This is a genomic window from Thermoplasmata archaeon, assembly GCA_035622275.1.
GTDB lineage: Archaea > Thermoplasmatota > Thermoplasmata > Lutacidiplasmatales > UBA184 > Lutacidiplasma.
The window spans coordinates 1-54,865 of the sequence record DASPVQ010000001.1 but is presented as its reverse complement, the minus strand read 5'-3'; the positions used below and the strand labels follow the sequence as shown (position 1 = coordinate 54,865).

Sequence of the window (54,865 nt, the reverse complement as noted above, 5' to 3'; positions counted from 1 at the left end):
GGTCCCGCGCCGCCCTTAAGACTTTGGGACACGCCGGCCGGGGACGCGGCGGCTCCGGCCCGCCGGCGCGCTAGCTTGATGAAGGGCGCCCCATTCGCCGCCCGGCGAGGATGGGCCGGTGGAGACACTGTACCTCCTGGTCGAGATCGAGATCGGGCGGCTCGAGGACGTGCTGCGGCGCATGCGGGCGGTTCCCGGCGTCACGGAGGTCCAGGCGGTCACGGGCCCGTTCGATCTCATCGTCAAGGTCCAGGCGCCCCGCATCAACGAGGCGCTCGACACCGTCGTCCACAAGATCCGCTCGATCCCTGGCATCAAGTCGACCGAGACTCTCGTCACGGTCTCCAGCGCCTAGGGACGTCAGGCCCGCCGGCACCGCTCAAATACGCTCGCTCCGATGGGCGCGCGATGGTCGCCATCGGAGAGACCGCCCCGGACTTCACCGCGCCGAACTTCGACGGCCGCCCGTTCCACCTGGCCGGACTGCGGGGTGCGCCGGTCGTCCTGTACTTCTATCCGCGGGCCGACACGCCCGGCTGCACGATCGAGGCCAAGGGATTCCGGGACGTCTACGGCGAGTTCCAGGCGAAGAAGGTGAACGTGGTCGGGGTGAGCATCGACGACTGCCCGGCCCAGAAGGCGTTCCGCGACAAGTACGGGCTCCCGTTCCCGCTGATCGCGGACACGTCCAAGGACGTGGCCGGTCGCTACGGGGTGCTCGGCCCCCGGGGCTCGGCCCGTCGCGTCACCTTCCTGATCGACGCGGGCGGCCGGGTGATCGACGTCGTCGACTCGTCGTCGCCCGAGGAGCACATCGCCCGGGCGCGCGCGGCGTTCCTCAGGAGCTAGGCGGCGCCGGGCGGCCGGCCGCCTCGGCCGGCGCCGGGTCCGCGGCCGCCGGGGTCGGCGCCGGAGCGCCCGGCCGGCGGCCGGTGAGGCTCCACACCCGCTCCCCGAGCAACTGGAGGGAGGCGGGGACCAGGTAGGTCCGCACGACCATCGCGTCCAGGATGACCGCCACGGCGACGGAGAACCCGATCGCCCGGATCAGCGTGAACTCCCCGACGAGCAGAGCGCCGAAGGCGCAGGCGAGGATCAGGGCGGCCGCGGTGATGATGCCGCCGGTCCTTCCGACCGCCTCGACCGCCGCGTCGCCGGCCGTCCGTCCCCGCACCCGTTCCTCCCGCACCCGGGTCAACAGGAAGATGTTGTAGTCGATGCCCAGGCCGAGGATCAGGATGAACAGGATCGTCCGAACGTAGAAGAACAGGGGGAAGCCGAGGAGTCCCTGAAAGACGAGGTAGGTGATCGCCCACGCCCAGCTGATGGAGATCCCGATCGTCGCGATCGCCATCAGCGCGATGATCCAGGAGCGCAGCACGACCAGGAGCACGAGCAACAGTCCGATCGACACGGCGATGACGAGGTAGTCGGTCGCGGTCGCGGTCTCCGTCGCGAGGTCGCTGATCGTCGGCGCTCCCCCCCCGTAGGCGACCGACGCGACCTCCGGGTGGCCGGCCGCGTAGCCCGCGAAGCCGGATCGCACGGCATCGATCGCGCTCACGGCCCCGACGGAGAGGCCGGTCGCCGACGGCTGGAGCGAGAGCAGCACGGTGCGTCCGTCGGTGCCGACGTAGCCCGCGAGCAGGCCGATCAGGTTCTGCTGGGTGGCGCTCGGGAGCGTGGGCAGCGCGAGCCACTCGGACAGCGACGCTCCCCCGGGGCCGACCGGCGAGGCGACGTGGGCGATGCCCGGGGTCGAATTGGCGATGGCCGTCAGTGCCGCGAGGTCGGTGAACTCCGTCGCGTTCGTGGCCGTGCCCACGCGCAGCGGCGCCGAGAACGTCACGAGCGCGAACGAGGGGACCGCGAAGCCGGGACCGAAGTGCTCGCCGAGTTCGTCCAGGCCCTCGGTGGCGGGGTGGCCGCCCGGGAGCTGCTGATAGAAGTCGTAGGAGAGGGGCACCTGGAGCGCGATCAGGATCAACGGGACCGACAGCGCGAGGATGCCGCCCACCGTCAGGGCCGGGTGGCGCTGCGTCGCGCGACCGGCCCGGTAGAAGTACGTCTGCTCCGTGCGGTTGCGCTCGGCGACGAGCGCGGCGCGACGTCGGAAACGCTCGCCGGTCGTCGGCCAGAAGATGCGCGGCCCGACCAGCTTGAGGCAGGCCGGCACCATCGTCAGCGAGACGAGCACGGTGATCAGGATCGCGAGCGACAGGACCGCGCCCCACTGCGCGAGCAGGGCGACGCCGCTGAACGTGAGCGCGAGGGTGGCGATGATCGCGGTCGATCCGCTCGTGGCCACCGACTGGCCGGCCCAGGACAACGACGCGACGATCGCTTCGTCGGAGCTGCGGCCGCGGACCAGCTCCTCGCGGTACCGGGCGACCATGAAGACCGAGTAGTCGGTCCCCACGCCGAGGACGAACACCTCCTCGAGGGTGAGCGAGGTGGTGTCGACGTGGGTCACGAGCTCGCCGATGAGGACGGTGCCGCCCAGCCCGAGGACCAGGGCGACGCCGAGGATCCCGAACGTGACGATCGGGGTCATCGGGGAGCGGAAGTAGAGCATCGCGATGACGAGCAGCAGTCCGACCGTCAGCGGCAGGACGAGGGAGATCGAGGAGCTCACGGCGGTCTGCGTCAGCAGGTCGAGGGGCGCCGAGCCCGTCTGGTAGTAGGTGATTGAGTGCGTCGGGTCCGACGCGGCCAGCACGGCCGGCACCAGGTCGTCGATCCGACCGAGGTCCGCGTAGACCGGCATTCCGCCCGAGGCATTCGTGGTCGAGTCGCTGACCGTGAAGGTGACCTGGATGATCTGGGCGGTCCCGCTGGGATCGACGAACGGCGAGCGGATCGCATACGGCACCGGTAGCGGCTCGGCGGCGAGGGTCGCGTTCGCGACGAGACCCGCGGTCCAGCTCGCCAGGGCGCCGGGTGGGGGGGCGAGCGCCGGGAACGCCTCCCAGACCGTCGCGATCCACGTGCCCGCGAGCCCCGCGCCGGCGCCGAGCGCGATCGACGTCGTCGTGCGAACGGCCGACCAGCTCGTGAAGTTCTCGATCCCGAGCGTACCGAGCACCGTCGCCCCGAGACTCGGATCGGGCAACAGGGTCGGCACGAGTCCGGCCACGGTCGCCCGCGCGACGGCGTCCGAGCACGCCACGACTTCCGCGAGCGTCCAGCAGGCCGAGGAGTTGTTGAACCCGGCGGCGCCGCTCGCACCGTAGTAGAACGCCCCGAGCACGGCGAGCGCCGGCGTGTCGCTCCCCAGCTGGGCACGGGCCGCGACGTACGCCGGGTAGTTCGCGGCGGGGGCCCCCGCGCCCCCGCCCACCTCCGTGGTCCACGCCGCCACGTACGTGGCGGGCGGGCCCCAGAGCAACGCGGCGGACTCATTCACGGCGACCGGCACGGGCGGGCTCTCGTCCAGGCCGCCCTCGATAACGCCGAGCGCCAGCTGTGCCTGACCGGTGAGATAGCTGGTGTAGCCGGAGTAGACGTTGGCGACCGAGTCGATATCGGTGAGCGAGCGATCCCCGTTCAGCGCCGCGGTGATGTTGAGGACGACGCGCTGGGCGTTCGCGTCGGTCATGTTCGGACCCACGAGCAGGATCGTGCTCGCGGCTCCGCTCGTCGAGTTCGGGAAGAGCCGAGCGAGCTCGGCGCTGGCGACGGCGCTCGGGGAGTTCGTCGGCGTCGACTCGGTCGAGTTCGTGGTGATCGAGCCGATCAGCGAGAGGAACGGGATCGCGACGATGAGGAGGACGATCCAGAAGAGGATCGGGTACCACGGGTGGCGCAGGATGCCCCGCGCGAGACCGCCGAAGATCCGGGTCCCGCCGGTCTCGGGTTCGGCGCTCGGCACTGGCGGTTCGACGGGAGGGGAGAGATAACCCTAGCGGCGAGCGGGGCGGGTTCCGGCGTCCGTGGAACCGGCGCGCCGGGGCCCGTCGCGCCAGCGCTCCCAGTCGGCCGGCGTGTCGATGTCGATGAACGTGTACGGGTCGAACTCCTCGGCAGCCGGGAACAGCGCCCCCGGCTCGCTCCGCGCGAGGTCCCGCAGCGACGCGCCCCGCTCCCAGGCGCGGGCCGCCCGCGGCGGGGTGATATCATAGACGGCGTGGAGCACTTCGAGAGCACCATCGGCCCATCGGGGAACGACCGACGTGCCCGGCCGGTACCGCTCCCGCAGGCCCCGCAGATCCGCGACCGACAGGAAGGGCATGTCACCGCCGACGAGCAGGAACGGTCCCGCCCGCGCCTCGGTGATGGTTCGCACGGCCCCGAGCGGCCCCCGGTCGTAGCGGTCGAGGAGGACCGGCACGTCACTGTCGGGGCGGGGGCGGACCGAGACCAACGCCGGCTCGAAGTCGGCGTCCGAGAGGCGGGCGCACACCCGGTCCACGATGCGAACTCCTTCGATGCGTCGGTCGAACTTTTCGGGGAATCGCGAGGCATGCCCGAGAAGCACGAATGCGCGGCAAGGCTCGCTCACGCTCGCCTCCGGCGTGCCGGGCGCCGCGGGGACGGACCCCGGAGCTTCCGCTCCAGGTACGCGCGAATCTCGCGCACGATCCGATCGACGTCGTGCGGTCCATCGATCCGGAACCGACGACCCAGCCGGCGCGCGTGGTAGCCCTCGATCAGGAGGACGTCGGAGGGCAGGGACCGTGCGAATCGGAGGGGGTCCCCGTCGAGAAACGCGACGCTGTCGCGTCCGGCGAACACCACGGCATTGGCCCCGCTACGACGGTATCGATCCGTGTCCGTCCCCCTCAGGTCGATGGCGTGGTGCGAATGCTTGAGGACCGTCACGCGCCATCCCGAGCGACGCAGGCGGCGGACCACCCGCGTCAGGGCAAGGGTTTTTCCCGAGCCGTGGCTGCCAACGAGCTGGACGACGAGGGGCATGGTCGTCGCCCCCGACGCCGGCCGAGGGCGTGAGCGACCGTACATCGACCGGCCCATATCCGCTGCTCCCCTTGCGGGAGGCGCGGGCGCGGCTCGCGTCCCTGCGGTTGCGGCCGACGGCGACGGAGTCGGTTCGCGTGCTCGACGCGCTCGGACGCATCCCCGCGCGGGACATCGTGTCGTCGCTCGACCTTCCGTCCCGCCCCACGGCCGCGATGGACGGCTTCGCGGTCCGATTCGGCCTACGGGGGGACCGCCTCCGCTTCGCGCTCGTGGATCCGCCGCGCGCTGCCTCGCTTCGACCGGGGCAGGCATGCCCGGTCGCGACCGGGGCCCGTGTGCCGCGCGGCACCTCCGCCGTCGCCCGACTGGAGGCGACGAGGTCCGACGGCGGGGTGCTCGTCCTGCGGACCTTGCTCGCAGCCGGTCGCGACATCCATCGGGTCGGCTCGGCGCTTTCGCGCGGCGATCGCATCGCGAGCCAGGGGCTTCCGATCGACGCCTACGCTCTCGCGGCGCTGATCGCGGCCCGGCAGGCGTCCGTCGAGGTCGAACGTCGGCGGGTGATCGTGCTTCCGACGGGCAGCGAGCTCGCCCGCCCGAGCCCGGGGCGCGCGCCGATCGACTCGATCGGCCCCTGGCTCGGCGCGGTCGCGGGGACCTGGGCGCAGTGCCGGCAGGAAGCGCCGGTGCCGGACGAGCCGGCCGAGCTGCGGCGCCGGCTCTGCCGGGCGGCCCGCGACGCGGATCTCGTCATCACGATCGGTGGGACGTCGCTCGGCCCCCGGGATCTCACGAAGCGCGCGGTCGCCGCGGAGGGAACACTGAGGGTGGGCGGGACCCGGGTCAACGTCCTGAAGCGGGCCGGGATCGGGGAGGTCGGCGGCACGCCGGTCCTGCTGCTGCCCGGCCAGGTCGAGAGCGCGGTGGTGGCGTTCCACGAGTTCGGCCTGGCGCTGCTCGGGCGACTCGTGGGCCGGGAGCTGCGGCGCTTCGGCCGGCTGCGGCTCGACCGCACGCTCGCGATCGACCACCGCATGGACTCCACGGTCCTGATGCGGGCGCGCGACGGGTGGGCCGAGCCCCTCGGCTGGGGCGTGAACCGCTACCGCGCGCTGCTGGCGGCGGACGCGTTCGGCTATCTGCGGCGCGCGCGGACGTACCACCGGGGAGAACGCGTCCGGGTCCAGTGGCTCATCCGGGATCCGCCGCGGTCGCGGACGGCGCCGGAGTCCCCGCCGGGCGACCGGCGGCGAGCCGGTCCTCGCCCGCGTAGACGGTGAACCCGTCCGCCCGCAGGAAGCCGACCAGCAGGATCCCGAACTCGCGGGCGAGCGCGACGGCGAGATGGCTCGGCGCCCCGACCGCCGCCAGCGCCGGGATGCCGGCGATGACCGCCTTCTGGACGAGCTCGAAGCTCGCGCGACCGCTGACGACCGCGATCGTCGCCGAAGCCGGTAGCGCCCCGTCGAGCGCGAGCCGCCCGACGGCCTTGTCGAAGGCGTTGTGCCGCCCGACGTCCTCGCGGACGACCGAGAATCGACCGTCGGCCCGGGCGATGCCGGTCGCGTGGAGCCCTCCGGTCCGGGCAAAGAGCGACTGGGCCGAGCGCAGCGCCCCCGGCAGGCCCCGCAGGAGGTTCGGGTCGATCGAGGGCCCGCGGCGCGGCGGCGCCAGGCCGGTCGCCCGCAGTCGGTCGAGCGTGGCGCGACCGCAGATCCCGCAGCTCGAGCTCGTGTAGACGTTGCGCCGGAACGCCTCGGGATCGAACGGCCGCGCGAGCTCGAGGTCGACGACGTTGAACCACTGCTCCTCGCCGGGCGCGGTGCAGTAGCGCAGGCCCCGGATCTCCGCGGGAGCGCCGACGATCTGTTCGCTGAGCGCGAATCCGGCCGCGAGCTCGAAGTCGTGGCCGGGGGTTCGCATCGTGATCGCGATGGGGACCGCCGGACCGTCGCCCGGCGGCACGACGCGGATCTCCAGGGGTTCCTCGGCGACGACCTCGTCGACCGGTCCGCCCCGCGCGGCCGCCGCGCCCACCCGGTGCACCGCCACGCGCACGACGGCCCCGGGCCGCTCGGATCGGGGCGCTCGGGTTCCGTCCACGGCCCGGCCCCCGGCTCACCCGCGGCGGGCTCGCCCGATGGCCGCGAGCGCGCCGAGGACGACCTCGAGGCCTGCGCTCACGTCCGGATCGCGCAGGCGGCGCCGCAGCTCGAGGAGTCCCATCGGCCGCGCGGGGGCGCCGGGGGACCGCCCGGCGCCCCGGCCGCCCCCGCCGAGGTCGATCGCGGCGAGCAGCTCGAAGGCGGCCCGGAGGTTCCGGGCGATCCGCAGGTCCTGGCTGCGCATCAGGAACTCGCGGATCGCCCGGCCGGACGCCTCGTTGCCCTCGAGGATCGCGCGGGCGCCGTCCAGGAGCCCTCGCTCGTTGAGGGCCCGCAACAGATCGAGCGTCCGCTCGACCGCCTCGCGCTGGCCCGGGGTCGCCCAGAGCGCCTGGATCTCGCGCCGGAGCGCGTCGTCGTCCGGCCGGTCGACGACCTCGGCGATCGGCTCGGCCACGGCTCACCCCGGCGGGCGCCAGCCCGGGCGCTGCCACTTCTCGGCGATCCGGATCCCCACCTGGGGCGGCGCGGGCGTGCCCCGCCGGAAGTTGCGGCGGGGGACCGGCGGCTCGGGCTCGGCCGCGCTCGCGATCTTCTCGATCCGAGCGGGCACCTCCTTGTAGGCGGGCGTCCGCGCGACCGAGTCGCGGACATCGCTCGTCAGGTAGTTGATCGCGTCGTCCCGGTCGCCGTGCTCGGGGATGAAGACCGTGCGTCCTTTCACCCGGTCCGTGACCCAGACCCGGGTCGCGATCGCGCCGACGCGCGAGACGATCCGGACCCGGTCCCCGTCGGCGAGACCCTTCTCGCGCGCGAGTTCCGGCGATACCTCGACGAACGTGCCCGGGACCTTCGCCGCCAGGCCCGCGGTCTCGCCGGTGAGGTGGCGCCAGTGGAAGTGCTCGAGGAGGCGCCCGTTGTCGACGAGGACGTCGTACTCCGCGTCCGGCGCGAGCGGCGGGACGAACGTGGTCGGGAACAGCCGGGCCTTGCCGGACGGGAAGGCGAAGCGCTCGGCGTACAGGAACGGACTGTCCGTCCCGTCGGGGGCGACCGGCCAGCGCAGGCTGCCGTAGCCGGCGAGGCGCTCGTAGGTGACGCCCGAGAAGATCGGGGCCACGGTCCGGATCTCCTCCATCACTTCGGCCGGCGACCGCCGCGGCCACGGGGCGCCGAGCGCGCGCGCCAGATCGACGACGATGTCGAGGTCGGAGCGCGCGCCGCCCAGCGGATCGAGCGCCCGGTACAGGCGCTGGATCCGCCGCTCGGTGTTCGTGAACGTCCCCTCCTTCTCGAGCGACAGCGCGCTCGGCAGGACGAGGTCGGCGCACTCGGCCGTTCGGGTGAGGAACGCATCCGCGACGATGAGCAGGTCGAGCTTCCGCAGCGCTTCCTCCGTGCGGGCGAGGTGGGCGTCCGCGAGGAGCTTGTCCTCCCCGAAGATCACCATCGCGTGGATCCGGCCGTCGAGCACCGCGTCGACCGCCTCGACGCTGTTCAGGCCCGGCTTGGGCGGGAGCGAGGTGCCCCACGCGGCCTCGAACGCCTCCCGCACGCCCGGCGCGTCGAGCTTCTGGTAACCGGCATAGTAGTTCGGTAGCGCGCCGAAGTCGCTCGCCCCCTGGACGTTCGCGTGACCGCGCAACGGGTATCCGCCGGTGCCCGGCCGCCCGTAGTTGCCCGTCAGCAACAGGAGGTTCGAGATCGCGGTCGACGTCTCGCTGCCATCCTGGTGCTGGGTGATCCCCATCGCCCAGCAGATGACGACCCGCGCGGCCTCGTGCACCATCGTCGCGAAGCGCACGATCTCCTCGGCGGCGAGGCCCGTGGTGGCCCTCGCGTAGTCGAGCGTGTACGCTTCCAGGCTCGCCCGGAACGCGTCGAGGCCCTCGACGCGCTCGTCGAGGAACGCCGTCGCCTGCCAGCCCCGGTCGAGGATGTAGCGGCACGCCGCGTTGAGGAGCACGAGGTCGGTCCCGCTCGCAGGGGCGAGCCAGAGGTCGGCGCGGCGGGCCATCTCGTGCCGCCGCGGATCGACGACGATGAGCCGGTGCCCGTCGAGCTTGTGGGCCCGCTTGATGCGCGAGGCGATGACGGGATGGGACTCGGCCGTGTTCGATCCCATCGTGATCACGAGGTCCGCGAGCGCCATGTCGTCGATCGAGCCGGCGTCGCCGCCATAGCCCACCGTCCGCCAGAGCCCGACCGTCGCGGGCGACTGGCAGTAGCGCGAGCAGTTGTCGACGTTGTTCGTGCCGATCACCGCGCGGGCGAGCTTCTGGGTGAGGTAGACCTCCTCGTTGGTGTCCGTGCAGGAGGCGATCACGAAGATCGCGTCGGGCCCGTAGCGCTCCCGGACCTCGCGCAGGCGGCGCGCGGCCGTCCCGATCGCTTCGTCCCAGCTCGTCGGACGGAACTGCCGCCCCTCGCGCGCGAGGGGGCGCACGAGCCGGCGGGGGCTCGACAGGTGTTCCCAGCCGAACTTGCCCTTCACGCACGTCGCGAGGCCGTTCGCGGGGGAGATCGGCTGCGGCTGGACCTTGAGGACGGACCGGCCGCGCGTCCAGACGTCGAACGAGCAGCCGACGCCGCAGAACGTGCAGACCGTCTTCGTCTTGCGGATGACGGACGGACGCAGGGCGGCCTCCGCATCGCTGAGGGCGAGGAGCGGCGCGAAGCTGCCGTCGATCCCGGAGGTGGCCGCCACGAGGGCGTCCTTCGTCTCGTCGGGCAGGCCGGTAAGGACACCGGCCCGGCCGATGAAGCGGCGCTCGAGGAGCGCGTCGACGGGGCAGACGGTGACGCAGGCGCCGCAGCTGACGCACGTCGACTCGTCGACGGGCACGTCCGCGTCCCAGACGACGCGCGGGCGCTCGCGCTTCCAGTCGATGTGGATCACCTCGTTCACGACGAGGTCCTGGCAGGCCTCGACGCAGCGCCCGCACAGGATGCACTGGCTCGGGTCGTAGCGGTAGAACGGGCTGGAGTCGTCCACGGGGTACGGCTTCGGGTGGTACGACTGTCGGTCGAGCCCGACATCGCGCGCGGCGTTGTGGAGGGCGCAGTCGCCGTTGTTGTTGTCGCACAGCGAGCAGCGGAAGTGGTGGTTCTCGGCGAGACGGACGATCGCGTCGCGCCGCGCGGCGAGCGCGCGGGGCGACGCGACGCTCGCGCGCAGACCCTCGCGGACCGCCAGCGAGCAGGAGCGCACGAGCGCCCCGTCGACCTCGACCAGGCAGGAGTCGCAGCTCTCGAGCGGACCGAGGGCGGCGAGGTAGCAGACGCGGGGGACGGCGAGGCCGGCCCGCGCGATCACGTCGACGAGATGCTCCCCCGGTCGCGCCTCGTGGGCGGCGCCGTCGAGGTAGACCTCCATGTCGTCGCTCGCGCGCCCGATCGCGGCCCGCCGGCCGCGGGGCTCGCCCGGCCAACGGCCGTCGCGATATGACCCCATCGGATGCGCGAGCGTCGTCCCCGGGGCGCGGGCGCTCACGGCGCCGGCGGCGGAGCGTCGGTGGCGGTCGGGGGCTCGCGGGCGGCGCCCGAGCGGTTCCAGCGGGCGGGGAAGCGCTCCGGGGGGACGAAGACGCGGGTCTGCGTGACGACCCATCCGTGGGGGACCTCGGCGATCCGATCCGAGCCCGCCCGCGCGACGCCCGTCGCGATCAGGGCGCCCTCCCGGTCCACGAGCGCGACGCGCGCGTCGCTGCCGAACGGCCGCTCGATCCGCAGGATCCCGCCGCTCGCCAGGCCCGCGCCGTGGGCCACCGCGCTCGCGGCGGAGTCCCGCACGACGATCCGCGGGAACTCGCGCCAGACCTCCTCGATCGGATGGAGGAGCGTGAGCAGCTCGGCCGGGTCCCCGTCGGCGCGCCGGGCGACCGCGTCCGCGATCCCCAGCAGCGTCACGCTCGCCGCCTCGTCGAACGGCCCGGTCCCGACGCGGCGCAGCTCCTCGAGATGGGCGCCGACGCCGAGCGCGTCGCCGAGGTCGACCGCGAGCGTGCGCACGTACGTCCCCGAGTCCGCGACCACGTCGAGCACGAGCCGCTCGTCGTCCCGCTCGGTCAGACGGAGCCGGTGGATCGTGCGCACCCGCCGCTCGCGGCGGACGGCGGAGCGCACGGGCGGGGTCTGGTAGATCGGTCCCGTGAACTCGGCGAACACGCTCGCGAGCTCACGGGCGCCGACCCGGCCGTGGAGGACCACGACCCCGACGTAGCGCTTCGGGAACTCGAGGACGAGCGGGATCAGCTTGAGGGCCGGCCCGAGCCCGACCCACAGCACGCCCGACACGTTGGGGTCGAGCGTGCCCGCGTGCCCGGCCCGCGGGACGCCGAGGAGGTCCCGCGCCCAGGCCGCGACCTGGTGCGAGCTCGGGCCGCGCGGCTTGTCGACGAGCAGGAAGGCACCGGCCGCGATCCGCGCGCCGACCGGGTCGGGCGGCGCGTCGCTCATCGGTCGGCGTCGCCCGTGGCCGGCGCGAGGAACGCGACGATCATCTCCACGACGCGCTCGGCCGGACGCAAGGTCGAGTCGATGGTGAGATCCGGCACCTCCCGCTCGAGGTCGATCCCGTAGATCGCGGCATAGCGGGCGCGCTCGCTCGCCTCGCGCTGCCGGATCTCCTCCCGCGCGGCCAGCACGGTCCGTCCGTCGCGTCCGGCGATGCGCCGAGCGCGCTCTTCGGCCTCCGCGGTCACCACGACGTAGGCGACCGGCACGTCCCGCCGCCGGCACAGCGGTCCCTGCACGCGTCCCTCCAGGAGGTGGCCGGGCCGCGCGAGCGACTGCATCCGCTCGTCGAGCGAGCGGTCGACCTCGGGGTGCGCTTCCGCGTAGCGACCGAACGCGGCGAGATCGAGGCCCCGCGCCTGGGCTTCCGACCGGAAGAGCTCGCCCGCGCTCACGTAGACGAGCCCGAGGCGCTCGGCGACGCCGCGGCCGGCGGTCGACTTGCCGCTGCCCGCCGGCCCGCCGATCGCGACGACCCGGTCGATCACGCCGGTCCCCCGGTCGCGTCCGCGGCCGGAGGGGTCGCTTCGCTCAGCCGCCGCGCCTCGTACCGGCGTAGCCAGTAGTTCTTCAGGATGCGCCGGAAGACGAGCGAGAGCGGCACGGTGTACAGGCTGAAGATGAAGAACCAGAGCGGGAAGTAGCCGAAGACCCGGTAGGTGTTCAGGTTGATCACGGTACCGCCGAGGCTGACGGTCTGCTGCGCGATCGTCGCCGAGCCGATGACGAGGCCGACCCAGGTGTAGATCAGGATCAGGAGGAACCAGGTGATCGCCATGCCCTTGAACTGGGCGATCGACACCTCGCTCGACAGGCGCGTGAGTCGCTCCTGGTGCGGCTTGAGCGCGGCGATCCGGTCCTTCTTGCCCGAGCGGATCGCCTCCATCTGGACCTTGCGGAACGCCGCGCTCCACTTCTGGACCTTCGCGGCTTTGATCCAGTCGGTCGTGTAGTTGTAGGCGAACGCCGTGATCAGCATCTCGATCGCGCCGGCGAGGGCCATCGTGAGCAGCAGGTAGCCCGAGCCGAAGCCGATCAGGAAGTACAGCGGCCCGCTCGTCGGGAAGCCGAGGGTATTCGGGCCGATGCCGAGGGCGCCGGCGATCGCGTTGCGGGCACCGGTATCGAAGACCATCAACAGGCCGAGGAGGCCCAGGAAGACGTAGACGAACGTCGAGAACTTGAAGACCGGGCCCGCCGGGCGGCTCGCGGGCGCCGCCGGCGCGCTCGCGGGCTCCGCCGAGGCCTCCTCCGGCCCGCCGTCGTCGGAGGACGCCAGCGCATGGCTGCTGGGCAGCGGCTCCTCGTCGGTCGGCACCTACGCCTCGCCTCCGAGGAAGCGCCGGAGCAGCGGGTTCATCTCCATCAGCTGCTCGCGACCCATCGCCTCGTAGAGGTTGATGATGATCCCCACCATCAGCAGCACGCCGGTGCCGCTCGCATTGCCGAGCGTCCCGATGAGGTCGGCCCCCGCGGCGAGCGCGCCGACCGCGGCCCCGGAGATCACGGTGATCACGGGGATGTAGCGCTCCAGCACGCGGCGTAACACGCGGGGTTCTCGACGAAAGCCCGGGATCTGCATGCCGGACGCCTCGATCTGTTTCGCGACCGCCTCCGGCCCCATGTTCGTCGTCTGGATCCAGAACTTCGCGAAGAGGATCGAGCCGCCGACCATCGCGCCGAAGTAGACGACGACGTGCACGAGACCCTGCCACCAGGTGTGGCCGACGAGGAACTGGCCGTACTGCTGGTAGTTGATGATCGGCAGCAACCAGGACTCGAGGCCGTTGACCGTCGAGAAGTAGTACGCCCCGCCCGTTAACGGCTGGGTCTGGCTGATCCCTAACGCGGTCGCTTGCGTGCTCGTCGGATACGAGCCGATCCACCACTGGTGCCCGATCACGGGGAAGTGGATGAGCGTCGGGTTGGTCCACAACAGGATCGTGAAGACGCTCACGTTCGCGAGCAGCGCGCTCATCAGGATGACCGGGATGTTCGAGGCGTAGATCAGGCGCAACGGGTAGCGACCGCGCGCCCCGCGCGCCTCGGCGTGCGAGAGCGGCAGCTCGATGCGCGTCGACTCCGTCCACGCCACGAGGAAGAAGATCGCGGCGGTGCCGATGAGGGCGATCAACGGGTTCGGCTGACGTAACAGGACGAGCTCCCAGCCGCCGCTCGCCATCTGGGAGGCGGACAGGTGCGTGAAGACGTAGATCATCTTCGGGATCGTGCCGCTGGGCAGGTTGCCGGTCGACACCGGGGCGCTCGGCGTCTGCGGGATCCAGTTGATCGTCCCCTGGACGATCTGCTGGCTCACGCCGGCGGCGATGAACAGCGAGATCCCGCTGCCGATCCCCCATTTCGAGACGACCTCGTCCATCAGGAAGACGAGGTAGCTGCCGAAGACGAGCTGCGCGATGATGATCACGTTCGCGAGGAGGACGCCGTTGCCGGGGGAGGCCGAGCCGAGGCTCGCGACCAGGCTCGAGCTCGGGGTGAGGTAGCCGAAGACCTGGGGGACCGCCTCGATGAAGATCATCGCGACGACGAGGACCTTCTGGGTCCCCTGGTACATCCCCTTGTCCTCGTCGTCGGTGAGGTCGAGGTTGATGATCTTCGCCCCGGTGAACAGCTGCATGATGATCGACCCGGTGACGATCGGGCCGATGCCGAGGTGCATCAGCGTCCCCTGCGCGCCGGCGAGGATCGCGCGGTAGCTCGCGAACAGGTCGATGACGGTGGACTGGTCGACGCCGAACAGGTAGATGTTCGTGAGCAGGAAGTACAGCAGCAGGATCCCGATCGTCCACAGCAGCTTGGTGCGGAAGTGGACGTGGCCCTTCGGCTGCGAGACCGCGGGCATCCGCGTCGTGATCGGCTTGAGGCCGTAGAGTCGGGAGCGCGGCCCCGCGTAGGAGAGGCCGAGGTAGAGGACCCCGAGCAGGACGAAGATCAGGACGCCCGCCACGACCAGCGCGATCGGGGTCGGCTGGCCCCAGATCCAGATGATCGCGAACAGCCCGACGCCGATCACCGAGAGCGGGATCGCCCAGCGGTGGTCCCGGGGGATCTCCTCGTCCGCCATCGAACCGCTGTCGACCTCGACCGCGGATTATATAGTCTACGGGGGCGCCGGTGCCGCGCTGGCGGCCTCGACGACGGCGACCTTCTCGCGGGCGTGGCGGCTCGCGTGCCCGACGATCACCTTCCAGGTGCGCTCGCTCGCGCCCTTGCCCAGCAGCCGATCGATGCCGGCCTTGGTGAGGTCCGCGACGTACGCTTCCCCCTCGCGGCCGATCGCGCCGCGGGACTCGAGCTCGGGCAGCAGGCGGTCGAGGTCGCCGACGTTGACCGTGCGGGGGACCGACGCCGTCTCGGGCGGCCGCGTGAAGCCGTGGCGCCCGAAGTGGTCGGGCGCGTAGATCAGCATCGACTTGAACTTGTACTTGTGGAGCCCCGCGTTGCCGCGTCCCCCCTGCTTGCCCGCGCCCCGGCCGGCCTTGATGCCGCGGCCGTGGGTGCGCAGTCCTCGGAACTTGCGGGTGCGGCTCGGCATCCTCACACCATCCGGCGGACGAGATCGTTGATCGCGCGTCCGCGGTAGCCGAGGGCCCCGCCGAGCGTGTACGGCCGCTTGGTCGACCGCCACCCGCCCTTCGGTGCCTTCAGCCGGAAGAGCGGGCGCACGCCCTTCACGCCCGAGAGGCCGCCGTCCGCGACCGCGCGCGAGAGCGCGGCGAGGTCCACGGTCTCCGCGCCGACCCCCTCACCGCCACCGGAGAGGGGGTGGCCGTCCGGGCCGCGGCCCCGCTCCTTCAGGAGCAGCCCGAGCGTCTCGGGCTCGGCCTCGCCCCAGGTGACGTAGCCCTGGACCTTGAACAGCATCCCGCGGACCGGCGGTGCCTCGGGCACGACGGTCGCGTGGTTCGCGCGGGTCAGGTGGAGGAAGCGCAGCGTCTCCACGATGTCGCGTCGCGCGTGGATCGTCCCGCGCACGCGCACGACCACGAACGCCATCTCAGGCCCTCCGCGTGCCGGGTCCCGGCCGCCGGCCCGGCGCTCCGGGTCCGCCCCCGGGCCCACCACGGGGCGGTCCCCCGCGGCCCGGCGGGCCCCGGGGCGGCGGGCGTCGCCCGCCCCGACCGCCGCGCATCGGCCGGACCCCCTCTTCCTTCGGAGGGAGGATCGACGTGCCGATCGGACCCCGCACGATCTTGAGTCGCGCCGCGTCCTCGGCGGGCACCTTGACCTGGGAGAGCGCGACGAGCGTGCGGTAGGCGGCCTGCGCGTAGTTCACGGTCGTCTTCGAGTGACCGTCGGTGTAGCCCCAGGCGTCGGTGATCCCCGCGAAGCGCAGGATCGGCTTCGCGACGTCCCCGACGGCGAGCCCGACGCCCCGGGGAGCTGGCTTGAACGTCACGACCACCGAGCCCGCGCGCCCGTGGACCTGGAACGGGAGGGTGTGCGAGCGGCCGCAGCCGCATTCCCAGCTGCCGCAGCCGCGCAGGACCTCGACGATCTCGAGCTTCGCTCGGTCGATCGCGCGCCGGATCGTCGGCCCCACCTCGCGGCCCTTGGCCCGGCCGAGGCCGACGAAGCCGTCGCCGTTGCCGACCACGACGGTCACAGCGAACTTGAACCGGCGGCCGGAGTCGGTCATGCGCTGGACCATGTTGACGTCGAGCACCTCGTCGTGGAGCCCGGGCAACAGCTTGTCGACGATCTGCGGCTCGCGCAGCGGCAGGCCGGTCGCGAGCGCCTGGCTCATCGTCGTGATCTGGTCGCTGGCGACGCGCTTGCCGAGCTCGGTCTTGGCGACCCACGGCGGCGCCGGCGCGGCGCCCGGTCCTCCGCTCCCTGGGGGCCCCCGGTCGGGGCCCATCGGCGCCGGGCCGCTCATCGGCTCGCCTCCGCGGGCGCGGCGACCAGGTGCGGGATCTTGAGCTTGTAGGCCTCGAGGGGGCTCGGCAGCCGGTGGTGGAGGTGCGTGCCGTCGAGGCGGTCGGAGCTGGGGAAGCCGCCCTCGCCGTGCGGGATCTCGATCCCGGCGTCGAGCAGCCCCTTGAGCGCGGCCGCGAGGCGGCCGCCCTCGGTCGGTCGACGCAGCCCCGCGTCGAGCACCGCGCTCGCCGCCCCGCCGGCCTTCGCCCGCAGGCCGGCGAGGTAGGCGGTGAGATAGGCGGCGGGCGTGGAGGCGAAGCTCACGGTCGGGAACTCGATGCCCCCGAGCTCGCGGCTGTCCGCCGCGGCCACGACCCGGTCGCCGACCGGGTCGTAGGCGACGACCGCGACCCGGATGCGGCGCTCGGAGAGCCGGACGACCGCCCGGGGCTGGCCCGAGCGCAAGAGCCGCAGGCGCACGCGGTAGTCCGTGCGGCCTTCGCGGCGCCGTCGGAACGGCACGCGGTAGCGGGGTCCCGTGCTCATGCCTTCGCCTCCTTGAGCGCGCCGGCGAGCCGCAGGTTCTGCACGAGGTGCGCTCGGCTGCGGAACATGCCCCCCTTCGCCCGCCGGTAGAACTCCCGGTAGACGGCGGGCGTGATGCGGCGGGTGCCGCGGAGCTCCGCGAGGATCGCGCGCTGGGCCCGGATCCGGCGCATCCAGCGGTCCTTCTTGGGAAGGCGGGAGCGCGGCGAGCCGCGGCGGGACCCGGGCCCCGCGTGCCGCCCCTTCGCGAGCTCCGCCGCCCGGCGGCGGGCCCGCACGCGGGAGGTCCCGAGGACCGCCTTGCGGCGGATGACGCCGGCCTTGATCGCGCTGCGGATGTCGCTGCGCGTCACCGCGTCGGCCAGCTCCTCCTGGCTCGCCGGGTCGATCCAGATCCGACCCTCGCCGCACTTGAGGAGGGCGGCCGCCATCCGCCGCTGGTTCGCGAGGTCCGGCATCGCTAGGCCTCCCGCTCGCTCGTCACGATCGGGTTCACCACGTGGATCCCCTTGCGACGGGCGACGTCCTCCAGCGTGAGACGCCGACGGGTTCCCACGGTGCGGGCGATGACCGCCGCCTCCGTCGCCGGGTCGAGCGCCTCGATCTCCGCGCCGGTGCGGACGAGGATCGGGCGGAAGCCGGCGGGGGTGAGCCCCCGCACCGCCGCGGGGCCGCGGTAGCCGATGCGGACGACGCGCGGTCGGTAGCCGTAGTGGCGGCGCTGCTTCGACTGGAGGCCCCGGGGCCGCCGCCAGGCGCCGTCGCGACCGATGCGCCCGTAGCGGTTCGCGGCCTGACGTCCGAAGTCCGGTCGCACGCGCGAGCCCTGGTCGCGCAGGCGGATGAGGCGGCGTCGCTCGGAAGAGAGCGTGGCGCGCCGGGGCGCCCGTGGCGCGGGCGGCTCGGCCGCGGCCGGCGCGGCCGCGGGCGTCGGCGCCTCGTCGTCGGAGGTGCGTCGGCGCCGCGCGCGAGAGGAGCGCGGTGGGGCCTCGGAGCTGTCCGTTTCGGCCACTAGCTCGCCTCCTTCAGGTGGGCCCGCTCGATGAGGTAGATGCCGTCCTGGAAGACCCGCGGGTCGTAGTCGCGGATCCGGGTCGCGCGCTCGATGTTCGCGGCGCTCTGGCCCACCTCTTCGACGTCGTGGCCCGAGATCGTGACGATGTCGCCCTCCACGCTCGCCTGGGTCCCCGCCACCAGCCGGGTCGAGCGCGGGAACTTTTCGCCGAGGAAGTTCTCGATGACCAGTTCCTCGCCGCGCACGCTGACCTTCATCGGGAAGTGCGCCGCGACGACCTTCATGCGCGCCTCGACCCCCCGCGTCAGGCTGCCCGAGAGGTTGCGCAGGTGGGCCGCCCACGTCTTGAGCAGCGCCTGCGAGCGCTTGCGGTCCGCGGGCAGGCGCAGGGCGAGCGTGACCGCGCCCGGCCGGCTCGTGAGCTCCAGCACGTCGGAGGGGAAGGGCCGATCGACGCGACCGAGCGGGCCGCTCGCCCGCAGCCGGCCCGGCGCCACCGAGAAGCTCACGCCGTCGGCGACCTCGATCCGCGCCCGCGAGCGGTCCGGCTCAGTAGACATACGCGAGCAGCCTCCCCCCGATCTTGAGCTCCCGGGCCTGGCGGTGCGAGACGACGCCGCGGTTCGTCGAGAGCACGAGCAGTCCGAAGTCCTGCGCCGGCAGGAACCGCGCCTCGTAGCGCTCCAGGTTCTGGTACGGGACGCTCAGTCGCGGCTTGATGACCCCGCAGGCGTTGATCCGCCGCGAGAGCTTCACGTCGTACTTGCCGCCGCGGCCCGTCGGGACGAAGGTGAACTCCTCGATGTACTGGTGCTCGCGGAAGATCCTCAGCACCTCGGCGATGAGCGTCGAGGTCGGTGCGAGCTCGACGCGCGGCTTGCCGTCCTGGTCGGCATGCCCGAGCGCCACGAGCGCGTCGTTGAGAAGATCCTGCTGCACGGAGTCCTCCTACTGGTACTTGCGGAAGCCGAGGTCGACGGCGACCTCGCGGAAACACTGGCGGCAGAGGTGGAGCCCGTAGCGCCGGACGATCCCGCGCTTGCGGTCGCAGCGCAGGCAACCGTCCTTCCGCCCGAACTTGCGCTTTGGCTTCACGGGCTCACTCCAGGACCTTGACCTGGAAGGTCGTCTCGAGGAACGCGCGGGTCTCGGCCGGCGTCGAGCGGATCGTGCGCGGGATCGGACGCGCCCGCTGTCGACGGCCGCGCACCCGGTACCCGGCGCGGCCGAGCTCGACCGCGACGTCCATGCCGTGGATGCCGATCGCGGGGTCGTACTTCATTCCGGTGAAGTCGGTGTAGTCGGCGATCCCGAAGGAGAAGTTGCCGTTCCGATCGATCGACTCGACGTCGAGCTGGCGGTCCCGGGCCTCGAAGGCGCGTCCGAGGAAGTCGACGGCCACGGCACCGCGCAGGGTCACCTTCGCGCCGATCTCCTGACCCTGGCGGATCCCGAAGTCGCGGTTCGTGGAGTGGGACCGCGTCGCGACCGGCTTCTGGTGGGTCACCATCGAGAGCACGCGCTCGGCCCGGGTCCGATTCTCGCCGGACTCTCCGACCCCGGCGTTGACGACGACCTTGATGACGCGGATCGCCCGGTGGGGGTTCTCGCGGGCGGGCGGCGGCACGGCGGGGGCGCTCGCGCTCACCGGTCGACCCCCTCGGCGAGCGTGACGCCGGGCACGGCCTCTCCGACAACGAACACGTACTCCTTGATCGTCGAGAAGCCCTCTTTGAAGTGGACGAGGTTCGGCGCCGAGGAGTTGCGGACCTCGATCCGCTCGACGCGCGCGAGCTGACCCACGTGCGAGCCGCCGGCCACGTAGGCGAGCGCCCCGGGCGCGAGCGGCAGGTGCTCCACGACCTTCTGCGCGGGGACCTCGAGCTTGAGGGAATCCCCGACCCGGTACGGGCTCGTCGGGGGCACGAGCAGGTTGCGGCCGTCGTGGAGCGTCACCTCGACGCGGCCGCGGGGGGCCGCGTGCTTGAACCGGACGCGACCGATCTTGGTCCCGGCCTCGGTCGACGGGATCGCGATCAGGACGAGGCGGCCGTGCCGGTCGTTCACCATCCGGTAGTGGGCGTCGAGGGGGGCGGCGAGCGAGAGGGTGTCCATCAGCCCGACGCCCCGGTCCAGGTCCTTCGCGATCTGCCCGTCGACGCGCACCGCGCCGGAGCGGACGACGATCCGCGCCTCGCGGGCGCTTCGCACGAGGTGGAGCAGGTCCCGGAGCACGAGGAGCAGCGGGACCGAGCGGTCCTGGGCGTGCGGGCCCGGGCCCGGGCGCTTGATCCACTTCGTTCCCTTGCGCGGGATCGTCCAGCTGGGGGGCGCGGCCCGGCGCTTGAGACGGAACGTCATGGCGCCGCCTCCGGCTCGTCGGAGGGGGTCGCGCTGGCGCGGCGCCGCCGCGGGCGGGGCGATGCGGTGGGCGCGGGCGAATCCTCCGCCGGGGTCGCCGGCGCGGGGGCCCCGGCCGGCGCCTCGGCCTCCGGCGGCTCGCCCCGCTCCTCGGGGCTGACGTCCTCGTCCGCGACGCGCAGCGAACGGCGCCGCCAGGCGTCGGAGAGATTGAGCCGGGTGATCACGAGGTGGCTCAGCCGGATCGGCAGCGGCTTGAGCTTGTCCTCGCCGGTCTTGACCGTGACGTTGTCGAGGACGACGCTGTAGGCGCGTCGATCGATCCGCGCGACCCGCTCCTCGCGCCCGACGAAGCTGCCGCCCAGCACGCGGACGGTGTCGCCCTTGCGGATCGGCACGCTGCGGGCGCGGATGCGGCGGCGCAGGTCCCGGGAGAGCGGGACCGTCATGCGGCGGCGTCGCTCGAACGCGTCCGCGGTGTAGAGCGCCTTGCGCTGCCGGCGCGGGGAGTGGGGGGAGAGCGTCATCGATCGAACTCCTCCTACACGATGATCGACGAGGCCGCGGCGATCCGCGGCCAGCGCTCGGCCGCCTCCTTCGCGACCGGTCCCTTGATCTGAGAGCCTTTGATCTCGCCGGTCTCCGTCGTGATGACCGCCGCGTTGTCCTCGAACTGGAGGCGCGTACCGTCGGGCCGGCGGAACGGCGAGCGGGCCCGGACGATGACCGCGTGCAGGACCTGCCGCCGCATCTCCGGGGTCCCTTTCTTGACGGAGACGATGACGAGGTCGGCGATACCGGCGCGCGGATAGCGCCGGTGCGTCCCGTGCCAGTTCCGCACGGCGATGATCTCGACGACCTTCGCGCCGGTGTTGTCGACGCAATCGAGGCGCGCCCCCTTGGGGAGCCCCCGGCCCCGGCGTCCCGCCAGGCCCTTCATGCTTCCTCCGGAGGCGCCGGCGCCGGGCGCAGCGTCGACGCTTCCTCGCCGCGCACGGGCATCGCGACCTCGCCGAGATCCTCGACGATGCAGAAGGCCACGAGCTTGGACAGCGGCCGGCTCTCGGCGATGCGGACCCGGTGGCCGACCGCGACCTTGAGGCAGGCGGGGGCGTGCGCGAGGTAGCGCCGTCGACGCTTCTCGTAGCGCTCGTACTTCGCCAGGTAGTGCAGCAGCGTCCGCTCGACGACCGCGGTCCGCTGCATCGAGGTCGACACGACCGTCCCCTCGAGGACCTGGCCGCGCAGGGACAGGCGGCCGTGGAACGGGCAGTGGCGGTCGTCGCACCGCGTCTTCGGTGCGCGAACGTCGAGCCCGATATCACGGGCGCGGGGCGTGCGGGCCGGGGTCATCGGAACCTCCGAGGACCACCGGTCAAGAGCCGCTTCGTGCGGTCCTCGGGACGCACGCGAAGGGCGTCGCCTCTTAACGGTAACTCTCGCCGGCCGAGGACGATCGTGCCCTCGAGGCCGGCCTTGGCGACGCGCACCGGCCGCGCCCGGCCCGGTCGGCGCACGACGAACGTGGACATCGTCTCGTCAACGAGCGTGCCCGCGATCGGCGTCCGGAGCCCGGGGGCCGCGCGCACGATGACCGACGCGCCGAGGATCTCCCCGGCGAGCGCCTCCCGCTCGACGCGGTCGAGGGCGAGTGCGGGGACGTGTGCCGGCGCCATCGGTCCACCGTACCGCCTCCTACGGACGCGGGGCCTCCCGGGATTGGCTCGCGCGCTCGTTGAGGACGGTGAGGGCGCGGGCGACGTTCGTGCGCAGGGCGCGCATGCGGCCGGGGCTCGGCGGAGCGCCGCCCATCGCCGCGACGCCGCGCTCCCGCAAGAGATCGTTCTCGACCTCGGAGACCTTGCGCCGGAGGTCGTCGTCGGAGAGCTCGCGCAGCTCCTTCATGCGCAGGAGCGTCACGTGGCCCCCGGGGTCTCGGGGGGGGCGCTCGGGGGCGGCACGGCCGCGACGGACTCCTCGAGGGTCGGCAGCACGACGGGCGCCGCCTTCGAACGCTCCTCGACGCCCTTCACCACGATCTCGTCGGGCAGCTTGGCCGTTGGTCGCATGATCCAGACGTTGACGCCGATGACCCCCGGCTTCAGGCGGGCCTGGCTGAACCCCTTGTCGATCCAGAGATGGACGGCCTCACCGCAGTACTTGATCGTGCCGGCCTTGAAGCGCTCGGTGCGGTGCCGCTCGCCGGTGAGCTTGCCGGACAGGATCACCTGGCACCCGCGGGCGCCCGCCTCCATGATCCGGCGCACGGTCGAATGGCCGGCGCGGCGGAAGTGCCAGCCCCGCTCGAGCGTCGAGGCCAGCTTCTCGCTCATCAGCTGCGCGTTCAGGCTCGGCTGTCGCTCCTCCTGCACCTCGATCTGGGGGTTGTCGAGCTGGAAGCGGTGCTGGATGTCCTCGGTCAGGTTCTTGATCAGCTCGCCCCGGTGGCCGATCAGGATACCGGGTCGCTCGCAGATCAGGGTGACCCGCGTGCCCATCGGGGTCCGGGTGATCTCGAGGCCGCCGAAGCCGGCGCGGGCGCTCTCCTGCACCAGGTAGTCCTTGAGGAGGACCCGGCGCATCGCCTCCTGGATCACCTTCTGCTCGGCGCTCATGCCGCCTCCGTGCGCTCGGCGAGCACGATCTCGATGTTGGTCGTCTGCTCGTTCCACGCCGTGGAGCGGCCCTGCGCCCGGGGCATCTGGGCCTTGAGGATCCGGCCGCGCGAGCTCGCGGCGACCCGGACGAACAGCCGGTCGGTGTCGAGGCTGTCGTACTCGGCGTTCTCCTCGGCGTTCTTGAGCACCTGGAGGACGTTGCGGGCGACCTTGGCCGCATAGCGGCCCGGTCCGGTGCCGGGGTGGTGCGCCGTCTCCTGGTTGTAGCGGCGGAACGGGATCGGGCGGCGCAGCGCCACCGCGTCCTCGAGGATCGTGCGCGCGCGTTCGAGGGAAAGCCCGCGGATCGCGTTCAGCACCTCGTAGGTCTTCTTCGGCGAGATCGGCAGCTCGATCCCCCGTGCCCGGGCGACGTTGACCCCGGGCTCGTTCCGGTAGGTGTAGCCGCGCATCGTCCCGTTCCCCGTCCTACTTCAGTGGCATGAACTTCGACGAGCGCGTCGCGCCGACGCCGGGGCCGGAGTGCTTCTCGAAGCGCCGGGTGAGCGCGAACTCCCCGTAGTAGTGGCCGATCATCTCGGCCCGGACCTCGACCTCCTTGAACTCCTTGCCGGTGTGGACGGCGACGCGCCGCCCGACGTGCCACGGGAGCACGAGCGCGTCGCGGCAGTGGGTACGGACGACCTTGTCCTGCGGGGTCGCTCGCATCCGCTCGAAGAACACCGCGGTCTCGTTGTTGAAGCCGCGACGGATCGAGCGGCGCGCCCGCGCGGGGGCGATCTTCGCGAACTCCTCGAGCGTCAGCGCCTGCAGCTCGGCGAGCGTGCGGCCCCGGTAGGTGAACTCGCGCTTGCGACGGGCCTCGACGCGCTTGGCCCTCCTCGCCTTCGGCACTATCCGCCTCCCCTTTCGGCGCGCAGCCGCTTCTTCGTCCGCGTCGCGCGGCTGAACCGCCCGACCTTGGCGCCCGGCCAGGTCCCGCTCGACACCGTGCTCGGCCGACCGACGTGCTGATGGGCACCACCGCCGAACGGATGGTTGACGGGGTTCATCGCCACGCCGCGGACCTTGAACGGAGCACGGGCGAGGGAACGCGTCGCGAGGACCTTCTTGCCCGCCTTGATGATCGGGCGCTCGCGGCGGCCGCCGCCGCCGATCGCACCCACCTGGGCGCGGCACGTGGCCAGGAACTGCTTGAACCGCCCGCTCGGCAGCTGGACCGTGACCTCGCCGGCGCTGTGCGCGACGACGAGCGCGCTCGAGCCGGCGGCGCGGACGAGCCGCCCGCCGTCGAACGGCTTCACCTCGAGGTTGGAGACGAGCGTGCCGTCGGGTATCCGGCCGAGGGGCAGGATCGACCCGCGGTCGACGCGGCCCTCCTGGAAGGCGACCGTGTCGCCGGTCGCGAGGCCGGCGCTCGCCAGGATGCGGAGCTCCGTCCCGTCCGGGCCGGCGACCTCGGCCACCGGGGCGGTCCGACCGGGGGCCGGTACGATCCGCACGACGCGTCCGTCGCCGACGAGCGACGGGGGCGGGTGGTAGACCGGTCCGGGGTGCCGGTGGCTCGGCGAGCGGTAGGTGCCGGTGCCGCTGCCTCGGCGCCGAGAGATGATGCGCTTGCCCACTAGAACACTCCCGCCCGGCTGCCGATGTCCTCCGCCGAGAACTCCTTGTGGAACGTGACGGTCGCGATCTTGCCGCTCCGAACGATCTTCGTGTTGACCTTCGCCACGCGACAGTCGTAGAGGCGCTCGATCGCGCGCTTGATCGCCGCGCGCGAGGCCCGGCGGTCGACGGCGAACTCGAGCTTGTTGAGCCGTTCCATCTCGTCCATCGACTTCTCCGTGACGTAGGCGTGCAGGATCACGCGGTGCTGGAACTCGCTCACGGGGCGGCCTCCCCGAGGCGGGCGCGCAGCGACTCGACCGCTCCGCGCGAGAACAACGTCAAGCGGCCCGGGGTGCCCCCGGGGGCGAGGTCCTCGGTTCCGAGACGGAGCACCGGCACGACGTCCACGCCCGAGAGATTGCGGAACCCGCGCGCCTTTCCGGGGGCGCTCGTGACGAGCAGCAGGCTGCGGGGGGTCCGCCGGACCCGACCGCGCCGGCGGCCTCGCCCCGAGCGCAGGTGGACCGCCCGCCGGGAACGGTCCACGTCGGCCCACAGCTCCAGGCGCTCGAGCAGCGCTCGGGCGTCCTCGGTCGTCCTCACATCCTCGACCGGGTCCTCAAGCACGAGCGGCAAGTGGACTCCAGTGGGCAGGCGGTGCCCCCGCGCCTCGGCGAGCCGGGCATCCCGCGTCGCGCCGAGCGCAGAGGCGAAGGCGAGCCGTCGCTCCTTCCGGTTGATCTTCTTCGTCCAGATCCGCTCGACCCGGGGCGGATGCGCCGGGCGGCCGCCGACGGTGTTCGGTGACTGCGCGCCCCGCATCGAATCCATCAGGCGCGGCGTGCGCGCGACGCCGCGGCCCTTGCCGGCCCACTCGACGGAGTGCCGCACCCCGGCGGTCGGGCTCGTGCCGTAGGGCTGGCGGCGATGGCTCTGCGCGGCGACCACCGCCCGGTGGATCAGGTCCGGGCGCAGGGGCGCGGAGAAGGCGAGCGGCAGCGAGACGGTCGCCCCGCGCTTGCCGGCGATCGACAGGACGTGGACCCGGTGGTGGGGCGTGGCGTGCTCCGGCGGCGCGGCGGGCGGCTCGGGCGGGGTGGCGTCGCTCATGCGCCCTGCTTCGAACGGGTGCTGAAGTATCGGATGTCGACCTTCTCGACGGTCGCCACGAGACGCCGGACCGGGGTGCGGAAGCGGAGCAGGCGCTTCGATGGCCCGGGCAGGGAGCCGTGCAGGACGATGCAGGCGCTGCGCAGCTCTCCGTAATGAGGGAAGCCGCCGGCCGGCGTGATCGGGTCCGAGCGGGGGTCGCGGACGACCTTGAGGACCCGCATGTTGTACTGCGTCCGCCGGTGATACCCCTGCTGGCCGGCCTGCGGGATCCGGTACGTGACGAAGCTGGGGTTGTGCGGCCCGAGGGTCCCGATCATGCGTCGGTGCTTGGAGTTCTTGCGCGGCTGGAGCTTGACGCCCCAGCGCTGGATGTGTCCCTGGAACCCGAAGCCCTTCGTGACGCCGATGACGTCGACGAACTCGCCTTCCTTCGCGAGCTGTTCGGCGCCCAGTTCTTGACCGAGCTGCTGCAGCGCGAACTCGCGCCGCTCCTCGAACTTCTCGCCGGAGACGCGGACCTCGAAGAGCGAGGGAGTCTTCGACGGGGTACCCGTGATCAACTGGGGCTGGGTATGGACGAGCAGCCGGACCTCGTCGGCGCTCGTCGCGCCGAAGCGCTCGAGGCCGGCGGTCGGGCTCGACGGGTGCGTGGGCAAGCGCCGTGCGAGTTCTTCGATCGTCCCGGAGCCCCACACCTCGGCGGCGACGCGCAGACCGTACGGGCCCCGGGCGTAGAGACGGGCGCCGACGACCCGAAGGGGAGGCACCTCGACGACCGTGACGGGGACCGCGAGCTCCTGGCCGGCGGTCGTCGAGCGCTTGCGGTAGTCGACGATGAAGGCGTGCGTCATGCCGACCTTGTAGCCGGCGAACCCTTCGACGGCGGGCTTGGCGCCTCCCCGGGCCCAGCTCCGGACGCGCGGCACCTGGCGGGCCGAGCGGCTGCGCGGCGAGTACGCGAGCGAGCCCCGACGGGGGCGATGCCGACGTGCCATGGGTCGATAGGGGGTCCTGCCTCCGGTGGGGACGGGGGAGAAATGTGCCCTATTTAAGCGCTGCCGCAAAATTGATGTTTTACCGACAGAGCGGCGCCGTTCCGGCGCCCGCGCGGGGCCGGCGCGCTCGAACGCGCGCGTAGAGGAGTCGGCCGCGCCGGAGCCGATCGGACCGACCCGAACGATTAAGCGCGCGGCTCCGGTCCGGCGGACCGATCCGGATGGCCGGCGGTCCTGCGCTCCCCGTGACGCTCGCGGAGATCGAGGCCGCAGCGCGGACGATCGCGCCCTCGATCGCGCCGACGCCGCTCGTGCTGGCGCCCCGGCTGCCCGGCCTGCCCGACACGCCGGTTTACTTGAAACTGGAGAACCTGCAGCGGACCGGGGCGTTCAAGCTGCGGGGGGCGACGAACCGCATCGCGCGCCTCTCCGAGGAGGAAGCGAAGCGCGGCGTGATCACCGCCTCCGCCGGCAACCACGCGCTGGGGGTCGCCTGGGCGGCTCGAGCGCGCGGGGTGCCGGCGACGATCGTGATGGCGGAGAACGCCTCCCCGCTCAAGGTCCACCTCACCGAGGCTCTCGGTGCGACGGTCGTGCTGCGGGGCAGCGACTACGACGAGGCCCACGAGCACTCGGTGCGGCTCGCCCGCGAGGACCAGCTCACCTACGTGCACCCGTACGACGACGCGGCGGTGATCGCCGGACAGGGCACGGTGGGCCTCGAGATCCTCGAGGCCCTACCGACCGTGCGGCGGATCGTCGTCGGGGTCGGCGGCGGCGGCCTGTTCGCAGGGATCGCCGCCGCCGTGCGCGGCCGGGGTCACGCGGCGGAGCTTGTGGGCGTCCAGCCGAAGGGGTGCGATAACCTGCGTCCGTCCCTGGAGCGTGGACGGGTCGTGGTCGGCCCGCGGCCCGCGACCTTCGCCGACGGGCTCGCGACGCGCCAGATCGGCGACCTGCCCTTGGCGATCCTGAAGGCGGCGGGGGCGCGGGCGGTCGTCGTCGACGACCGGACGATCGCGCGCGCCGCCTTCCTCCTCCTGGAGCAGGCCAAGGTCCTCGCCGAGGGGGCCGGCGCCACGCCGCTCGCGGCGCTCCTCGAGCAGCCGGCGCTGGCCGATCCGGGCCCGACCGTGCTCGTCGTGAGCGGCGGGAACATCGACCCGTTCCTGCTCGACCGCATCCTGTTCATCGGCCTCGCGGCCGAGGGTCGCCTGCTCCGGCTGCGCGCGCCGCTCCGCGACCAGCCCGGCCGCCTCGAGGCGTTCCTGCATGTCGCGGCCGAAGGCGGGGCAAACGTGCGGCACATCTACCACGGCCGCGAGTCGCCGGACCGGCCCCCCGGCGAGGTCACGGTCGAGGTCGAGCTCGAGGTCCGCGATGCCCTCCACGGTGACGCCGTCGAGCGCGCGTACCGCAGCCGGGGCTGGCCGATCGAGCGCGTCGCGCTCGGGCCGACGTAGTCGCCGGCCGCGCTCCGCGCGGTTACCCGGGCGCTCTCGCGGGCGTAAATAGGGGGACCGTATTCTTGCCGACGAGGAAACCCCGTGACAGCGCGCTCGGCGGACCGCCGCGGAACGGAGCGTTCCGCGCCGCCCCGCCTGTGGACGGCCGAGGAGGCGAGCGGCCGGATCCCGGAGCTCGAGGAGCTGCTGCCCCGCCTGCGCGGCTGGGTCGTCCGCCTGCGCGAGGTGCACGCGGAGGTCCAGCGGCTCGTCGGCTTCTGGGGCGCGGATGTCGACGCGTCGGACCAGGCGGATCACGAGCTCAAGCAGCGCCTCGACGCGGAGTGGACGAACCTGACCCACCGCCTCGAGGAGGCGATCGGAGGGCTGCGCGCGGAAGGGATCGAGCTCAAGGACCTGGAGAGCGGCCTCGTCGATTTCTACGGACTGGAGGGCGGCGAGCTCGTCTTCCTCTGCTGGCAGCGCGGCGAGGCGCGCGTCGCCTTCTTCCACCCGATCGGGGGCGGCTACCGCAACCGCCGTCCGATCGCGGCGCCGGCGCGCGGGATCCCCGCCGGGCGGGGGGCCCCCAACCCCCCCGGATCGGCCTAGTCGGCCGCCGGTCCGGTCTCGGCGAGACGGGCCGCCCGCACGCCCACCACGACCGTGCCGGCGCCGGCGAGCGCCGCCGTCGCGAGCGTGAGGAGGGGGAAGACGTTGGACAGCGACAGGTAGAACAGCACGAACGGCGAGAGGATCCCCGCGGCGCCGCCGACCACCGAAAGCGCGGGCCGCTCGTCGCGGTCGGTGGCGACCGCCGCGGCGCCCGCGACGACGGTCACGATCGCGAGCAGGACCGCGCCGCTCCCGAGGGCGGCCTCGAACTGCTCCAGGTCCGGGAACGCGGCGAGCGCCACCGCCGTGCCGTTGTTCGCGCCGCCCGGGCTCAGCTCGACCATGAGCCCCGTCGCCGGCGCCGCGTACACGGACGAGACGAACGTCGTGACCGTCACCGGCGAGAAGCCCACCGCGCTGACGTTCAGGCTGACGCCGCCCGGCGGGACGCCGGCGAAGGCGAATCCGCCGTTCAGGCCGGTCGTCAGCGAGGTCGACTGGTTCGCGTCGTTCGTCAGGCGCACCGTCGCCCCGGCGATCGGGACGAGGAGCCCGTTCTCGGCGTGCTCGACCGTGCCGGCGACCGCGAAGCTCGCCGGCTGCACCGCGAGCCAGCCGTCGTAGGCGAGGACCCCGGCCAGCGCCGCCGCGACGACGGCGATCGCGATCAGCGTGACCGCGATCGGGCGCCCGGAGCGACGACGCGGCAGGCGCGGGCTCGGCAGAGCGGGGTAAAGCCCCGGCATCACCTCCCACGTGTAGAGGGGGGGTGGGTCGCGGGGGGCCACGACCGGCACCGGCGCCCGGCAGTGGGGGCAGGGAAACCACTGGGTCGGCGGACCGGGCGCGAGCGTCGCCCGGATCTCTCCGCCGCAGTTCGGGCAGCGGACGTAGACGGTCGTCGCGCCCATCGCGCGGCGGCGAGCGTCGCGGGCCTCTTAGCCTTGCGGCGCGCGCTCGCCAAGCCGCACCCGCGCCTGGTCGCCGTGGACGACGGCGCGTTCGATCGACGGGCCCGCTTCGCCCCCCTCGCCGCGGTGGTGGTGTCGCTGCCGGGCTACGTGGAGTCGGTCCGCCGCGGCCGCGTTCGGGTCGACGGCCGCGACGGCACCGAGGCCGTGATCGCGCTCGTGCGGTCGACCGGTCCGCTGGACGGGGTGCGGGCCCTCCTGCTCGACGGCGCGGTCGTTGGCGGCTTCAACGTCCTCGACCTCGACGCGATCGGACAGAGCCTCGGCCTCCCCGTCGTGGCGCTCACCCGTCGGCCGCCCGACTTTCCCCGGATCCGCGCCGCGCTCTCGACCTGGTTCGGGACCGATGCGGCGCGCCGCTGGCGGTTGCTGCGCGCGCACCGGCTCTTCCGGGTGCCGACCGACGGCGCTCCCCTGCTCGCGACGGCCGTCGGGTGCCGGCGCGCCGAGGCGATCGCGCTGGTGCGACGCGCTCGGGTGCGCGGCTTCTGGCCGGAGCCGCTGCGGCTCGCCCACCTCGTCGCGTCCGCCGACCGGCCCGGCCCCCGCCGGGCCCGGGGGACGGTGACGGTCCGGCGCGGGACCGGGCGAAGGGTTAAGGAAGCGACCACCGTCTAGCGCGCGGGCCTGTAGCTTAGCTGGGAGAAAGCACTGGCCTTCTAAGCCAGCGAACTCGGGTTCAAAGGCTCCGGGCGCCCCCCGCCCGGAGCGGAGCATCCCGACAGGCCCGTCGCGCCGTCCCTAGGCGGCGCCGACGCGCGCGGCGCACTCGTCGCACAGGATCGTCTTGGGGCCGGCCGGCAGCGGGCGCCCGCACAGCGGGCAGGTGGCCCGCGCGTCCGCCGCCGCGATCAGTTCCTGGACGCTCGTGCGGAGCGCCGGGTCGCCGGGGGGGCCGCCCGGCTCGAGGGAGGGGGCGGGGCCGGCGGCCTGGAACGCCTCGAGTCGCGCGCGGTAGGTGCCGGTCCGGTGGTCGAAGGAGATGATCCCATGCTGGACGAGGCCCTGGAGCGCCGAGTCGACGAGCTCGCGGACCCCGCCGAAGACGTACGACAGCTCGACGGAGGTGAGACCGGGCGACTCGACCAGGATCTCCAGGCACCGGGCGCCGAGCACCGAGAGGTCGGATCGGGCGACGTAGCCGTCGACCGCCCAGCTCAGGCGCGCGCTGCGCCGCGTCCGCCGGGTCGGGCTGAGGCGTCCGGCCCGGGGGTCGGGCAGGAGCGTCGTGTGCACCGCGTCGAACTCGAAGCGCACCCGCTCGTCGGCGAGGTAGACGAGGATCGCGACACCGAACGGGATGATCCGCGCCTCGCGGCACACCCGCGCGGCCTCGGCGAGCGTGCCGCGCAGGCCGCGCAGCTCGACGCGGGGCCCGCCCGAGGCGCCCTGCTCCTCCTCGGCCTGGGAGCGGACGAGGTAGTGCTCGCGCAGGAGCGCGCGCGCGATCCCGCGGACCGCTGGGGCCCCGTCGGCCGGATGCAGCTCCACCGAGCCGTCGGGCGAGAAGACGAGCCGCTCGAACGGGACGAGGAACCTCCAGGCCGACCCCGGGGCCGGGGCCGAGGCGAGCGTGAGCTCGCCCGAGTCGAACCGGGCGGCCGGGTCCATCAGGAGGGCCGCGAGGCTCGGGAACGGCCGCCCGTCGGAGACGAGGCTCACGGCCGCAAGCGCGGGCCGGGGGCGGGAGCGGTACTCCTCGTAGGCCCGGGCGAGCGCCCGCTCGCTGAAGGCGTCGTGGCGATCGCCGCCCAGCGTGCGCGCCAGGCGATCAAGCTCGGACAGCGGAACGGCGCTCACCGCGACCCCTCGCGGCGATTGCTAGCTCGTAGAGAGAGATAAAGCGACGGGCCATCGTGTCGAGCGACGCGGTCCGGCGGACCTCCTCGGCGGCGGCGCGCCCCATCGCCTCCCGCCGGGCTGGGTCGTCGAGCAGATCGCGCACCGCCGCGGAGAGGGCTCCGGCCTCCAGGACGGGGACGCGACGGCCGGTGACGCCGTCCGCGACGACCTCGGCGGCGCCGCCCGCGGCCGGGGCGACGACCGCGACGCCCGACGCCATCGCCTCGAGCAGCGCGATGCTCGACGTGTCGCTGGTCGACGGGAGGACGAACAGGTCGGTCTGGCTGAGGAGCGACGGCTTCTCCACCTCGGCGACCGGCCCGACGTAGCGGACCCGGCCGGCGAGGCGGGGGTCGGCGCGGATCCGATCGCGGACCGCCCCCGCCTCCGGCCCCGCGCCTCCCACGACGCCCACGAGGTCGGTCGCGCCGGCCGCCGCTGCGAGCGCGTCCAGGAACCGGTGGACCCCCTTGTCGACGGTCAGGCGTCCGAGGTAGGTGACGAGGGGATCGCGCGGGAGCCCGCAGCGCTCGCGCCAGTCGGGGACCGACAGGCCCGGCCGGAACCGGTCGACGTCGACGCCGTTCGGCACCACCTCGACCGGCCGGCGGAACGGCTTGCGGACGGCCTCCTCGAGCGCCTCGCGCGCGGCGCGGCTCGGGGCGGTCGCAACGTCGCAGCGCCAGTACGTCCCGAGGTTGTACCACCAGGCGATCCGGAAGAAGGTCGGCACGAGGAACTTCTGCGGGACGCTCTCGCGCATCTCCTTCAGGTTCGTGTGGAACGTGCCGACCAGCGGCCGATCGAACCGCCGGGCGGCGAGGAAACCGGCGCTGCCGATCCCGCCGGGCGTGTGCAGGTGGAGGAGGTCGGCGTCGGCGGCGCCGCGGTGCTCGCGGATCAGGGCGAGCGGGTTCAGCGGCCAGCGGTACTGGCCGTAGAGCGGTACCGGCAGCGATCGGACCCGCGTCACCGGGATCCCGTCCTCCTCGCCCTCCTCGGTCGGACGCCCGACGACCGGATTGGGGGCGAACACCCGCACGCCGTGACCGAGCCGCCGAAGCGCGCGGGCGAGGCCGGCGCTCACGACCGCGACCCCGTCCTGCATCGGGACGTAGGAGTCGGTGTAGAAGGCGATCTCCATCCGCGACCGCATCGGGGCTCGCCGGCAGGGGTCGAAAGCTTATGGGTCGTGCGGCAGCGCTCGGCCGGCGCTACACGAGCTGCTGGAACGCGCGCTCGAGGCGGCTCATCTCGCGGCTGTCCAGCGAGCGCCGGTCGAAGGAGACGACGAGCGCGCTCGCGGTCTGCTCGACCTGGCCGACGAGCCAGTGGACGAACTTGAGGGTGAGCTCGAGCCCGTACTCTCCGGCGAGGTACTCGAGCGCGTCGACGTAGACGAGGGCGCCGCCGGGCGCCTCCGTGGGGGCCCGCAGGTGCCCACCGATTTCCCCCGGGGAGAGCCGCCCGCCGGCGCCGGGCTCCGGCCCTCCCGGGCTGATGTCGATCCGACGCTCGGGCGAGACGCCGGGCAGCTCGGGAGGTCGCAGCGACACGATCGCGCACCGGGGGAAATCGTGGACGCTCGCGCGCAGGATCTCCACCGCGCGCGCGGGTCGCTCCTCCCGGACCAGGAGGCTGCGGCCCGCCCCGATGCGGCTCGGGGCGGCGGTCGTGCCCCCGAACGGAGGAGACCAGGCGCGCGTCGGCTGCGGGGCGCGCAGCAGCGAGCCCCACGCCGGCCGCCGTGGCGGTGCGAGCAGGCTGCGCCGCTTGAGCTCGACCTCCTCCTCGAGGCGGGCGAGGCGGCTCTCCACGAGGATCCGAAGCTCCTGCGCGGTGTGGCCGCGGGCCGCGTGCTGGAGCACCTCGCGCAGCGCGCTCTCGACGCCCTCGGCGTACCCGGCGGCGTAGGTGCGCGCGAACTCCTCGTCGGCCGGCGGCTCGGAATCGGGCGGCGGGACCGCGCCGCGTCGCTCGGGCGCGCTCACGCGGACGCCCGGTCGGACTCCACGGGCCGCACGGCCGGGGCCTGGGCGGACCGCCCCTCGGGCCGCCGATCCGGGACCTCCTCGGCCGGGGCGAACTTGTAGCCGTAGTGGATCACGCCGGCCTTGCCCTCCTCGCGCAGCTTGCGGAACGTCGCCCGGACCTTGAGGCCGATGCGCGCGTTCTCCGGCTCGATGTCGACGATCTGTCCGGTCAGCACCGGCCCCTCCACGGTCTTCACGAGCGCGACGACGTAGGGCACCTGCATCTCGAAGCCCTCGGCCGGGTCGTGGACGATCGTGAACGACAGCACCTCGCCGTCGCCCGACAGCTGGAACGGCACCATCTTCTCGATCGACTCGCGGTGGTGGGCGCAGGTCGGACACACGAGACGCGGCGGGAAGTAGGCGGTGCCGCACATCGTGCACTTCGAGCCGCCCAGGTTGTAGCGGCGGGGCGTTTCGCGCCAGAAGCGTGCGATCGACATCGGCCTCCCGCTAGCTCGCCCGTTCGAGCAGCGTGACGACGCTGGTCGCGCCGGTGCCGCCGACGTCCTGAGCGAGGCCGATCTCGGCGTCGGGCACCTGGCGCTCCTTCGCCGTGCCGCGCAGCTGCCGGACGAGCTCGACGATCTGGGCGACCCCGACCGCGCCGAACGGCCGGCCCTGGGCCTTCAACCCGCCGGACATGTTCACCGGCAGCGCCCCGCCCGGGGCGAAGCGCCCGGCCTCGAACTGCGGGCCGGCCTCGCCCTTCTCGCAGAAGCCGAGGTCCTCGAGCGATACGAGCGCGCTGATCGAGTAGGCGTCGTGGATCTCAGCGACGTCGACGTCGGCCGGCGCCCGCCGCGCCTGCTCGAACGCTCGCCGGGCGGCGACGACGGTCGAGTCCAGCGTGGTCGGGTCCCGGCGGTGCTGGACCGCGAGGGAGTCGCAGGCGACCTGGCAGCCCGCTACCCGCAGCGGGGTGTCGGTGTAGCGCTGGGCAAGCTCGAGCGGCCCGAGGACGACCGCCGCCGCGCCGTCCGAGAGCGGCGCGCAGTCGAAGACCCCCAGCGGCTCGGCGACCGGCCCCGCCCCGAGGACCTGATCGAGCGTGATCTTGTTGCGGTAGTGGGCGTTGGGGTTGCGCGAGCCCATCTCGTGCGCCTGCACCGGAACGCGCGCGAGCTGCTCGCGTGTCGTGCCGTACTGGTGCATGTGGCGCCGGGCGATCAGCGCCCACAGTGCCGGGAGGGTAGCGCCGAAGACGACCTCCCATTCGTGGTCGGCGGCGGAGCTCGTGATCTGGTTGCCGGTGGCGTCGGGGACGTCGGTGAGCTTTTCGGCCCCCCCGACGACCACGAAGTCGTAGAGCCCGCTCGCCACCGCGAGGTAGCCCTGGTGGAAGGCGAGCGCGCCCGAGGCGCCGCCGGCCTCGACGCGCACGCCGGGCAGGTGGCGACCCCCGAGCCCGGAGTAGTCGAGGATCAGCGGGGCGATGTGCTCCTGGTCGATGAGCGTGCCCGAGGCCATGTTGCCGAGGTAGAGGGCCCCGAGGTCGGCGGAGGAGAGCCGCGCGTCCACGAGCGCCTGGAGCCCGGCCTCGATTCCGATCTCGCGGAACGAGCGGTCCCACAGCTCGCCGAACTTCGTCATGCCGGCGCCGAGGACGGCGACCTCGCGCACCCTAGCTCCCCCCCATGTGGATCTTGCCGCGGAACTTCGCGTAGACCGCGTAGCTGAGCTCGGTCCCGTGGTCGAGGTGGTACTGGACGGGCCGGCCGTAGGAGCGGTCGAAGCGGGCGAGCTCGTCGGTCGTCCGCAGGTCGAAGGCGTCCGACCCCGCGCCCGAGCCGTAGCCGACGACCAGGATCCGCTCGCCCGGCCCGGCGTGGTCGAGGACGTTGGCCAGGCCGAGCAGCGCCGCGGCGCTGTAGGTGTTACCGATGTACGGGGTCACGAGCCCGTAGCGCATCTGCGCCTCCGAGAAGCCGAGCTGCTTGCCGACCCGCTGGGGGAACTTCCCGTTCGGCTGGTGGAAGACGACGTGCTGGTAGTCCTTCGGGTTCGTACCCGAGGCCTCCATCAGGCGGCGCGCGCACTCGGTCTCGTGGCGGAAGTACGCCGGCTCGCCGGTGAACCGTCCGCTGTGGCTGGGGTAGCGCTGCCCCTCGCGTCGCCAGAAGTCCGGCGTATCGGTGGTGTAGGATAGGGTGCGCTCGACGGTCGCGATCACGTGGTCGCGGCCGATCACGAAGGCCGCGCCGCCCGCGCTCGCGCTGTACTCCAGCGCGTCGCTCGGCGCGCCCTGCGAGGTGTCGGTGCCGATCGCGACCCCGTAGCGGATCATCCCGGCGCCGACCAGACCGAGGCAGGTCTGGATCGCAGCGGTGCCGGCCTTGCACGCGAACTCGAAGTCGGCCGCCGTGAGGTTTGGGGTCGCCCCGACCGCCTGCGCCACGACCGTGGCCGTCGGCTTGACGGCGTACGGGTGCGATTCGGAGCCGACGTAGACCGCACCGATTTGCTGGGGGTCGATCGCGCCCCGGATGAGCGCCATCCGCAGCGCTTCGGTCGAGATCGTGATCGTGTCCTCGTCCGGCGCCGGCACGCTCTTGCGGACGACGTTCAGCCCCTGGCCCATGCTCTCGCCGTCGGATCCCCAGACCCGGCCGATCTCCGCCGGCGTGATCCGGTAGCGGGGCACGTACGCGCCGTAGCTCACAATCCCTGCGTCCATGACGTCCCTTCCTTGCTAGAGTTCCTCGAGCCGTTCGAGCACCGCCGGTGCCGCGAGCGACGTCGTGAGGAGCGGAATGTTCTCGACCTCGCTCAGGCGAACCGCCAGCGGGTCGACGCGGCCGGGGTTCGCGAAGACCACCGCGGCCGGCTTGAGCGGATGGGCGCGGATCGCGACCATCGGAGAGCGGCCGTACTTGACGTTGGAGAAGATCAGCGCGCGCTGCGTCGTCCAGCCGTACACCTCGACGAACCGCGAAGCGTCGATGGAGAGGATCGCCCGCGGGGCGTCCAGGACCGTGAAGCCGTGGATGTCCCGGAACAGGTCGACGCGGCTCACCGCCCGCGCCTGGAGACGGTCCGCGAGCGCCTTGAGGGGGATCGCGACCGTGAACTCGCGCATGCCGAGGATGCCGTCGGAGTGCGGCCGCAGCCCGAGCCGCTGTCCGACCTTGCCGCCGTGATCGGCGTCGACCGCGAGCAGCGCGTCCACGTAGCGGCGGATGAACGCGGCCCCCGGGCTGACGCGGCGCTCCGACTCGTAGTCGCTGATCACGCTGGGCACGGTCTGGAGGTGGCGGGCGAGGTCGCGCTGGGAGATCGAGAAGTCCTCGCGCCACTTGCGCAGGGTCCGGCCCGGGTGCGGCGAGAGGACGACCTCGCCGGCGATCTTCTCGCGGATCTCCGCCTCCACGAGGTCGCGGCAGGAATCGGGCCGTATAAATCGATAGCCTTCGTGTCGAGGTCTCCGCTCGACAGGTGCCGATGGTCCTCTCGGAACCGGGTCGAGTGGACCGGGCGAGAATCCCCGGGGCGGAGCGGGCCCCGCCCCCTTTGAACTCGCGACCTCTACCTTGCCAAGGTAGCGATCTTCCGCTGATCTACCGGCCCACTGGCGCCTCGGACGCCGGGACGGCCATAACGCCTGCGCCCGGACGGTCCGCCGGCGGCGGCTCGGGGCCAAGTCTTAAGGCCCGGTCGCCGCTCGACCGCCCGATGGCGGACGGCGAGGCGGCCGGCGAGCCGATCGACCTCCTCGTCAAGAGCACGCGCGACCTGTTGCGCCCTGAGGAGCTCGTCCGCGAGGCCACCCGTGACATCGTCAAAGACGAGATCCGCCGCCACCTGGAAAAGACGCTCAAGGAGGACCCGAAGCTCGAGCAGGACCTGCGGGAGGCGGTGCGGGACCTGCTCGCGGCCCGGGCGACCGAGTACGCGGCCCTGGTGCGCGTCGGAACCGCGACGGCCCGCCTCGGACTCCACGCGCTGCCGCCCGAGGTGCGGCGGGCGCTCACCAAGGACCTCGTGGACCTGATCTCGCGGGAGCTCGGCCAGATCGTCGAGAGGTCGCTGTAGCGATGCCGATGGCGCCGGACCAGGTGCGCATCTACGAGATCAAGCGCATCGATCTCGAGGGGGCCATCGTGATTGATGGCTTCCCGTCGGTCGGTCTCGTCAGCTCGATCGTGGCGAACTATCTCATCGACACCCTGCAGATGGACCAGATCGGGATCGTCGAGTCACCGTCGTTCCCGACGGTGTCGCTCGTGCGCAACGGCGACCCCCAGCATCCGGTCCGGGTCTACGCGGGCCGACCGCCCGCAGACCGCGCGGGCCGCGGGGCGGACAAGATCGTCGCGTTCGTCTCGGAGTTCCATCCGGCGCCCACCGTCATCCACCCCCTCGCCACGGCGATCATCGACTGGGTGCAGGAGCAGCGCTGCTCGCTGCTCGTCTCCCCCGAGGGCCTCGTGGTCGAGGCGACGCCCCACACGGGCCGCGGCCATTCGCCCCGGCTCAACGACGTCAAGGTCTACGGCGTCGCGAGCACGCGCAAGGCGCGCGAACTGTACATCGAACCCAACATGAGCCCCTTCGCCGAGGGCGTCATCACCGGGATCGCCGGAGTCCTCCTGAACGAGGGCCGCCGGCGCGGGTTCGACGTGCTCACGTTCCTTGCCGAGGCGCAGTCGGATTACCCGGACGCGCGCGCGGCGGCGAAGGTGATCGAGACGATCAACCAGATCCTCTTGCGGACGCCGCTCGACCCCGTCCCGCTCTACGCCGAGGCCGAGCGGATCGAGCAGCAGCTCCTGTCGATCCAGCGCCACGCCGCCGAGCGGGGGCGCGGGGACGCGCCGACCCAGAGCTCGCAGCCGATGTACCGCTGACGGGCGGGCCGGGGACACGCTCCAGCAGTTCGCGGAGCCCGGCGACGAGCCGGTCGGCGTCGTGACGGTCGTTGTAGAAGTAGAACGAGGCGCGGACGTTGCCCGGGAGTCCCCGTCGCTCGTAGAACGAGTGGACGCAGTGCATCCCCGACCGAACCATAACGTCGTGGCCCTCGTCGAGGAAGACCGCCGCGTCGTTCGGGTCGACCCCGTCCAGTGCGAAGGCGAAGATGCTCGGGCGCTCGCCGGGGTCGCGGGGGCCGAACACGTGCACCCGTCGCTCCCCCGCGAGCGCGCGCGTAACGTGCGTGTTGAGCTCCCGCTGGCGGGCCTCGATCTCGGGGAGCCCCACTCGCCGCAGGTAGTCGAGGGCCGCGCGCGCCCCGATCACCCCGGCGTAGTTCTGCAGTCCGGCTTCGAATCGGTGCGGCGGCGGACGCAGCTCGTGGGCCGTCAGCGTGCTCCACTCGACCGTCTCCCCGCCGAGCAGGAGCGGCCGCAGCTCGGAGATCGGACCCGGCGCGCCGGCCAGCACCCCGATCCCGGTCGGCCCCAACATCTTGTGCGCGGAGATCGCGTAGAAGTCGACGCCGGCTCGGTCGAGATCCACCGGCACGTGCGGCGCCGCCTGGCAACCGTCGAACAGGACGAGCGCCCCGTGATCGTGCGCGCGCTCGGTGATCTCGCGGATCGGCAGCGACCGCCCGTCGAGGTTCGACGTGTGGAAGAAGCTCACCAGGCGGACGCCGCGGGCAAGCTCGTCCTCGAGCGCGTCCCCGTCGAACGTGCCATCGTCGGGGAGCGCGAGGGAGGCGAGACGGATCCCGCGCTCCGCCGCGAGACGTTGCCAGATCACGAGGTTCGAGTTGTGCTCGCGGTCGGTGACGAGCACGCGGTCGCCCTTCTCGTAGGTAAGACCCTGGCCGACCAGGTTGATCGCCTCGGTCGCGTTCCGCACGAAGACGATGCCCCGCGGATCGGATCGACCGAGGAACCGGGCGAACTCCCCGCGGGCCCCCTCGTAGCGACGCCCGACCTCCTCGGCGAAGCGGTGCAGGCTCCGGCCGGCGCACCCGGGGAAGTCCCGGTAGTACTCCTCCATCGCCGCGAGCACGGCCGTCGGGACGAGCGACATGCACGCGGAGTCCAGGTACGTGGGGGCCGGCCGGTCCGGTCGCGCGGCGAGGGCGGGAAAATCCGCTCGACAGCCGTCGACGCTCATGCGGCGCTCCGCTGCAGACCGTCGGCGGCCGCGGCGAGCGCTGCCGCGCCGTAGACCAGGGCCCGCTCGTCCGGAGCGAAAGTCGCGCTGTGCAGGGATGCGGGCCGGTCGGGGACCCCCACGCCCAGATGGAGGAACGTCCCCGGTACGCGTTCCAGGTACCGGGCGAAGTCCTCGGCCCCCATCACGGGGTCGGGGACCTCGATGCAGTGCTTCTGTCCGAACTCGACGCGCAACGCGTCCGCGACGATGTGGGTCGCCTTCGGTTCGTTCACGAGCGTGGGGTATCCGCGCAGGTACTCGATCCGGGCGCGTGCGCCGAGGCTCCGGGCGATCGCGCTGACCCGGCGGTGCAGCGCCACGTCGATGAGATCCCGGGTCGCCGGACGGAAGGTCCGCACCGTTCCTTCCAGCACGACCTCCGAGGGGAGGATGTTGTTCCGCGTGCCGCCGTGGATCGACCCCACGCTCACGACGACGGGGTCGAGCGGGTCCCGCACCCGGCTCACGAGCGCCTGCAGGCCGTTCACGATCTCGCTCGCCACGACGATCGCGTCGGGCCCCTGATGCGGTGACGCCGCGTGCCCGCCCCGCCCGATCACGGTGATCCGGAAGAAGTCCGCCGCCGCGAAGAACGGGCCGGACCGCCACCCGACGTCGCCCAGGGGGAGATTCGGCTCGACGTGCTGGCCGACGACGAAGTCCACCTTCGGCCGCTCGAGGCATCCCAGTTCAATCATCGGGAGCGCACCCCCGCGCTGCCCCTCCTCCTCCGCGGGCTGGAACAGGAGCTTCACCGGACCCCGCGGGCGACGGCCCTCTCGGGTGAGTATCGCTGCCGCTCCGAGGAGGCAGGACATGTGGACGTCATGGCCGCACGCGTGCATCTTACCGCTGAAGCGCGACGCGTAGGACAGGTGGGTCTCTTCGGTGACGGGCAGCGCGTCCATGTCCGCGCGTAGCGCGACCACCGGACGGTCGGAGCTCCCCGGGATCAGACCGACCACGCCCGTGAATCCGTCGAAGGCCTGGTACGAGATGCCCAGCTCCGACAGCGCTGCGACGACCTTGTCGCGGGTTCGCTTCTCCTGCAGCGAGAGCTCCGGCTCCTTGTGAAACGCGACCCGCCAGGCGCGCATCGCCGGCAGCGTCTTGCGGGCGGCCGGAATCCACGGCTCGGGAAGACGGGGCATCGGGCGAGCAGTGGGCCGCCCGATATAATGCGCGCGGAACCGAGCGACCCCCGCGAGGGTCAGTCGGCCAACGGGCTCCCCCGGAGGAGCCGCCGGATCTTCGCCGTTGACCGGAACGACGCGAACTCGGGCACGGTCGCTCGGGACGGCTGAGGGAGACCGAACCGGTTGAACCATATCGCCCGCACGCCAGCGTCCCGAGCCCCCTCGATGTCGCTCGTCCAGCTGTCCCCGATCATGACCGCCTCCGCCGTTGTCGCCCCGACCCGACGGAGAGCAGCTCGGAAGATCGCGGGATCCGGCTTCTGCGCGCCGACCTCTTCCGAGGTCACGAGGTCGTCGACGACGTTTCGAAGCCCCAGGAACGCGAGCTTGTCGGTCTGTTCCGAGAGCGTGTTGTTCGTCACGACGGAGATCCGCATCGAGCCGCGGAGGGATCGGAGAAAGTCGGGGGCACCGTCCACCGGACGTCGAAGCTCGAGGTAGCGGGCCCGGTACTTTCGGGAGATCGCCGCGGCGGTCTCCCCGTCGATCTCCTCTCCGCACCACGCCGCGAGGCGCAGGAACCGCTCGGCCCGGGCGTCCTCCACGTCCCGGTGCCCGAGCGCGACGTCCGCGTGCGTGTCCCAGAGTAGACGCGCGTACTCCGTGGTCACCTCGTCGAGCGACCGGGCCCGAAGGAACCGATGGGAGCGGCGGAGTTCGGCGAGGACGGCTCGGCAGGTGAGCGAATGGTCGAAGACGGTATCGTCGAGGTCGATGAGAAGAAGGCGGGGGCCTTCGGGCGCCACACCGGAATCGACCGGCCGGCGGGGAAAAGTTCGCCCTCCGAGGGTGGGCGGACCGGCGAGTTACACCGCCTTTTTATACGAGTGTTGTCTTACTAATTCGGCCATCAGGAGGGCTCCCGCCGCCGTGCGGCGAGGGGCTCCGCAGTGACCCACATGTCGAAGATCATCGGAATCGACCTCGGAACGAGCAACTCGGCCGCCGCGATGCTGGAAGGCGGCCGACCCGCGATCATCCCCAGTGCCGAAGGCACCACGACGGGCGGAGGGAAGGCGTTTCCGTCGTACGTCGCGTTCACCAAGGACGGTCAGTTGATCGTCGGGGAGCCGGCGCGACGCCAGGCGATCTCCAATCCCGAAGGGACCGTCACCGCGTTCAAGCGGAAGATGGGAACCGATTACAAGTACAAGCTCCACGGCAAGGAGTACACGCCGCAGCAGCTCTCGGCGTTCCTCCTCCAGAAGATCAAGCGCGACGCGGAGGCGTTCCTCGGCGAGAAGGTCGAGAAGGCCGTCATCACCGTGCCGGCCTACTTCAACGACAACCAGCGTCAGGCGACGAAGGACGCCGGCGCGATCGCCGGCCTCGACGTCGTCCGCATCATCAACGAGCCGACCGCGGCCTCGCTCGCCTATGGGCTCGACAAGGCCGGGAAGAACCAGAAGATCCTCGTGTTCGACCTGGGCGGCGGCACGCTCGATGTGACGATCATGGACTTCGGCGACGGCGTCTTCGAGGTCCTCTCCACGAGCGGGGACACGCAGCTCGGTGGAACCGACATGGACGTCGCGACCACCGAGTGGATCGCGGGCGAGTTCCAGAAGGAGTCCGGCGTCGACATCCGCAAGGACAAGATGGCGATGCAGCGCGTGCGCGATGCCGCCGAGAAGGCGAAGATCGAGCTCTCCTCGACGCTCGAGACCCAGATCAACCTGCCGTTCCTGACGGCGACGAACGAGGGCCCGAAGCACCTCGCGCTCACGCTCAGCCGCGCGAAGCTGGAGGAGCTGGTCCGGCCGATCGTCGACCGGTGCCGCAAGCCCGTCGAACAGGCGATCGCGGACGCGAAGATCAAGAAGGACGAGATCGGGCGGATCGTCCTGGTCGGCGGTCCGACGCGGATGCCGCTCGTTCAGAAGTTCCTCGAGGGCGCGGTCGGACGGCCGATCGAACGCGGCGTCGACCCGATGGAGTGCGTCGCGATGGGCGCGGCGATCCAGGGCGGCGTCCTCGCCGGCGAGGTCAAGGACGTGCTCCTGCTCGACGTGACGCCGCTCTCGCTCGGGCTCGAGACGATGGGCGGGGTGTTCACCCGGCTCATCGAGCGGAACACGACGATCCCGACCCACAAGAGCCAGACGTTCACGACCGCGGCCGACAACCAGTCGACGGTCGAGATCAAGGTCTTCCAGGGCGAGCGACCCCTCGCGGAGGACAACGTCGCGCTCGGGAGCTTCCTGCTCACGGGCATTCCGCCCGCGCCGCGGGGGATCCCGCAGGTCGAGGTCAGCTTCGACATCGACGCGAACGGGCTGCTCAACGTCTCGGCGAAGGACTTGGCCTCCGGACGCAAGCAGGGGATCACGATCACCGCGTCCACCAAGCTCTCGAAGGAGGACGTCGAGAAGATGGTCCACCAGGCCGAGCAGTTCGCCGAGGCCGACAAGGCGCGAGCGGACCTCGTCCACGCGAAGAACCAGGCCGAGTCGCTCGCCTACGAGGCCGAGCGGGTCCTGACCGACTCGAAGGACAAGATCGACGCAGCGGACGCGGAGTCGGTGCGCAGCCAGGTCGCCGCGCTCCGCGAAACGATCGGACGGAAGGACGCCACGGTCTCCGACCTGAAGAGCCAGACCGAGTCGCTGACCAAGGTCCTCCACGGGATCGCCCAGAAGCTCTACCAGTCGGGCGGCGCGGGCTCCGCGGGGGCGACGAGCCCGCCGCCCGAGGAAGGGGCGGGAGCTGCCGACGCGCCCCCGGAGTCCCCGGGGTCGTCCGGACCGGTCGACGCCGACTTCAAGGTCGTCGACAAGGACGCTTCGGACGAGACCGGCGAGCCGTAGTCGCGAAGCGGCCGGTCAGTGGCCCGGCAGGGGCCGAGGCCACTTCGACCCTTTCGGTGGACCGACGTACTCGACGTCGGGTCGCATCAGTCGGTTGTCCGACGCCTGCTCGAGCGCGTGCGCGGTCCAGCCGGCCGTGCGCGCCACCGCGAATGTGGGAGTGAACAGTTCGGGCGGGAGCCCGATCCCCTCCAGCACGACCGCGCTGTAGTACTCGACGTTCGTGAAGAGCCGGGCGTTCGGTTTCGCGGCGCGCAGCGCGGCGAGCGCCGAGCGCTCCACCGCCTCGGCGAGCTGGAGCCGATGCGGGTCCGCGATGTCCCGCGCGATCCGGTGGAGGACGAGGCCGCGCGGGTCGTCCGTCTTGTACGCGCGGTGGCCGAACCCGTAGAGCACCCGGCCCGCCGCCAGTTCCTGGGCGATCCACGCGTCCGCGCGGTCGGGGGTCCGAATCGCGTCCAGCATCGAGGAGACCCGGCTCGGCGCACCGCCGTGGACCGGGCCCTTGAGCGTCCCGAGAGCACCGGTCGCCGCACTCATGAGGTCCGACTGGGTCGAGATCGTGATCCGCAGCGTGAACGTGGACGCGTTCATCCCGTGGTCGGCGAGCAGGTCGAGGTAGCCCTGCAGGGCGGCGACCCTCCGGGCGTCGGGCTCGGTCCCGAACAGCATCCACAGGTAGTTCGCCGCGTGGTCGAGGTCCGGCCGGGGCGGTACCGGAGCGAGACCCCGCGAGCGACGCACGTACCGGGCGAGGAGCACGGGAGCGCGCGCGATCAGGTCGAATCCCTGCTCGCGGGTCGGCGGGTAGCCGTACGACCCGTCGCCGAGCGCGGAGAGGATCGTGCGGAAGGCGTCCAACGGCGGCAGCCCGACCGGGATCGCGTCGACCACGCGTTCGATCGCCGGCGGGACGCTGCGCCGCTGGGCGAGCTCGCGCCGAACTTCGGGAGAGGGGTCAGCGGACGGGGGGGCGCCGTAGAGGAGCAGGTGGACGACCGATTCGTAGGGGACGCCCGGGACGATATCCCGCACGTCAAAGCCCCGATAGACGAGGTCGCCAGTTTCCCCCCCGACCCAGCTGATCGAGGAGCGGCCGATCACCACGTCGTCGAGACCCTTCGAGACGTGGGGGGCGCTTGCCATCGACGCCTTACACCGGGTCGGACGCTTATCCTCGACGCTCGCCGCCGGGCAAAGGCTATCTCCCGCGTTCGGTGGATGCACCGATGGTCGACGGCCCGGTTCCGCTTCTGGAGCGGGTCCTCCAGCAGCGCGTCACGCTCGTCTTGAAGGACGCCCGCGAGCTGTCGGGCAAGCTCCTGGGGCTCGACGAACACATGAACCTCGTCCTCGACGACACCGAGGAGTCGACCGCCGAGGTGACCCGCCACTTGGGCCGGGTCGTCCTCCGCGGCTCGAACGTCGTCACCCTCCACGCTCCCCAGGGCGCCGCGGCGAAATCGGCGTGAGCCCGTGCCTCGCTCGACGACCTCCGCAGGACGCGCGCGGCCTCGACCGAAGGGCGAGACGCTGGCGGTCCTGAAGACCCTCGCCCTCGCCGGCGCCGACCAGACACCGGTCGTCCTCACGTCGCGCGAACTCGGGCAGCGGATCGGCGTGAGCCAGCAGGCGGCGGACCGCTACCTCCTCGCCCTCGAGAAACGCGGCCTCCTCACCCGCTCGCTCGCCCAGCGACGGCAGCGCCTCCTCCTGACACCGGACGCGATGGGCCTCCTGCGCGGCGAGTATCAGAGCTACCATCGCATCTTCGAAGGTCCGAACCGGGTGACGTTCACCGGCGCCGTCGCTTCGGGTCTCGGCGAGGGGCGCTACTACCTGAGCCAGCCCGGATACGTCGTCCAGTTCACCGAACGCCTGGGGTACGCGCCGTATCCGGGAACTCTCAACGTGCGGGTCGGAGGCGCCGCCCTTCGGAAGGCGGAGCTCGTCGCACACTGGACGGGCCTGCGCATCGACGGCTTTCAGGCATCGGGCCGGACGTTCGGCGGCGCCACGTGCTTTCCGGCGCGGATGAACGGCCATCCGTGCCACTTCATCCATCCGGACCGGACCCACTACAAGGACGTGGTCGAGTTCGTCGCCCGCGATTGCCTCCGAGAGGCGCTCGCCGTGAAGGACGACGACCGGGTCGAGATCGAGGTCGAGGAGCCGTGAGCCCGAGCTCGGTCGCCCGCGCCGTCGCGCACGACCGTCGACCGGGCCCCGCGGGGGGGGAGTCCGCCCGCCGGTACGTCAACCAGTGGGTCGAGGACGAAGCGATCGGTGCCGAGCAGGTCCGGGCGTTCGTGCTCATTCTCCGGACCCGCGGCTGCTACTGGGCCGACGAGAAGGGGTGCTCGATGTGCGGCTACGCGAAGGACACGCTCGGGCGGTCGGCGACGCTCGACGAACTCGCGGAGCAGACCGAGCGGGCCCTCCAGCGGTACGCGGGTGAGCCGTACGTCAAGGTGTACACGTCGGGGAGCTTCCTCGACGACCGCGAGGTCGACCCTGAGAGTCGCCGGCGGCTCGTGGAACGGTTCTCCGGGAGGGCCCGCCGCCTGCTTTTCGAAACGCTCCCCGAGTTCGCCACGCCCGAGGTGCTCCGGCCGCTCGCGTCGTCGTTCGACGGCGAGCTCGAGGTCGCGCTCGGGCTCGAGACGACCGACCCCGTGGTGCTGGCCCGATACGTCCACAAGAACGCGCCGCCGTCGGAGTACCTCGCCGCCGGGGATCGAGTCCGTTCGCTGGGGCTGCGCGCCAAAGCCTACCTCCTCCTGAAGCCCCCGTACCTGACCGAGGAGGAGTCGATCGAGGACGTGGTCCGGTCGGTCCGCGAAGCGGCCCCCCACTTCGACGCGCTCTCGGTCAACCCGGTCCACATCCAGAACGGCACCGTCGTCGAGTGGCTGTACCACCGGGGCCGCTACCGCCCGCCGTGGCTCTGGAGCGTCGCCGAGGTGCTCCGGCGAGGCTCGGAAGAACGCGGGTCGTCTCGTCTCGTCTCCTTCCCTACCGCCGGTGGGCTCGCGCGCGGGCCGCACAACTGCGGCACCTGCGACGCACGGGTCCTCGCCGAAATCGAGAGAGCCTCCCTTTCCCAGGACTTTGCGGGGCTGGACGCGCTCGATTGCGGATGTCGCTCGGAGTGGCAGACGGGGCGTGCGCTGCAAGGGCTCGGAGTGGAAGCGTGACGCACGGGGTCCCGAAGCTGCCTGACCACGCCCTACCGGCGATCGCCCAATTCCTCCGGGCGCACGCGCTCTCCGACTCGTCGAACGGGCTCGTGGTCGGCCTCTCCGGAGGCGTGGACAGCGCGCTCACCGCCCGCCTCGCTCGGGACGCCATCGGCGCGGAGCACGTGCTCGGCGTCCTCCTGCCGGACGCGCGTTTTCCACCGGAGCTGCGGACCGAGACCGAGGCGTACGCCCGGGACCTCGGCATCGAATGCCTCACGATCGCGATCGACCCGGTGGTGCGGGCCTTCCATGCGCTCCTCCCGCAGGTGGACGACCGGGTCACCGTCGGGAACGTCACGGCGCGCGTACGGATGACGGTCCTGCACACGCTCGCCCGCGAGCGGCGGCGGCTCCTCGCGGGGACCGGGAACAAGTCGGAAATTCTCCTCGGCTACTTCACGAAGTACGGCGACGGTGGCGTCGACCTGCTCCCGATCGGGGACCTTTACAAGACCGAGGTGTGGGAAGCCGCGGCCCGCCTCGACCTCCCGGTCGCGGTTCGCGAACGGGCCCCGACCGCCGGTCTGTGGGAGGGGCAGACCGACGAAGGGGAGCTCGGGATGTCGTACGCGGAGATCGACCGGATCCTCTACGGCCTCGAACGGCTCCGCTCCGAGGAGGAGATCGCGACCGCGACGGGGATCGCGCTCGACCGGGTCCGGGAGGTCACGCGGCGGGTCGCGCAGACGCGCCACAAGCGGCGGCCGCCGCCGATCGCGAAGGTCGGCTTCCGCACGGTGGGGATCGACTGGCGGGAGTGAGGGTCCGGCGCCGGCGGGAGCGCCGGGCGACGGAGCCCCCGCGCCACAACCTTATCCGTGCCGAACGCTCGGCCGGCGCCGTACCCCGTAGACCCGCTCCATGGACCGTGCGACGTACCAACGACTGCTCGACTCCCTCGTCACCTACGAGGACGTGCACCGCATCGCCCACGCGGAACATTTCGACGAGGAACTCCTCTTCGTCATCCACACGCACCGCGTCACGCGCGACGCGACCCGCCGGTTCTACGTCGTGAAGCGCCAGATCCCGCACCTGGCCGCCCAGTGGAAGCGGGGGCGGACGATGCTCGACATCGCGCGCGAGTGGAAGTTCCCGCCGGTGCTCCTGGGCCAGCAGATGCTGGGGGAGTTGGGGATCCCCCGGAAGAAGGTGTGGGGGACGTTCCTGAACCCCGCGAGCGCACCGGACCCGCGGATCCGGCGCGAGGTCGAGGCGCTGCTCGCCGCGGACATGATCTACTCGCCCCGCGGCATGGAGCTCCAGCGCGAGCGGGGGCGCAAGGGCGAGGAGCGGCTCCAGCGATGGCTCGACAAGCACGGGATCGGCTTCCGCACGGAGAAGGACCTTCGCGGCAAGTACACGAAGACCCCGGACGCGCTCCTCGACGCACCGATCATCTTCTACGGGCAGAAGATCCGCTGGATCGAGTCGAAGGCGAATTTCGGGGACGACGTCGAGCTTCGAAAGAACCTGAAGCGTCAGTTGGGGCCCTACACCGAGCTCTTCGGGGAAGGGGCGGTCGTCTACTGGTACGGCTACGTCGACGGCGCGACGTCCCCGGACGGGATCCTGCTCTGGGACGGAACGACGTTCGAGGGGATCACTCCGATCGTACCGCCTCCGGCCGCGACACCACCCGCTGCGCACCACTCTCGAGATTCCGCTCGACGATCGCACCCGGCTTCGCCTCCTTCAGCCCCAGGATCAGCGCCCGGCGGGCCCTCCGCCGCGCCGCCTCCTTGAGCTGGCGCGACATCGACCGTCCGACGAGGTCGAAGTCCGCGCTGTGGCCGGCGCGTCGGATGTCCTGGACGAGCTCGAGCGCGTCCGGAACATGCTCCGGGTCGACGACGACCACGTAGGTGTCGAGGGGAGGCTCCCCGTCCGGCCAGCGGTCGCCGTTCCGAAGGAGCAGCTCCAGGGTCTGGTCGCCGATCGCGAGCCCGGCCGCGGGCGTCGGCGGCCCCTCGAACAGCTCCATCAGGTGGTCGTACCGACCTCCGCCGAACACCGAACGCCCCCCGTCGCGGCGCGCGTACGCTTCGAACACGGTCGCCGTGTAGTAGGCGAGGCCGCGGACCACCGTCGGGTCGAAGACGACCCGGTCGCCGATCCCGGCGCGCACGAGCAGCGCGAAGAGGGTTTTCAACCGGTCCACACCGGCGCGGCCGGCGGCGTCGAGCCCGCGCGCGACGACGCCGTCCAGGAACGCGTTGACCCGGTCGGGCGGAACGCCGCTCCCGGCGCTCTCGAAGAGCGAAGCGAGGTCCCGCGCGCCCTCGGGGCTGACGCCCGCCGCGGTGAGCTCCGCCTCGAACTCGGACGTCGGGATCTTCCGGTACCGGTCGACCGCACGAAAGAATCGGGCGGACTCGGTCGCGCCGACCAGCCGACCGATCCCGGCGGCGACGTCGCGGTCGCTGATGCGGAACGCGTACAACCCCTCCGCCCCCACCTCGTCCATCAGGAGCGACGCGGTCGCGAGGAGGTCGACCTCGGCCTCGACGCCCGGGACGCCGATCACGTCCAGGTTGAACTGGAGGAACTCGCGCGTCCGGCCGGCTTGCGGCTCCTCGTACCGCCAGCACTTCGAGACCGTGAACCACTTTGCGGGGAGCGGCTCGGCCTTCGCCCGCTCGGCGAACACCCGCGCGAGCGACGGCGTCGTCTCGGGGACCAGGGCGACGGGGCGTCCTCCCTTGTCCGAGAACATCCACGCCTCGGCGGCGATCCCCTCGCCGCTCTTCCGCTGGTAGAGCTCGAAGCTCTCAACGCAGGGGGTCTCGAGCTCCACGTAGCCGGCGCGGCGAGCGACCGCGCGCATCCGTCGGCGGATCTCGGAGCGAGCGCCCGCGTCCGGCGGCAGGTAATCGCGGAAACCCCGGAGCACCGAAGGGGGCACGTCGTTCGAACGAGGGCGCCGCTCTTTACCTTATGCCGGTGGAGCGCCGCGCAGGACGTCCGCCATCTCGGTGGGACCGGCCGGTTCCCCGCCCGGCGCCCCCTGGTGGTCGACGGCGAACTTCATCCGTCGGTACGCGACGATCGTGCCGACGAAGTTCCGCTTCCGCAGCTCGACCGAGATCGACCGAAGCTCCTGGACGGCCGGCTCGATATCGAGCCCGGCCGACCGCTGCTCCACCATCTTGTCCCGCAGGCGTTTCAGGTCGCCCATCAGGAGCGGTTCGAGGACCGTCCAGAGGGCGACGGCCCCCCGCGCGAGGACGCGCTCGGCGTCCGGGCGACGACCGTCCGCGAAGAGCTTGCGGCCCTCCTCGAGCGGCCCGGTCGCCGGACTCGGGTCGCCGCCCAGGTCGATGATCGTCGCGGCCATGAGCTCCCCCTCCGCGACGAGCACGCGGCCGACCTCCCACTGCTCCTGGAGCTTCGAGAGTTCGTCCCGGACGAGCGCGAGTCGTCGCTGGGCGCCGGGGAGGTCGCCCACGCCGATCGCGCGTCGGACGGAGGTGAGACCCACGTCCGCGCCCGGCGTCGGCACGAGCTGGGCGATCTCGTTGCGACGCGCGAGCAGGGACTCGTACTCCTCGGCGATCGCGCTCGAGAGGTGCACGAACATCTCCCGCGCGAGGATCTCGAGCGAGTCGAGGTCCTGCACGAGCGCCGCGGACGCGGCGCGCGACTGGAAATCCGTGAAATCGAGGGCCAGCCGACGCCCGAGCCGGAAGTACTCGTCGATGCGTCGTTTGAGCTCGGGGAGCTGGTCGGTGTCAGCCGGCGCCGCGGGAAGGTCGATCATCGCCTCGATCGGGGGCGGGGACCGCATCGCGCCGGTCGGAGCGGGCAGCTCGCCGATCGGTGCGGAGCCCGAGGGAGGGCTCAGGAGCCCGCGTGCCGGCTCGGCGACGGGCGTCGCCGGCCGTTCGAGCGCGACCGTCGAGAGCAGCTCGCCGATCGTCCGGAGGTACGTGGGGTCACTTTCTCCCGCGGACCCGGCCGCCTCGACGACCGCGGGGAAGAGCGCCGAGGCGAGGTGGCAACGGGGGCAGTCGCCCCCCTCGCCGGTCTCGACGCCGCACGCGGGACAGGTCGCCATCGTCCTCGCCTTTCCGGGCGAACGCACGTCCCGCCCATCCGAGAACGCGGCCGGGGGCGGGTCCGCGGGTCGCCCAATGTAAATACCGAGCGACGGTTCAAAAGCTCTCGGAAGCGCCCCCGGACCCCGGTTACGGTCCGCGCGGGGCCAAATGGCGTCGTGCCGACGGGGTCGGATGGTACACTCCGGGAGGATAGTCCGGAGTTCGCATCGCGACGGTCGCCGCTTCCGGCGGAAGCTTCCGGCGGCACTCCACGCAACGATACCCCCGAAGCCGCCCGAGGGATCGGGTCCTCCGGCGGCAGCCGGGACATTCGGGCGCCCGGGGTCGAGAGGCCCGCGCCACAAGCCGCTGGAGCTCGATGCCTTCGAGGTGGAACGCGTCGCCCCGGGTCCGGCTGCCCCACACCCGGAGCCGGTCTCCCTCCCGGAGCGACCGCACCACGGCGGGTAGGGTCTTCGTCGGCTCGAAGGCGAGACACGTGAGCGGCGCGCCGACCTCGTCGACCAATCCGAACCGGACATGGCCTCCCTCGATCGTCTCCGGCGGTGCCGCCACCGTACCCGTGAGGGTCGCGGACGTAAACTCCGGAATCGCGGCGGCGCTCCGCGGCGCGAGGTGGTCGCCGCTGGCCTGGTTGGTCCGGAACAGGAGCCATCGGTCGACCGGTTCCGACCGGACAAGACGCCGGGCCCCCAGCGGGTCGGACGGCCGTACCCCCCGAAGGCCGAACAGGATCGGGCAGTTCGTGTGCGGAGTGACCAGCAATCGCCGCGTGCGGGGATCTCGGCACAAGAAGAGACCCGGAAAACGCCGCTCCGCGGCTCGGACGCTCGCCGCGTTCACCGCTCGGACCTGGCCGATCCGGTCCGAGGTACGATAGGCGATCATCTCCCAGGTCGGGTGAGCACCGGGCCACGCCACGGCGGCGGCCGCGCCGATCAGCCCGCGGTCCGCCCCATCGGTCCGAACGGTCGCCCCGAGCCGGTCGAGCAACTCGCGGACCGGCGCGACGTCCACGACCTCCCGAACGGCGTTCCAGTAGAGGGAGGCCGGCAATGGTCGGGTCACGGCGACCAGCGCCGGGTCCGTTCCCGGTTCTCCCTGCCGGGAGGCGAGGAGGACGCGTTTCCACGCCCGCTCCACCCACTCCTCCGCGACCGTCCGACGCAGGGGATCACTCCGCTCGAACGACCAGACCGGCGCGCCGCCCAGCTCGCCGAGGCGGCGACGTCGCCCGCGGCCGAGCCCGAAACGAGCGGCGAGAGCCGCGTTGCCCCGGGTCTTCCACGGGATGTTCGGATTCAGGCGCACGAGGCGGGGCTCGCCGATGAGGTCGACGCCGGTGGCCCGCGCCTCGTCGAGGAGCTCGGTCAGCGCCCAGGTGGTGCAACCGCCCTTCGGACTGTCGGTGTCGTCGATCCCGACCCACATCGCCCGGTCGGTGGGGAGAAGCGCGTCGGCGGATGAACGGCTCGGGCGAACTACGCGACGCCGGCGAGGAGCTTCTGATAGGCCGCGAGGTTGGGCTCGAGGCCGATCTCCCCGCGCGCGGGTCCCTTCTGGTCCCCCAAGAGCTTCGCCTCAAGACCGGCCTTCACGACCTCCTTCGGCCGGTGCATGACGCCGATCGGGATCTTCCCGGCCTCGGTCGTCTCGAGGTAGAGTCGGAACATCGTCTTGCGGTCGCTGGGGTCGTACCCCGCGATCTTCGAGACATCGACCACCTTCTCGCGCCAGAGCTTGTACGTGTCGTTGTAGGTCACGCACGGCGAGAGGTCCTCGACGAAGGCGAAGCCTCGGTTCTCGTGGTTGAACCGTATCGCCTCTTCGAGCACGCTCGTCATCGTCTTGGGGTCGCCCGAGAACGTGCGGGCGATGAAGTTCGGAGCGGGGATCGAGAGCGCGCTCAGTACCGCGTCGAACGGCGCCTCGACGTTCCCTTCGAACCCGATCTGGCTGGTCGGGGACGGCTGGCCCTTGGTGAGGCCGTACGTCTCGTTGTTCATGACGATGTAGAGGAGCGAGACGTTCTTTTTGAACGCGTGCATGAAGTGGCCCATCCCGATCGCGTAGCCGTCTCCGTCCCCGCCCGCCGCCACGACGGTCAGTCGCGGGTTCGCGAGCTTCACGCCGACCGCCTGAGCGAGCAGGCGTCCGTGGAGCGCGTGGATGCCGTTGACCTCCAGGAAGTTATGGATGGAGCCCGAGCAGCCGATCCCGCCGACCAGCACCAGGTCGTGCGCCGGGATCTTGAGATTCGCGGCCGCCTTTTTCACCGCCGCGAGGAGGCTGAAGTCGCCGCACCCGGGGCACCAGATTGGCGGGACGGGCTTCGCGGACTGGACCATCGCTAGTGCGCCTCCTTGACCTCGGCGATGATCTGCGGGGTCCGGAAGGAGAAGCCGTCGTACTTCAGGATCGACCGGAGCTTCGCGTGATGCCACGGGAGGAACTCCCGTACGAGGCGGGCGAACTGGCCGGTGTAGTTGTGTTCGACGATGTAGGCGACGTCCACCGACGATAGGAACGGGTCGAGCTCGTGGACCGGGACGGGGTAGACCGTCCGCGCTTGGAAGTACCGGGTCTTCACTCCCCGCGCCGCGAGGATCGACTGGGTCTCCCGGATCGGGCCGGACGTGCTCCCGTAGCCGATGAAGCCGATCTTCGCGTCCGCGTCGCCGAAGAGCCGAGCCGACGGAAGGTCGTCCCGCGCCTGGACCATCTTGCCCATCCGCTTCTTCATCATGCGGTTGCGGTTCGTGGGGTTCACCGAGACGTGCCCCCACTCGTCGTGCTCGTTGCCGGTCACTTCCGCCCATAGGCCCGGAGTTCCCGGCGCCGCGTACGGGCTCGCGCCGTCGTCCGTGAACTTGTACACCTTGTACTCCGCGAGCGTCGCGACCTCCTCCGCCGTGAGGCGCTTGCCGCGGTCGACGCGCAGCGGAGCGAGGTCGAATCGCCCACACGTGGTGGTGTTCTGACAGAGCGCCTGGTCGAGGAGCAGGATGACGGGCAGCCGCCACTTGTCGGCCAGGTTGAGCGCGTCCACGGTGAGCGCAAAGCAGTCCTCCGGGGATGCCGGGGCGATGATGAACCGGGGATACTCGCCGTGGCCCAAGTTCGCGAGGTGCGAGAGGTCCGACTGCTCGTGCCGCGTCGGTTGCCCCGTGCTGGGGCCGACCCGCTGGCAGTCCGCGACAACGATCGGGATCTCGGCGGTGCCGGCCTGCCCGATCCCCTCGGTCATGAGGGAGAGGCCCGGCCCGCTCGTCGAGGTCATCACCCGGGCGCCCGCGTACGCCGCGCCGATGATCATGTTCACCGCGGCGAGCTCGTCCTCGGCCTGACGTACGACGCCGCCGAACGCGGGAAGGTACCGCTGCAGGTATTCCATCACCTCGGTGGCGGGCGTGATCGGGTAGCCGGCGAAGAAGCGTCCACCGCCGACCACGAACCCGAGCGCGACGGCCTGGTTGCCGGTCGTGAGGATGAGGTCGTGCGCGTCGCCCTCGATGACCGAGAAGCGGCCGGTGACACCAGTCGCCTCGATCGCGGCCTTGCGGCCGATCTCGAGGGCCTTCAGATTCTTCTCCAGCGCTTCGGCCCCACGACGCTTGAAGCGCTCCTCGATGACCTCGCGCGTCCGGGCGACGTCGAATCCGAGCAGGACCGAGAGGGCGCCGTACGCGGCGGTGTTCTTGAAAATCGGCTGGCCGAGCGGTCCGCCGACGAGCGTCGCGAACGGGAACCCGGCGGAGTTCGGGAGATCGATGTGGAACGCCGTGGAATCGTAGATCACGAAGCCGTGGGCGGCCATCTCGGCCTTTCCCATCTCGACCGCTTCGTTGTCGAACGCGACCAGCAC

61 protein-coding genes, 2 tRNA genes and 3 pseudogenes are annotated in these 54,865 nt (G+C 72.1%); 15 read left to right on the top strand and 51 right to left on the bottom strand.

The window, feature by feature from the left end; all coding sequences use genetic code 11:
* Positions 1–118: 118 nt before the first annotated feature.
* Positions 119–355: an Lrp/AsnC ligand binding domain-containing protein gene (locus VEL82_00330; GenBank protein ID HXW66323.1), complete on the top strand. Its 237-nt coding sequence runs from the start codon at positions 119–121 to the stop codon at positions 353–355.
* Between the two features lie 53 nt (positions 356–408).
* On the top strand, positions 409–849 hold the full coding sequence (locus tag VEL82_00325; protein HXW66322.1) for a peroxiredoxin: 441 nt from the start codon (positions 409–411) through the stop codon (positions 847–849).
* Here VEL82_00325 and VEL82_00320 read toward each other — a convergent pair.
* Genes VEL82_00320 through VEL82_00310 form a run of 3 tightly spaced genes read right to left on the bottom strand, consistent with a single transcriptional unit; the run spans position 839 to position 4,917 of the window.
* Complete coding sequence (locus VEL82_00320) at positions 839–3,871, bottom strand: MMPL family transporter (protein ID HXW66321.1); 3,033 nt, start codon at positions 3,869–3,871, stop codon at positions 839–841. The two genes, VEL82_00325 and VEL82_00320, sit on opposite strands and share 11 nt — an antisense overlap.
* Before the next feature lie 30 nt (positions 3,872–3,901).
* Positions 3,902–4,501: an NTP transferase domain-containing protein gene (locus VEL82_00315; protein ID HXW66320.1), complete on the bottom strand. Its 600-nt coding sequence runs from the start codon at positions 4,499–4,501 to the stop codon at positions 3,902–3,904.
* Complete coding sequence (locus VEL82_00310; protein ID HXW66319.1) at positions 4,498–4,917, bottom strand: molybdopterin-guanine dinucleotide biosynthesis protein MobB; 420 nt, start codon at positions 4,915–4,917, stop codon at positions 4,498–4,500. Before VEL82_00310 ends, VEL82_00315 begins: the two co-directional genes overlap by 4 nt.
* A 29-nt stretch (positions 4,918–4,946) precedes the next feature.
* Here VEL82_00310 and VEL82_00305 point away from each other — a divergent pair, with 29 nt between their 5' ends.
* Entirely contained in the window at positions 4,947–6,200 is a 1,254-nt protein-coding gene (locus VEL82_00305; GenBank protein ID HXW66318.1) for a molybdopterin-binding protein, read from the top strand.
* Here VEL82_00305 and VEL82_00300 read toward each other — a convergent pair.
* The 30 genes and pseudogenes from VEL82_00300 to VEL82_00155 form a co-directional block, all read right to left on the bottom strand.
* On the bottom strand, positions 6,112–7,023 hold the full coding sequence (locus VEL82_00300) for a formate dehydrogenase accessory sulfurtransferase FdhD (GenBank protein ID HXW66317.1): 912 nt from the start codon (positions 7,021–7,023) through the stop codon (positions 6,112–6,114). The two genes, VEL82_00305 and VEL82_00300, sit on opposite strands and share 89 nt — an antisense overlap.
* Before the next feature lie 15 nt (positions 7,024–7,038).
* On the bottom strand, positions 7,039–7,482 hold the full coding sequence (locus tag VEL82_00295) for a DUF1641 domain-containing protein (protein HXW66316.1): 444 nt from the start codon (positions 7,480–7,482) through the stop codon (positions 7,039–7,041).
* A gap of 3 nt (positions 7,483–7,485) precedes the next feature.
* Positions 7,486–10,479 carry a formate dehydrogenase subunit alpha gene (fdhF, locus tag VEL82_00290; GenBank protein ID HXW66315.1) on the bottom strand — a complete coding sequence of 998 codons (2,994 nt, stop codon included), beginning with the start codon at positions 10,477–10,479 and terminating at the stop codon, positions 7,486–7,488.
* Between the two features lie 35 nt (positions 10,480–10,514).
* Entirely contained in the window at positions 10,515–11,483 is a 969-nt protein-coding gene (locus VEL82_00285; GenBank protein HXW66314.1) for an RNA-guided pseudouridylation complex pseudouridine synthase subunit Cbf5, read from the bottom strand.
* On the bottom strand, positions 11,480–12,028 hold the full coding sequence (locus VEL82_00280; GenBank protein HXW66313.1) for an AAA family ATPase: 549 nt from the start codon (positions 12,026–12,028) through the stop codon (positions 11,480–11,482). Before VEL82_00280 ends, VEL82_00285 begins: the two co-directional genes overlap by 4 nt.
* Positions 12,025–12,858 (bottom strand): EMC3/TMCO1 family protein, encoded by an 834-nt coding sequence (locus tag VEL82_00275; GenBank protein HXW66312.1) that lies wholly within the window; start codon positions 12,856–12,858, stop codon positions 12,025–12,027. The genes VEL82_00280 and VEL82_00275 overlap by 4 nt, the downstream gene beginning before the upstream one ends.
* Complete coding sequence (gene secY, locus VEL82_00270) at positions 12,859–14,625, bottom strand: preprotein translocase subunit SecY (GenBank protein ID HXW66311.1); 1,767 nt, start codon at positions 14,623–14,625, stop codon at positions 12,859–12,861.
* Positions 14,626–14,661: 36 nt separating this feature from the next.
* Complete coding sequence (locus VEL82_00265) at positions 14,662–15,096, bottom strand: uL15 family ribosomal protein (GenBank protein HXW66310.1); 435 nt, start codon at positions 15,094–15,096, stop codon at positions 14,662–14,664.
* A 2-nt stretch (positions 15,097–15,098) separates the two neighbouring features.
* Positions 15,099–15,557: a 50S ribosomal protein L30 gene (locus VEL82_00260; protein HXW66309.1), complete on the bottom strand. Its 459-nt coding sequence runs from the start codon at positions 15,555–15,557 to the stop codon at positions 15,099–15,101.
* Between the two features lie 181 nt (positions 15,558–15,738).
* Positions 15,739–16,422: pseudogene (locus tag VEL82_00255) on the bottom strand (30S ribosomal protein S5).
* A gap of 14 nt (positions 16,423–16,436) precedes the next feature.
* Positions 16,437–16,967: a 50S ribosomal protein L18 gene (locus tag VEL82_00250; GenBank protein ID HXW66308.1), complete on the bottom strand. Its 531-nt coding sequence runs from the start codon at positions 16,965–16,967 to the stop codon at positions 16,437–16,439.
* Positions 16,964–17,425: a 50S ribosomal protein L19e gene (locus VEL82_00245; GenBank protein ID HXW66307.1), complete on the bottom strand. Its 462-nt coding sequence runs from the start codon at positions 17,423–17,425 to the stop codon at positions 16,964–16,966. The genes VEL82_00250 and VEL82_00245 overlap by 4 nt, the downstream gene beginning before the upstream one ends.
* Positions 17,426–17,427: 2 nt before the next feature.
* On the bottom strand, positions 17,428–17,979 hold the full coding sequence (locus VEL82_00240) for a 50S ribosomal protein L32e (GenBank protein ID HXW66306.1): 552 nt from the start codon (positions 17,977–17,979) through the stop codon (positions 17,428–17,430).
* Positions 17,979–18,542 carry a 50S ribosomal protein L6 gene (gene rplF / locus VEL82_00235; protein HXW66305.1) on the bottom strand — a complete coding sequence of 188 codons (564 nt, stop codon included), beginning with the start codon at positions 18,540–18,542 and terminating at the stop codon, positions 17,979–17,981. Before rplF ends, VEL82_00240 begins: the two co-directional genes overlap by 1 nt.
* Entirely contained in the window at positions 18,532–18,921 is a 390-nt protein-coding gene (locus VEL82_00230) for a 30S ribosomal protein S8 (GenBank protein ID HXW66304.1), read from the bottom strand. Before VEL82_00230 ends, rplF begins: the two co-directional genes overlap by 11 nt.
* A gap of 9 nt (positions 18,922–18,930) precedes the next feature.
* Positions 18,931–19,077: a 30S ribosomal protein S14 gene (locus tag VEL82_00225; protein HXW66303.1), complete on the bottom strand. Its 147-nt coding sequence runs from the start codon at positions 19,075–19,077 to the stop codon at positions 18,931–18,933.
* A 4-nt stretch (positions 19,078–19,081) separates the two neighbouring features.
* The gene (locus VEL82_00220) at positions 19,082–19,630 is read right to left on the bottom strand and encodes a 50S ribosomal protein L5 (protein ID HXW66302.1); all 549 of its coding nucleotides are present in this window, start codon (positions 19,628–19,630) and stop codon (positions 19,082–19,084) included.
* Positions 19,627–20,343: a 30S ribosomal protein S4e gene (locus tag VEL82_00215; protein HXW66301.1), complete on the bottom strand. Its 717-nt coding sequence runs from the start codon at positions 20,341–20,343 to the stop codon at positions 19,627–19,629. The genes VEL82_00220 and VEL82_00215 overlap by 4 nt, the downstream gene beginning before the upstream one ends.
* Positions 20,340–20,870 (bottom strand): 50S ribosomal protein L24, encoded by a 531-nt coding sequence (gene rplX / locus VEL82_00210; protein ID HXW66300.1) that lies wholly within the window; start codon positions 20,868–20,870, stop codon positions 20,340–20,342. Before rplX ends, VEL82_00215 begins: the two co-directional genes overlap by 4 nt.
* 14 nt (positions 20,871–20,884) lie before the next feature.
* Entirely contained in the window at positions 20,885–21,283 is a 399-nt protein-coding gene (locus tag VEL82_00205; protein HXW66299.1) for a 50S ribosomal protein L14, read from the bottom strand.
* A complete protein-coding gene (locus tag VEL82_00200; protein ID HXW66298.1) occupies positions 21,280–21,696 on the bottom strand; it encodes a 30S ribosomal protein S17 in 417 nt (138 codons plus the stop codon). Before VEL82_00200 ends, VEL82_00205 begins: the two co-directional genes overlap by 4 nt.
* Complete coding sequence (locus tag VEL82_00195) at positions 21,693–22,019, bottom strand: ribonuclease P protein subunit (GenBank protein HXW66297.1); 327 nt, start codon at positions 22,017–22,019, stop codon at positions 21,693–21,695. The genes VEL82_00200 and VEL82_00195 overlap by 4 nt, the downstream gene beginning before the upstream one ends.
* A gap of 19 nt (positions 22,020–22,038) precedes the next feature.
* On the bottom strand, positions 22,039–22,263 hold the full coding sequence (gene rpmC / locus VEL82_00190; GenBank protein ID HXW66296.1) for a 50S ribosomal protein L29: 225 nt from the start codon (positions 22,261–22,263) through the stop codon (positions 22,039–22,041).
* Positions 22,260–22,958, bottom strand: a complete 699-nt coding sequence (locus VEL82_00185; protein HXW66295.1) for a 30S ribosomal protein S3 — start codon at positions 22,956–22,958, stop codon at positions 22,260–22,262. Before VEL82_00185 ends, rpmC begins: the two co-directional genes overlap by 4 nt.
* Complete coding sequence (locus tag VEL82_00180; protein ID HXW66294.1) at positions 22,955–23,413, bottom strand: 50S ribosomal protein L22; 459 nt, start codon at positions 23,411–23,413, stop codon at positions 22,955–22,957. The genes VEL82_00185 and VEL82_00180 overlap by 4 nt, the downstream gene beginning before the upstream one ends.
* 16 nt (positions 23,414–23,429) lie before the next feature.
* Complete coding sequence (locus VEL82_00175) at positions 23,430–23,858, bottom strand: 30S ribosomal protein S19 (GenBank protein ID HXW66293.1); 429 nt, start codon at positions 23,856–23,858, stop codon at positions 23,430–23,432.
* On the bottom strand, positions 23,855–24,586 hold the full coding sequence (gene rpl2p, locus VEL82_00170; GenBank protein ID HXW66292.1) for a 50S ribosomal protein L2: 732 nt from the start codon (positions 24,584–24,586) through the stop codon (positions 23,855–23,857). Before rpl2p ends, VEL82_00175 begins: the two co-directional genes overlap by 4 nt.
* On the bottom strand, positions 24,586–24,849 hold the full coding sequence (locus VEL82_00165; protein HXW66291.1) for a 50S ribosomal protein L23: 264 nt from the start codon (positions 24,847–24,849) through the stop codon (positions 24,586–24,588). Before VEL82_00165 ends, rpl2p begins: the two co-directional genes overlap by 1 nt.
* A complete protein-coding gene (gene rpl4p, locus VEL82_00160; protein ID HXW66290.1) occupies positions 24,846–25,679 on the bottom strand; it encodes a 50S ribosomal protein L4 in 834 nt (277 codons plus the stop codon). Before rpl4p ends, VEL82_00165 begins: the two co-directional genes overlap by 4 nt.
* Entirely contained in the window at positions 25,676–26,677 is a 1,002-nt protein-coding gene (locus VEL82_00155; protein ID HXW66289.1) for a 50S ribosomal protein L3, read from the bottom strand. The genes rpl4p and VEL82_00155 overlap by 4 nt, the downstream gene beginning before the upstream one ends.
* Before the next feature lie 221 nt (positions 26,678–26,898).
* Here VEL82_00155 and ilvA point away from each other — a divergent pair, with 221 nt between their 5' ends.
* Both ilvA and VEL82_00145 read left to right on the top strand, forming a co-directional pair.
* A complete protein-coding gene (gene ilvA / locus VEL82_00150; protein HXW66288.1) occupies positions 26,899–28,140 on the top strand; it encodes a threonine ammonia-lyase in 1,242 nt (413 codons plus the stop codon).
* 84 nt (positions 28,141–28,224) lie between these two features.
* A complete protein-coding gene (locus VEL82_00145; GenBank protein HXW66287.1) occupies positions 28,225–28,734 on the top strand; it encodes a DUF2203 domain-containing protein in 510 nt (169 codons plus the stop codon).
* Here the strand turns inward: VEL82_00145 and VEL82_00140 are convergent.
* The gene (locus VEL82_00140) at positions 28,731–29,648 is read right to left on the bottom strand and encodes a carboxypeptidase-like regulatory domain-containing protein (protein ID HXW66286.1); all 918 of its coding nucleotides are present in this window, start codon (positions 29,646–29,648) and stop codon (positions 28,731–28,733) included. The two genes, VEL82_00145 and VEL82_00140, sit on opposite strands and share 4 nt — an antisense overlap.
* A gap of 33 nt (positions 29,649–29,681) precedes the next feature.
* On the opposite strand from VEL82_00140, the gene VEL82_00135 reads away from it, so the two are divergent.
* Both VEL82_00135 and VEL82_00130 read left to right on the top strand, forming a co-directional pair.
* A complete protein-coding gene (locus VEL82_00135) occupies positions 29,682–30,326 on the top strand; it encodes a DUF99 family protein (protein HXW66285.1) in 645 nt (214 codons plus the stop codon).
* A 5-nt stretch (positions 30,327–30,331) separates the two neighbouring features.
* A tRNA-Arg gene (locus tag VEL82_00130) sits at positions 30,332–30,438 on the top strand.
* 11 nt (positions 30,439–30,449) lie between these two features.
* Here VEL82_00130 and VEL82_00125 read toward each other — a convergent pair.
* From VEL82_00125 to VEL82_00090, 8 genes are all read right to left on the bottom strand, one after another.
* Positions 30,450–31,508 (bottom strand): hypothetical protein, encoded by a 1,059-nt coding sequence (locus VEL82_00125; GenBank protein HXW66284.1) that lies wholly within the window; start codon positions 31,506–31,508, stop codon positions 30,450–30,452.
* The gene (locus VEL82_00120) at positions 31,480–32,706 is read right to left on the bottom strand and encodes a glycosyltransferase (protein ID HXW66283.1); all 1,227 of its coding nucleotides are present in this window, start codon (positions 32,704–32,706) and stop codon (positions 31,480–31,482) included. Before VEL82_00120 ends, VEL82_00125 begins: the two co-directional genes overlap by 29 nt.
* A 58-nt stretch (positions 32,707–32,764) precedes the next feature.
* Entirely contained in the window at positions 32,765–33,541 is a 777-nt protein-coding gene (locus VEL82_00115) for a hypothetical protein (protein HXW66282.1), read from the bottom strand.
* Complete coding sequence (locus VEL82_00110; protein ID HXW66281.1) at positions 33,538–34,026, bottom strand: Zn-ribbon domain-containing OB-fold protein; 489 nt, start codon at positions 34,024–34,026, stop codon at positions 33,538–33,540. Before VEL82_00110 ends, VEL82_00115 begins: the two co-directional genes overlap by 4 nt.
* A 10-nt stretch (positions 34,027–34,036) precedes the next feature.
* A complete protein-coding gene (locus VEL82_00105; GenBank protein HXW66280.1) occupies positions 34,037–35,206 on the bottom strand; it encodes a thiolase domain-containing protein in 1,170 nt (389 codons plus the stop codon).
* A 1-nt stretch (position 35,207) separates the two neighbouring features.
* A complete protein-coding gene (locus VEL82_00100) occupies positions 35,208–36,260 on the bottom strand; it encodes a hydroxymethylglutaryl-CoA synthase (protein ID HXW66279.1) in 1,053 nt (350 codons plus the stop codon).
* A gap of 15 nt (positions 36,261–36,275) precedes the next feature.
* Positions 36,276–36,953, bottom strand: a complete 678-nt coding sequence (locus VEL82_00095) for a helix-turn-helix domain-containing protein (protein HXW66278.1) — start codon at positions 36,951–36,953, stop codon at positions 36,276–36,278.
* A gap of 96 nt (positions 36,954–37,049) precedes the next feature.
* Positions 37,050–37,150, bottom strand: a tRNA-Ala gene (locus VEL82_00090).
* Between the two features lie 105 nt (positions 37,151–37,255).
* Here VEL82_00090 and VEL82_00085 point away from each other — a divergent pair.
* Together VEL82_00085 and VEL82_00080 are read left to right on the top strand one after the other, a co-directional pair.
* Positions 37,256–37,615, top strand: coding sequence for a hypothetical protein (locus VEL82_00085; protein HXW66277.1), 360 nt, complete (start codon positions 37,256–37,258; stop codon positions 37,613–37,615).
* Positions 37,616–37,623: 8 nt separating this feature from the next.
* The gene (locus VEL82_00080) at positions 37,624–38,430 is read left to right on the top strand and encodes a PAC2 family protein (GenBank protein ID HXW66276.1); all 807 of its coding nucleotides are present in this window, start codon (positions 37,624–37,626) and stop codon (positions 38,428–38,430) included.
* Between the two features lie 58 nt (positions 38,431–38,488).
* Here the strand turns inward: VEL82_00080 and VEL82_00075 are convergent.
* The 3 genes and pseudogenes from VEL82_00075 to VEL82_00065 form a co-directional block, all read right to left on the bottom strand.
* Positions 38,489–39,652: pseudogene (locus VEL82_00075) on the bottom strand (cysteine desulfurase).
* On the bottom strand, positions 39,649–40,845 hold the full coding sequence (locus tag VEL82_00070; protein ID HXW66275.1) for a M20 family metallopeptidase: 1,197 nt from the start codon (positions 40,843–40,845) through the stop codon (positions 39,649–39,651). Before VEL82_00070 ends, VEL82_00075 begins: the two are co-directional and overlap by 4 nt.
* Before the next feature lie 59 nt (positions 40,846–40,904).
* On the bottom strand, positions 40,905–41,636 hold the full coding sequence (locus VEL82_00065) for an HAD family hydrolase (protein ID HXW66274.1): 732 nt from the start codon (positions 41,634–41,636) through the stop codon (positions 40,905–40,907).
* A gap of 153 nt (positions 41,637–41,789) precedes the next feature.
* Between VEL82_00065 and dnaK the strand changes: the two genes are divergently transcribed.
* On the top strand, positions 41,790–43,697 hold the full coding sequence (gene dnaK, locus VEL82_00060) for a molecular chaperone DnaK (GenBank protein ID HXW66273.1): 1,908 nt from the start codon (positions 41,790–41,792) through the stop codon (positions 43,695–43,697).
* 15 nt (positions 43,698–43,712) lie between these two features.
* Here dnaK and VEL82_00055 read toward each other — a convergent pair whose 3' ends face one another.
* A complete protein-coding gene (locus VEL82_00055) occupies positions 43,713–44,843 on the bottom strand; it encodes a citrate/2-methylcitrate synthase (GenBank protein ID HXW66272.1) in 1,131 nt (376 codons plus the stop codon).
* Positions 44,844–44,926: 83 nt separating this feature from the next.
* On the opposite strand from VEL82_00055, the gene VEL82_00050 reads away from it, so the two are divergent.
* From VEL82_00050 to VEL82_00030, 5 genes and pseudogenes are all read left to right on the top strand, one after another.
* Entirely contained in the window at positions 44,927–45,169 is a 243-nt protein-coding gene (locus VEL82_00050; GenBank protein HXW66271.1) for an LSM domain-containing protein, read from the top strand.
* A 4-nt stretch (positions 45,170–45,173) separates the two neighbouring features.
* Positions 45,174–45,875, top strand: coding sequence for a DUF120 domain-containing protein (locus VEL82_00045; protein ID HXW66270.1), 702 nt, complete (start codon positions 45,174–45,176; stop codon positions 45,873–45,875).
* Entirely contained in the window at positions 45,872–46,894 is a 1,023-nt protein-coding gene (locus tag VEL82_00040; GenBank protein HXW66269.1) for an archaeosine biosynthesis radical SAM protein RaSEA, read from the top strand. Before VEL82_00045 ends, VEL82_00040 begins: the two co-directional genes overlap by 4 nt.
* Positions 46,891–47,700, top strand: a complete 810-nt coding sequence (locus tag VEL82_00035; GenBank protein HXW66268.1) for an NAD+ synthase — start codon at positions 46,891–46,893, stop codon at positions 47,698–47,700. Before VEL82_00040 ends, VEL82_00035 begins: the two co-directional genes overlap by 4 nt.
* A 100-nt stretch (positions 47,701–47,800) precedes the next feature.
* Positions 47,801–48,502: pseudogene (locus tag VEL82_00030) on the top strand (C15orf41 family protein).
* A gap of 40 nt (positions 48,503–48,542) precedes the next feature.
* Here VEL82_00030 and hisS read toward each other — a convergent pair.
* From hisS to VEL82_00005, 5 genes are all read right to left on the bottom strand, one after another.
* A complete protein-coding gene (gene hisS / locus VEL82_00025; protein ID HXW66267.1) occupies positions 48,543–49,844 on the bottom strand; it encodes a histidine--tRNA ligase in 1,302 nt (433 codons plus the stop codon).
* 30 nt (positions 49,845–49,874) lie between these two features.
* The gene (locus VEL82_00020) at positions 49,875–50,996 is read right to left on the bottom strand and encodes a hypothetical protein (protein HXW66266.1); all 1,122 of its coding nucleotides are present in this window, start codon (positions 50,994–50,996) and stop codon (positions 49,875–49,877) included.
* A 130-nt stretch (positions 50,997–51,126) separates the two neighbouring features.
* Complete coding sequence (locus tag VEL82_00015; protein HXW66265.1) at positions 51,127–52,431, bottom strand: tRNA(Ile)(2)-agmatinylcytidine synthase; 1,305 nt, start codon at positions 52,429–52,431, stop codon at positions 51,127–51,129.
* A 50-nt stretch (positions 52,432–52,481) separates the two neighbouring features.
* Positions 52,482–53,348, bottom strand: coding sequence for a thiamine pyrophosphate-dependent enzyme (locus VEL82_00010; protein HXW66264.1), 867 nt, complete (start codon positions 53,346–53,348; stop codon positions 52,482–52,484).
* A gap of 2 nt (positions 53,349–53,350) precedes the next feature.
* Positions 53,351–54,865, bottom strand: a 1,515-nt coding sequence (locus VEL82_00005; protein ID HXW66263.1) for a 2-oxoacid:acceptor oxidoreductase subunit alpha, incomplete at its 5' end; no start/stop codon positions are given.

What these genes read in the sequence shown, in the direction of transcription:
- VEL82_00325 (HXW66322.1), top strand. Translation starts at nt 409, where the DNA reads ATGGTCGCCATCGGAGAGACCGCCCCGGACTTCACCGCGCCGAACTTC.
- VEL82_00310 (HXW66319.1), bottom strand. Translation starts at nt 4,917, where the DNA reads ATGCCCCTCGTCGTCCAGCTCGTTGGCAGCCACGGCTCGGGAAAAACC.
- fdhF (HXW66315.1), bottom strand. Translation starts at nt 10,479, where the DNA reads ATGGGGTCATATCGCGACGGCCGTTGGCCGGGCGAGCCCCGCGGCCGG.
- VEL82_00285 (HXW66314.1), bottom strand. Translation starts at nt 11,483, where the DNA reads ATGAGCGACGCGCCGCCCGACCCGGTCGGCGCGCGGATCGCGGCCGGT.
- secY (HXW66311.1), bottom strand. Translation starts at nt 14,625, where the DNA reads ATGGCGGACGAGGAGATCCCCCGGGACCACCGCTGGGCGATCCCGCTC.
- VEL82_00265 (HXW66310.1), bottom strand. Translation starts at nt 15,096, where the DNA reads ATGCCGAGCCGCACCCGCAAGTTCCGAGGACTGCGCACCCACGGCCGC.
- VEL82_00260 (HXW66309.1), bottom strand. Translation starts at nt 15,557, where the DNA reads ATGGCGTTCGTGGTCGTGCGCGTGCGCGGGACGATCCACGCGCGACGC.
- VEL82_00250 (HXW66308.1), bottom strand. Translation starts at nt 16,967, where the DNA reads ATGAGCACGGGACCCCGCTACCGCGTGCCGTTCCGACGGCGCCGCGAA.
- VEL82_00245 (HXW66307.1), bottom strand. Translation starts at nt 17,425, where the DNA reads ATGCCGGACCTCGCGAACCAGCGGCGGATGGCGGCCGCCCTCCTCAAG.
- rplF (HXW66305.1), bottom strand. Translation starts at nt 18,542, where the DNA reads ATGTCTACTGAGCCGGACCGCTCGCGGGCGCGGATCGAGGTCGCCGAC.
- VEL82_00215 (HXW66301.1), bottom strand. Translation starts at nt 20,343, where the DNA reads ATGACGTTCCGTCTCAAGCGCCGGGCCGCGCCCCCCAGCTGGACGATC.
- rplX (HXW66300.1), bottom strand. Translation starts at nt 20,870, where the DNA reads ATGACGCTCTCCCCCCACTCCCCGCGCCGGCAGCGCAAGGCGCTCTAC.
- VEL82_00205 (HXW66299.1), bottom strand. Translation starts at nt 21,283, where the DNA reads ATGAAGGGCCTGGCGGGACGCCGGGGCCGGGGGCTCCCCAAGGGGGCG.
- VEL82_00200 (HXW66298.1), bottom strand. Translation starts at nt 21,696, where the DNA reads ATGACCCCGGCCCGCACGCCCCGCGCCCGTGATATCGGGCTCGACGTT.
- VEL82_00195 (HXW66297.1), bottom strand. Translation starts at nt 22,019, where the DNA reads ATGGCGCCGGCACACGTCCCCGCACTCGCCCTCGACCGCGTCGAGCGG.
- VEL82_00185 (HXW66295.1), bottom strand. Translation starts at nt 22,958, where the DNA reads ATGAGCGCCGAGCAGAAGGTGATCCAGGAGGCGATGCGCCGGGTCCTC.
- VEL82_00180 (HXW66294.1), bottom strand. Translation starts at nt 23,413, where the DNA reads ATGCGCGGCTACACCTACCGGAACGAGCCCGGGGTCAACGTCGCCCGG.
- rpl4p (HXW66290.1), bottom strand. Translation starts at nt 25,679, where the DNA reads ATGAGCGACGCCACCCCGCCCGAGCCGCCCGCCGCGCCGCCGGAGCAC.
- VEL82_00155 (HXW66289.1), bottom strand. Translation starts at nt 26,677, where the DNA reads ATGGCACGTCGGCATCGCCCCCGTCGGGGCTCGCTCGCGTACTCGCCG.
- ilvA (HXW66288.1), top strand. Translation starts at nt 26,899, where the DNA reads ATGGCCGGCGGTCCTGCGCTCCCCGTGACGCTCGCGGAGATCGAGGCC.
- VEL82_00140 (HXW66286.1), bottom strand. Translation starts at nt 29,648, where the DNA reads ATGGGCGCGACGACCGTCTACGTCCGCTGCCCGAACTGCGGCGGAGAG.
- VEL82_00120 (HXW66283.1), bottom strand. Translation starts at nt 32,706, where the DNA reads ATGCGGTCGCGGATGGAGATCGCCTTCTACACCGACTCCTACGTCCCG.
- VEL82_00110 (HXW66281.1), bottom strand. Translation starts at nt 34,026, where the DNA reads ATGTCGATCGCACGCTTCTGGCGCGAAACGCCCCGCCGCTACAACCTG.
- VEL82_00100 (HXW66279.1), bottom strand. Translation starts at nt 36,260, where the DNA reads ATGGACGCAGGGATTGTGAGCTACGGCGCGTACGTGCCCCGCTACCGG.
- VEL82_00085 (HXW66277.1), top strand. Translation starts at nt 37,256, where the DNA reads ATGGCGGACGGCGAGGCGGCCGGCGAGCCGATCGACCTCCTCGTCAAG.
- VEL82_00080 (HXW66276.1), top strand. Translation starts at nt 37,624, where the DNA reads ATGGCGCCGGACCAGGTGCGCATCTACGAGATCAAGCGCATCGATCTC.
- VEL82_00070 (HXW66275.1), bottom strand. Translation starts at nt 40,845, where the DNA reads ATGCCCCGTCTTCCCGAGCCGTGGATTCCGGCCGCCCGCAAGACGCTG.
- dnaK (HXW66273.1), top strand. Translation starts at nt 41,790, where the DNA reads ATGTCGAAGATCATCGGAATCGACCTCGGAACGAGCAACTCGGCCGCC.
- VEL82_00055 (HXW66272.1), bottom strand. Translation starts at nt 44,843, where the DNA reads ATGGCAAGCGCCCCCCACGTCTCGAAGGGTCTCGACGACGTGGTGATC.
- VEL82_00050 (HXW66271.1), top strand. Translation starts at nt 44,927, where the DNA reads ATGGTCGACGGCCCGGTTCCGCTTCTGGAGCGGGTCCTCCAGCAGCGC.
- VEL82_00020 (HXW66266.1), bottom strand. Translation starts at nt 50,996, where the DNA reads ATGGCGACCTGTCCCGCGTGCGGCGTCGAGACCGGCGAGGGGGGCGAC.
- VEL82_00015 (HXW66265.1), bottom strand. Translation starts at nt 52,431, where the DNA reads ATGTGGGTCGGGATCGACGACACCGACAGTCCGAAGGGCGGTTGCACC.
- VEL82_00010 (HXW66264.1), bottom strand. Translation starts at nt 53,348, where the DNA reads ATGGTCCAGTCCGCGAAGCCCGTCCCGCCAATCTGGTGCCCCGGGTGC.